The organism is Hirschia litorea, assembly GCF_042665075.1.
In the GTDB taxonomy this organism is placed as follows: domain Bacteria; phylum Pseudomonadota; class Alphaproteobacteria; order Caulobacterales; family Hyphomonadaceae; genus Hirschia; species Hirschia litorea.
Genome location: NZ_JBHTBR010000009.1, coordinates 1 through 57,671 on the forward strand (window position 1 = coordinate 1; position 57,671 = coordinate 57,671).

General features: G+C 43.2%; 49 protein-coding genes and 1 pseudogene (1 of these 50 running past the window's edge). 19 read left to right on the forward strand and 31 right to left on the reverse strand.

Translation table 11 applies throughout. The annotated features are described in order from the left end of the window. Positions 1–172: 172 nt before the first annotated feature. Positions 173–583 (reverse strand): hypothetical protein, encoded by a 411-nt coding sequence (locus tag ACFQS8_RS14785; RefSeq protein WP_382168781.1) that lies wholly within the window; start codon positions 581–583, stop codon positions 173–175. A gap of 117 nt (positions 584–700) precedes the next feature. Between ACFQS8_RS14785 and ACFQS8_RS14790 the strand changes: the two genes are divergently transcribed. Together ACFQS8_RS14790 and ACFQS8_RS14795 are read left to right on the forward strand one after the other, a co-directional pair. After that, positions 701–997 carry a hypothetical protein gene (locus tag ACFQS8_RS14790; RefSeq protein WP_382168783.1) on the forward strand — a complete coding sequence of 99 codons (297 nt, stop codon included), beginning with the start codon at positions 701–703 and terminating at the stop codon, positions 995–997. A 283-nt stretch (positions 998–1,280) separates the two neighbouring features. Further along, on the forward strand, positions 1,281–2,351 hold the full coding sequence (locus ACFQS8_RS14795; protein WP_382168785.1) for a hypothetical protein: 1,071 nt from the start codon (positions 1,281–1,283) through the stop codon (positions 2,349–2,351). Positions 2,352–2,591: 240 nt separating this feature from the next. On the opposite strand, the gene ACFQS8_RS14800 is transcribed toward ACFQS8_RS14795, so the two are convergent. Then, positions 2,592–2,996 (reverse strand): hypothetical protein, encoded by a 405-nt coding sequence (locus tag ACFQS8_RS14800; RefSeq protein WP_382168787.1) that lies wholly within the window; start codon positions 2,994–2,996, stop codon positions 2,592–2,594. A gap of 377 nt (positions 2,997–3,373) precedes the next feature. Here ACFQS8_RS14800 and ACFQS8_RS14805 point away from each other — a divergent pair. Together ACFQS8_RS14805 and ACFQS8_RS14810 are read left to right on the forward strand one after the other, a co-directional pair. Continuing rightward, positions 3,374–3,820, forward strand: a pseudogene (locus ACFQS8_RS14805) (DDE-type integrase/transposase/recombinase). Positions 3,821–4,064: 244 nt separating this feature from the next. After that, a complete protein-coding gene (locus ACFQS8_RS14810; protein WP_382168790.1) occupies positions 4,065–4,652 on the forward strand; it encodes a hypothetical protein in 588 nt (195 codons plus the stop codon). Positions 4,653–4,829: 177 nt separating this feature from the next. Here the strand turns inward: ACFQS8_RS14810 and ACFQS8_RS14815 are convergent, their stop codons facing one another. From ACFQS8_RS14815 to ACFQS8_RS14830, 4 genes are all read right to left on the reverse strand, one after another. Further along, positions 4,830–5,375, reverse strand: coding sequence for a tyrosine-type recombinase/integrase (locus ACFQS8_RS14815; protein ID WP_382169199.1), 546 nt, complete (start codon positions 5,373–5,375; stop codon positions 4,830–4,832). Between the two features lie 179 nt (positions 5,376–5,554). Beyond that, positions 5,555–5,845, reverse strand: coding sequence for a type II toxin-antitoxin system RelE/ParE family toxin (locus ACFQS8_RS14820; RefSeq protein WP_382168792.1), 291 nt, complete (start codon positions 5,843–5,845; stop codon positions 5,555–5,557). Next, positions 5,823–6,092, reverse strand: coding sequence for a type II toxin-antitoxin system ParD family antitoxin (locus tag ACFQS8_RS14825; protein WP_382168794.1), 270 nt, complete (start codon positions 6,090–6,092; stop codon positions 5,823–5,825). Before ACFQS8_RS14825 ends, ACFQS8_RS14820 begins: the two co-directional genes overlap by 23 nt. A 1,165-nt stretch (positions 6,093–7,257) precedes the next feature. Beyond that, positions 7,258–8,052, reverse strand: coding sequence for a hypothetical protein (locus ACFQS8_RS14830; protein ID WP_382168797.1), 795 nt, complete (start codon positions 8,050–8,052; stop codon positions 7,258–7,260). Positions 8,053–9,068: 1,016 nt separating this feature from the next. On the opposite strand from ACFQS8_RS14830, the gene ACFQS8_RS14835 reads away from it, so the two are divergent. Further along, entirely contained in the window at positions 9,069–11,465 is a 2,397-nt protein-coding gene (locus ACFQS8_RS14835; protein ID WP_382168799.1) for a TonB-dependent receptor, read from the forward strand. 127 nt (positions 11,466–11,592) lie between these two features. On the opposite strand, the gene ACFQS8_RS14840 is transcribed toward ACFQS8_RS14835, so the two are convergent. The 3 genes from ACFQS8_RS14840 to ACFQS8_RS14850 are packed head-to-tail and all read right to left on the reverse strand — an operon-like array spanning position 11,593 to position 14,970. Further along, positions 11,593–13,170: a tetratricopeptide repeat-containing sulfotransferase family protein gene (locus tag ACFQS8_RS14840; protein ID WP_382168801.1), complete on the reverse strand. Its 1,578-nt coding sequence runs from the start codon at positions 13,168–13,170 to the stop codon at positions 11,593–11,595. Between the two features lie 29 nt (positions 13,171–13,199). Beyond that, complete coding sequence (locus tag ACFQS8_RS14845; RefSeq protein WP_382168804.1) at positions 13,200–14,198, reverse strand: HupE/UreJ family protein; 999 nt, start codon at positions 14,196–14,198, stop codon at positions 13,200–13,202. Next, on the reverse strand, positions 14,179–14,970 hold the full coding sequence (locus tag ACFQS8_RS14850) for a peptidyl-prolyl cis-trans isomerase (protein WP_382168806.1): 792 nt from the start codon (positions 14,968–14,970) through the stop codon (positions 14,179–14,181). Before ACFQS8_RS14850 ends, ACFQS8_RS14845 begins: the two co-directional genes overlap by 20 nt. Before the next feature lie 255 nt (positions 14,971–15,225). Between ACFQS8_RS14850 and urtA the strand changes: the two genes are divergently transcribed. The 5 genes from urtA to urtE are packed head-to-tail and all read left to right on the forward strand — an operon-like array spanning position 15,226 to position 19,955. After that, a complete protein-coding gene (gene urtA, locus ACFQS8_RS14855) occupies positions 15,226–16,458 on the forward strand; it encodes an urea ABC transporter substrate-binding protein (RefSeq protein ID WP_382168808.1) in 1,233 nt (410 codons plus the stop codon). Between the two features lie 27 nt (positions 16,459–16,485). Then, positions 16,486–17,394, forward strand: coding sequence for an urea ABC transporter permease subunit UrtB (gene urtB / locus ACFQS8_RS14860; RefSeq protein WP_382168811.1), 909 nt, complete (start codon positions 16,486–16,488; stop codon positions 17,392–17,394). Then, positions 17,387–18,499 carry an urea ABC transporter permease subunit UrtC gene (urtC, locus tag ACFQS8_RS14865; protein WP_382168813.1) on the forward strand — a complete coding sequence of 371 codons (1,113 nt, stop codon included), beginning with the start codon at positions 17,387–17,389 and terminating at the stop codon, positions 18,497–18,499. The genes urtB and urtC overlap by 8 nt, the downstream gene beginning before the upstream one ends. Then, entirely contained in the window at positions 18,496–19,242 is a 747-nt protein-coding gene (urtD, locus tag ACFQS8_RS14870) for an urea ABC transporter ATP-binding protein UrtD (protein ID WP_382168816.1), read from the forward strand. The genes urtC and urtD overlap by 4 nt, the downstream gene beginning before the upstream one ends. Beyond that, on the forward strand, positions 19,242–19,955 hold the full coding sequence (urtE, locus tag ACFQS8_RS14875) for an urea ABC transporter ATP-binding subunit UrtE (protein ID WP_382169200.1): 714 nt from the start codon (positions 19,242–19,244) through the stop codon (positions 19,953–19,955). Before urtD ends, urtE begins: the two co-directional genes overlap by 1 nt. Positions 19,956–19,986: 31 nt before the next feature. Here the strand turns inward: urtE and ACFQS8_RS14880 are convergent, their stop codons facing one another. The 14 genes from ACFQS8_RS14880 to ACFQS8_RS14945 form a co-directional block, all read right to left on the reverse strand. Continuing rightward, the gene (locus tag ACFQS8_RS14880; RefSeq protein ID WP_382168818.1) at positions 19,987–20,895 is read right to left on the reverse strand and encodes a response regulator; all 909 of its coding nucleotides are present in this window, start codon (positions 20,893–20,895) and stop codon (positions 19,987–19,989) included. Further along, positions 20,888–24,250, reverse strand: coding sequence for a hybrid sensor histidine kinase/response regulator (locus tag ACFQS8_RS14885; RefSeq protein ID WP_382168821.1), 3,363 nt, complete (start codon positions 24,248–24,250; stop codon positions 20,888–20,890). Before ACFQS8_RS14885 ends, ACFQS8_RS14880 begins: the two co-directional genes overlap by 8 nt. 339 nt (positions 24,251–24,589) lie before the next feature. Continuing rightward, the gene (locus tag ACFQS8_RS14890) at positions 24,590–26,101 is read right to left on the reverse strand and encodes an agmatinase family protein (RefSeq protein ID WP_382168824.1); all 1,512 of its coding nucleotides are present in this window, start codon (positions 26,099–26,101) and stop codon (positions 24,590–24,592) included. A 123-nt stretch (positions 26,102–26,224) separates the two neighbouring features. After that, complete coding sequence (locus tag ACFQS8_RS14895) at positions 26,225–26,974, reverse strand: hypothetical protein (RefSeq protein ID WP_382168826.1); 750 nt, start codon at positions 26,972–26,974, stop codon at positions 26,225–26,227. Between the two features lie 8 nt (positions 26,975–26,982). Beyond that, positions 26,983–27,597: an urease accessory protein UreG gene (ureG, locus tag ACFQS8_RS14900; RefSeq protein WP_382168828.1), complete on the reverse strand. Its 615-nt coding sequence runs from the start codon at positions 27,595–27,597 to the stop codon at positions 26,983–26,985. Next, positions 27,594–28,292 carry an urease accessory protein UreF gene (locus ACFQS8_RS14905; protein WP_382168831.1) on the reverse strand — a complete coding sequence of 233 codons (699 nt, stop codon included), beginning with the start codon at positions 28,290–28,292 and terminating at the stop codon, positions 27,594–27,596. Before ACFQS8_RS14905 ends, ureG begins: the two co-directional genes overlap by 4 nt. Next, a complete protein-coding gene (locus ACFQS8_RS14910) occupies positions 28,289–28,777 on the reverse strand; it encodes an urease accessory protein UreE (protein WP_382168833.1) in 489 nt (162 codons plus the stop codon). Before ACFQS8_RS14910 ends, ACFQS8_RS14905 begins: the two co-directional genes overlap by 4 nt. A 2-nt stretch (positions 28,778–28,779) precedes the next feature. Continuing rightward, entirely contained in the window at positions 28,780–30,492 is a 1,713-nt protein-coding gene (gene ureC, locus ACFQS8_RS14915; protein ID WP_382168834.1) for an urease subunit alpha, read from the reverse strand. Beyond that, a complete protein-coding gene (locus ACFQS8_RS14920) occupies positions 30,492–30,797 on the reverse strand; it encodes an urease subunit beta (RefSeq protein ID WP_382168837.1) in 306 nt (101 codons plus the stop codon). The genes ureC and ACFQS8_RS14920 overlap by 1 nt, the downstream gene beginning before the upstream one ends. A gap of 9 nt (positions 30,798–30,806) precedes the next feature. Then, entirely contained in the window at positions 30,807–31,412 is a 606-nt protein-coding gene (locus ACFQS8_RS14925; protein ID WP_382168839.1) for a HupE/UreJ family protein, read from the reverse strand. A gap of 13 nt (positions 31,413–31,425) precedes the next feature. Further along, positions 31,426–31,728, reverse strand: a complete 303-nt coding sequence (locus ACFQS8_RS14930) for an urease subunit gamma (protein WP_382168841.1) — start codon at positions 31,726–31,728, stop codon at positions 31,426–31,428. A gap of 23 nt (positions 31,729–31,751) precedes the next feature. Then, positions 31,752–32,609: an urease accessory protein UreD gene (locus ACFQS8_RS14935; protein WP_382168843.1), complete on the reverse strand. Its 858-nt coding sequence runs from the start codon at positions 32,607–32,609 to the stop codon at positions 31,752–31,754. Between the two features lie 271 nt (positions 32,610–32,880). After that, positions 32,881–33,633: a PQQ-dependent sugar dehydrogenase gene (locus ACFQS8_RS14940; protein ID WP_382169202.1), complete on the reverse strand. Its 753-nt coding sequence runs from the start codon at positions 33,631–33,633 to the stop codon at positions 32,881–32,883. A 149-nt stretch (positions 33,634–33,782) separates the two neighbouring features. Next, positions 33,783–34,688, reverse strand: a complete 906-nt coding sequence (locus ACFQS8_RS14945) for a hypothetical protein (RefSeq protein WP_382168844.1) — start codon at positions 34,686–34,688, stop codon at positions 33,783–33,785. A 219-nt stretch (positions 34,689–34,907) separates the two neighbouring features. Here ACFQS8_RS14945 and ACFQS8_RS14950 point away from each other — a divergent pair, with 219 nt between their 5' ends. The 3 genes from ACFQS8_RS14950 (at position 34,908) to ACFQS8_RS14960 (ending at position 40,680) form a co-directional block, all read left to right on the forward strand. Continuing rightward, positions 34,908–35,882, forward strand: coding sequence for a helix-turn-helix transcriptional regulator (locus ACFQS8_RS14950; RefSeq protein WP_382168846.1), 975 nt, complete (start codon positions 34,908–34,910; stop codon positions 35,880–35,882). Positions 35,883–36,087: 205 nt separating this feature from the next. After that, positions 36,088–39,360 carry a TonB-dependent receptor gene (locus ACFQS8_RS14955; RefSeq protein WP_382168848.1) on the forward strand — a complete coding sequence of 1,091 codons (3,273 nt, stop codon included), beginning with the start codon at positions 36,088–36,090 and terminating at the stop codon, positions 39,358–39,360. Positions 39,361–39,441: 81 nt separating this feature from the next. Next, positions 39,442–40,680: an Sb-PDE family phosphodiesterase gene (locus ACFQS8_RS14960; protein WP_382168851.1), complete on the forward strand. Its 1,239-nt coding sequence runs from the start codon at positions 39,442–39,444 to the stop codon at positions 40,678–40,680. Positions 40,681–40,967: 287 nt separating this feature from the next. Here ACFQS8_RS14960 and ACFQS8_RS14965 read toward each other — a convergent pair whose 3' ends face one another. After that, the gene (locus ACFQS8_RS14965) at positions 40,968–41,855 is read right to left on the reverse strand and encodes a LysR family transcriptional regulator (RefSeq protein ID WP_382169204.1); all 888 of its coding nucleotides are present in this window, start codon (positions 41,853–41,855) and stop codon (positions 40,968–40,970) included. Positions 41,856–41,947: 92 nt separating this feature from the next. On the opposite strand from ACFQS8_RS14965, the gene ACFQS8_RS14970 reads away from it, so the two are divergent. The 4 genes from ACFQS8_RS14970 (at position 41,948) to gntA (ending at position 45,009) form a co-directional block, all read left to right on the forward strand. Then, a complete protein-coding gene (locus tag ACFQS8_RS14970) occupies positions 41,948–43,129 on the forward strand; it encodes an MFS transporter (RefSeq protein WP_382168853.1) in 1,182 nt (393 codons plus the stop codon). Between the two features lie 310 nt (positions 43,130–43,439). Continuing rightward, entirely contained in the window at positions 43,440–43,772 is a 333-nt protein-coding gene (locus ACFQS8_RS14975) for a PRC-barrel domain-containing protein (RefSeq protein ID WP_382168856.1), read from the forward strand. Positions 43,773–44,015: 243 nt separating this feature from the next. Next, positions 44,016–44,318 (forward strand): hypothetical protein, encoded by a 303-nt coding sequence (locus tag ACFQS8_RS14980; protein ID WP_382168858.1) that lies wholly within the window; start codon positions 44,016–44,018, stop codon positions 44,316–44,318. Then, positions 44,290–45,009: a guanitoxin biosynthesis heme-dependent pre-guanitoxin N-hydroxylase GntA gene (gene gntA, locus ACFQS8_RS14985; protein ID WP_382168861.1), complete on the forward strand. Its 720-nt coding sequence runs from the start codon at positions 44,290–44,292 to the stop codon at positions 45,007–45,009. Before ACFQS8_RS14980 ends, gntA begins: the two co-directional genes overlap by 29 nt. 27 nt (positions 45,010–45,036) lie before the next feature. Here gntA and ACFQS8_RS14990 read toward each other — a convergent pair whose 3' ends face one another. Further along, entirely contained in the window at positions 45,037–45,612 is a 576-nt protein-coding gene (locus ACFQS8_RS14990) for a DUF1989 domain-containing protein (RefSeq protein ID WP_382168863.1), read from the reverse strand. Between the two features lie 130 nt (positions 45,613–45,742). Between ACFQS8_RS14990 and ACFQS8_RS14995 the strand changes: the two genes are divergently transcribed. Beyond that, positions 45,743–46,201 (forward strand): CreA family protein, encoded by a 459-nt coding sequence (locus tag ACFQS8_RS14995; RefSeq protein WP_382168865.1) that lies wholly within the window; start codon positions 45,743–45,745, stop codon positions 46,199–46,201. A 63-nt stretch (positions 46,202–46,264) separates the two neighbouring features. On the opposite strand, the gene ACFQS8_RS15000 is transcribed toward ACFQS8_RS14995, so the two are convergent. The 6 genes from ACFQS8_RS15000 to ACFQS8_RS15025 all read right to left on the reverse strand — a co-directional run bounded on the left by ACFQS8_RS15000 (position 46,265) and on the right by ACFQS8_RS15025 (position 56,322). Next, positions 46,265–47,314, reverse strand: a complete 1,050-nt coding sequence (locus ACFQS8_RS15000; RefSeq protein WP_382168868.1) for a LacI family DNA-binding transcriptional regulator — start codon at positions 47,312–47,314, stop codon at positions 46,265–46,267. 118 nt (positions 47,315–47,432) lie between these two features. Beyond that, positions 47,433–48,926, reverse strand: a complete 1,494-nt coding sequence (locus ACFQS8_RS15005; RefSeq protein WP_382168870.1) for a tryptophan halogenase family protein — start codon at positions 48,924–48,926, stop codon at positions 47,433–47,435. Then, positions 48,923–50,461: a tryptophan halogenase family protein gene (locus ACFQS8_RS15010; RefSeq protein ID WP_382168872.1), complete on the reverse strand. Its 1,539-nt coding sequence runs from the start codon at positions 50,459–50,461 to the stop codon at positions 48,923–48,925. Before ACFQS8_RS15010 ends, ACFQS8_RS15005 begins: the two co-directional genes overlap by 4 nt. After that, positions 50,448–51,503, reverse strand: a complete 1,056-nt coding sequence (locus ACFQS8_RS15015; RefSeq protein ID WP_382168874.1) for a Rossmann-fold NAD(P)-binding domain-containing protein — start codon at positions 51,501–51,503, stop codon at positions 50,448–50,450. The genes ACFQS8_RS15010 and ACFQS8_RS15015 overlap by 14 nt, the downstream gene beginning before the upstream one ends. Continuing rightward, positions 51,455–52,966, reverse strand: coding sequence for a tryptophan halogenase family protein (locus tag ACFQS8_RS15020; protein ID WP_382168876.1), 1,512 nt, complete (start codon positions 52,964–52,966; stop codon positions 51,455–51,457). The genes ACFQS8_RS15015 and ACFQS8_RS15020 overlap by 49 nt, the downstream gene beginning before the upstream one ends. 161 nt (positions 52,967–53,127) lie before the next feature. Continuing rightward, positions 53,128–56,322, reverse strand: coding sequence for a TonB-dependent receptor (locus ACFQS8_RS15025; protein WP_382168879.1), 3,195 nt, complete (start codon positions 56,320–56,322; stop codon positions 53,128–53,130). Positions 56,323–56,702: 380 nt separating this feature from the next. Here ACFQS8_RS15025 and ACFQS8_RS15030 point away from each other — a divergent pair, with 380 nt between their 5' ends. Then, positions 56,703–57,671: the 5' portion of a glycoside hydrolase family 9 protein gene (locus tag ACFQS8_RS15030; protein ID WP_382168881.1), read on the forward strand. Its footprint extends 942 nt past the window's final position; only the first 969 of its 1,911 coding nucleotides appear in the window; it begins with the start codon at positions 56,703–56,705; its stop codon lies beyond the right edge, outside the window.

Consider the following 57,671-nt stretch of genomic DNA (forward strand, 5'->3'; position numbering starts at 1 on the left):
ATTCCCACGTCAACTCGAGCTATGAATATCGTTTCGGCCGAACAGCTCACTCAATTGGAAACCAGAAAACTGCCCTAAGCTGAATGTCGCCTTTTGGCGAAACTCTTCCTGTTCATCATGGCATAATTGGCCCTAAGGCGGCTGATGAACGGATCGAAATTTCAGTCTGATTTTATTCAGATGAAAATAAGTTAGGTTGAGACAGTAAGCGTTCTTTAGCTAATGAAAGATCACTTTGATACAACTTAAATAACTCAATCTTCTTTTTGCTCAATTCTTGTTGAAATTCATCAGCAAGCTGTATAGTGCCGTTAAATTTGGGTATCGGCATGAGCTCATCTGCTAAATCGCAAATCACCAACCATTCCTTCTCGCGTAAAGGAATTGAGTTTTTGATCCGGAAATTATCCAACATCTCTATTCTGTCAGCCCAACCGTCATCAAAATGATCTAACAGATTTATATCCTGTTTTTGTAGTAAATATTGCATGCAGATTTTTTTATTTGTTTCCATCATTGGTAATTTTAGTCTTTGGTTCAATGATTTCACCTGTTGCATCATTCCTAAAAGCATGAGTTTCAAATGTTGTACCATCCGGTCCAGTATGAGAGCCAGAAGAAACTTTCTGTATGTCTTGTGGGGTACCACCTGCCCGTTGTGCCACAAAGTCGGCAGTTTTAGCAGGGTGCCTAAGCACTGATGCGCGATCATTTTCATATGACAGATAAAGCTATTGCAAATGGCATGTACCTCAAAACACTTTCGCCCAAACAAACAACAGCAATTCTGGCAAGCCTAGTTTTAGAAGATAAACTCAAGAAGAAACAATATAGATACGTCGTACATATAGTTGATTTGTTGACCGACATTTATCCAGAATATGAATTGCCGCATATAGCGTTTCAATCAATGCTGGAAGATAGGTTTTTGAGTAAATATCCAAACCTCAATGACATTCCAAAAGATAAAATCGCTTTTTTAATCACCTTGCTATGAATTCAAATCAAAGCTTCAATCGCATTGAATCTTGAAGGCACGAGTCACAACCTAAAAAATAGCCATTCAATGAATTACTTTTCAGCCTAAATTCAGTGATGAGGAAATGTCCGCTTTTGGCGAAACTATTCCTGTTCATCATGGCATAGTTGGCCCTAAATGGACATTCCCTATTAATAGACTGATCGGCGGCTTCATCTCAGAAGCGGATATTAGACTTGGAGTGTTCTGTAAGGTCCGATTAAACAGGACAACTCGATAGACAACCATGAGGAGCTATGCATTGGACGATCCAATTCTTGAAGCAGTTTACTACTCGCATCCATTTCCACGATCCAGTGAAGCGCTAACCCTTCTAGGTTTGATATTTGACAAAATTCACTTTCCATATGTTAGTCTACCTGATGAAGGGTATTCATTTGAGGAGCTTGATGAACGACGCGCCAAGCTAATTAATCTGTTTGAAAAGGAGGCGCACAAGCCGATTGGTCAGAATACGTTGACCATGATTATCGCCTTGGATTTCACGCACTGGAAACAATGGGCTAATGAGTTCCTTTACTTTCCGCACTCTTTTAAAGATTCATTGAAGGTGGGAGAATCTATACCCGCAGGCGCGACCGAAGAGGTCTACAACCTTACATTTCCACCTCGTAAAAACTTTGAACCCTACTTCGATACATTTCGGACTTTTAGCGTTTCTCCTGAACCCAGACAGTCCGATTCTGGCAACATCATTTACCCAGGCGATTACGTATATTCGGCCGCGGCACTAAATTATGCCGCGCAAAAAGGATTACCCATTATAAATGATGAACCCATGCTCGGAATGCCCAAACTCGATGCGGGTTCTCTGAAGCATAACACATCGGCACTTGCTTCAGCGCTTGCCGTTGAGTGTATCCAGTTTGTGCTACCTAGCATCCCAAAGTTAGACTTTTCGGAACTGTTGGACTTTCGAGATGAAATGAAACCTCATGTCAAACGCTTTCGACTGGCCATACTTAGAATGGCAAAGACTTTAAGCCAACATATAGAAGACGGAGCAGAAGCTGAAGCCATTAGCAATGCTGCAAAGTTCATCGTCGAAACTGAAGTTCAGCCATTGCTAATCGAGCTTAGAGAATTCGCCGAAAGCGAAAACCGTCCCTGGCACAAACAATTGATTTTGCCTCTAAGAAACCTCTTGAGACCACAATTCTGGATGATGCCCGAACAAGCTGCGCTGGCTCAACTTGGCGACAAATATTTCTCGTTACTCACTGACCACGAGCTGAGCGTCACAGAAAAGGATAAGCAACTTCGCCGAAGCCCAATGTACTACCTGCTGGAGATGCAAAAACTCTCTCGCTAAATTAGATATTAGGAAGTTCATCAATGTCCGGTTTGCTTCCATTCCGGTCATCCGGCATTTGAGGTAAAAGTCCGTTATTGGCGATAAATGCCCTGCTTACGAACTGGTGAAATTGGCCCTAAACCGACTGATGAACAGAAAGCACTATCAGGCAGACTTGGACCTCAAAGCAGCCTGACACGATTTCTCTCATTAATAAATATTTTTTAAAATACCTTACCGTTCTTTGTCTTTGTACTATTAGTCTACAACTCGAATCACAGAGAAAGCTACTTCATCATATTCATCATCAATGCTTTTTATCACCTTGTGTTTCTCTGATGGTGCAAAAGCATCTATTTTTTTAATCAGCGAGATTTCTAAAGCCTTGCATAGCTTATCAAAGGCTTGATCTACATTTGAAGCCTCACTCTCTGGCGAGTATGTTATCAGCGATGATACGAAAATAGAATTTATCCAAAACTGATTTTTGGGGACCAATAATTCACTCGAAAATCTATTTAAATATATATAACCATTCTTCTCTATTATCTCACAGTTCAAAAATGTAAGTATATCACCAACGGATTCACACAAATCACAAGCATTTGTTAGAGGGTAGCGTGGCTCAGGAATCTGCCAAGAATGAACGTTTAATTTAGTCATATTGCCTCTATTCCGAATCATGATGTTCATCTGGTTCTGGTGGTCTTACCTGGGGTTTACCTAGATAGGTTTTTCCATCAGGCGCAGAATGAGGTTTCCACTCTTTCACATTTGGCCTTGGAACATCTCCGTGTGTTTTACCAGGTCCAGGTCGATATTGTTTACCTTCAACAGATTGACCATCTTCATTAGTTTCACCGTGAGTTGTATATCCCCCATCGTCTTGAGGAATGGAATGAGGGCTACCTTCTGCTTCTGGTAAAGGTCCAGGCGGCTTGCTCCTATTGGCATTGTCAGATTAAACGTCTCATTTCCAACTTAGCCAGCTTTCGCTAAGCTGCAAGCATGAAAACCTCTATCTTTCGTTATTTCAAAACATCGCCCGAAATCATCAAACTTACAGTGAAGCTTACGTTACCAAACGCCGTCACAAACGAGCAGCATTGAAGTTTTTACGTAAAGCGATGAAACGGTATGGCCCTCCTCGCAATATAGTTACTGATAAATTGCGTTCATATCGTGCAGCAATGAAGGACATTGGAAATGCTGATAGACAAGTGACAGGACGTTGGTTGAACAACCGATGTGAGAATTCTCACTAGCCGTTCCGACGACGAGAAAAGATCATGAATAAATTCCGGCAGACCAAGAGCTTGCAAAAATTTATTGCCATTCAATCGTCAATTCACAACCACTTCAATCTGGAGAGACATCTCTACTCAAGATACAATTTTAAGAGAAACCGCGACGTCGCATTAAGCGAATGGCGGCGGCTAAAGAAACGTCGAAAGCCGAGTATCAGAGACCAGTTAGCTTTTGTCTGACGCCACCGTGCCAATGCATCGAATTTTTTGAAAATGCCTACTGAGTATAAAAAACGATCGTTTTTTAACAATTGATTTTACTATCAAATAATTACAGTCAACGACAATTAAGTGGAGCCGAGATGAGGCAATCATTGGCGAGAGACTGCCGATTCATGCTGGTATAATTGGCCCTAAGCTGCCTCTTCACACTCTTGTCAAAATACAATACAATTTTATCTCTTAGGGTTGGTTGGGAAAGCTAATGAGGCATTATTTTTGTTGTGCATTAACTGTGGCTCTTATGTTGGGTTGCAGCTATCCGAATGAAACTAAAAAATCGGAAACCATAACTAAATCTCATATGGCCTCCGGAGCTTTCAGAATTCTGAGGGACGGAAAATATTTTGCGACTGTGTTTCCAAATGATAATGAAGTTAGTGCCTTTAAACGGGTCGTAGGGTTGTTGGAAGCAGCTGAAATAGGTCAAAAAAATAAATCATATAAATTCAATTACAACGAGGCTTTGGCTCTTCTTGATACAGCAGGTGGAACGATGCGTAGAAGGCAAGCTGAAGAATTATTTGTGAATTTTTGGGGTGGTTATTCTTCTGAGGATGTTAACGTAGGAGACTACTTTGGAGAGTATTTGGGAGATCAAAAACTGTGCTTTCCTGATGCGATTGGCCAGGTTGGTAGAGGTCGGACAGGAAACAAAAAAAACATTTTTTATGTACGTAGCGTTGGGGTAGTTATGAAACATTCATCTGAAAATAGTGGGTGTTTTGACTTCGATTTAGACGATGCAAGGCATTATATTCAAAAAACTTGGCACGATGCAGAGCTTCAATGACTGCTTTTGGCGAAACTATTCCTGTTCATCATGGCATAGTTGGCGAAACTCTTCCCGTTCATCATGGCATAATTGGCCCTTTTCTGTCTCATGAACAACTTCTATCATCAGGCAGAATGGAACCACAAACTGGACACATAAACAAATCTGTACCCAGTCTGATAGCGTAAATTTTCTCTAAAGATCGATCCCTGAAGAAATCTCAAGTGCATCATCCACATCAACACCGAGATATCGAACAGTGCTTTCAAGTTTTGTATGTCCCAACAACAACTGAACAGCTCTTAGGTTTCCGGTTTTTCGGTAAATGAGGGCTGCTTTAGTTCTTCTAAGTGAGTGCGTTCCATAAGTTGATGGATTTAAGCCAATGGAGCCGACCCATTGCTGCACAATGCGAGCATATTGCCGTGTCGATAAACGCTTTGAAGTACACAAACGACTTTGAAACAAATAATCACTGGATTGAAGACGATGGTCTATCAGAACTTTTTTGATAGATTTTCGTGTGTTGTCGGTAATTTCAAATATGACTGGCCGTCCAGTTTTCTTTTGAATGATTGTTGCACGCTCTTTGACTTCTCCGCCTGAAGCAACATCTCCCACTGTCAAACGAACCAAATCACAGCCTCTTAGTTTGCTATCCAAGGCTAGATTGAACAGCGCCAAATTTCGGATATTCTTTTCCATTTCAAGGCGTGTTCTGATTGCCCATACTTCTTTCATCTTAAGAGCTGGTTTTTGTCCGGTTAGCCTTCCAAGGTGATTTGCACTTTGTTCATGGTCTGGACAGTTTAGGGCTGGGAATTCCTGACGGTTTTTCATTGATGATCTCCAATAAACAGCCATCACCAAAATTGGGATGACATGAGAAGAGTCCATGCAATTTTCTGACAGAACCTGACCTATAAATGGTTTTCCGGATTTTGCCGCCCATGAAGGAAAGCGTGAATAATCACGGCATCGTCTTTGAGTTCATAGTAGATGAAATGTTCTTCGACTGGCAGTTTGCGCAGCCCTGCTTTGAGGTCACTGACATCTTGTCCAATCCGGGGATGCTCAAGGATATTCATCAACCCCATATTGAGGTCGTGCTTATACATTTCAACTTGAGTTTCACCCCAGTTTTTCAATGTCCATTCAGCAATATTTTCAAGTTGCCGTTCAGCCGGCTTAGTTATTATCAGTCGAGGCATTCTTCGCGCGTGTCCAGACGCCTTCAATAAAGGCTGATACGTCTTCTTTGGTTTCTAGACTTTTATATTCGCCGCTTTCAAATGCTTTCTGGCTGGTCTCAATCATAGACTTCAATTCATTGCGCTCTTGGTCCTTGCGAACAAGTTCACGCAGGTACTCGCTATCATTTCCATAGCGACCAGAATTTACCTGTGACTTAATCCAGTCATCCATGGGTTCGGGAAGTGTAATTGTTTTACGTATCATGCAGTTATCATACTAAGTATGATGCATGGCTGTCAAATACTGTTTCATTAAGTAAATCCACCTTCTGTCCCGGTTCGTAGGTCTGGCAAGACAGAAGATGGTTCAGGCGACCCTGAATATACGCATGAAACACTCTTGAACGCTTCACAGACATACTAAGATACTCCTTAAAGACATCTCATTCAAATCAGACGGAAACGTACTGGCGAGGCGAAAGTCTATATTGTTGTTCCACGAACCACCGCGTATCACACGTTTCGAACAAGGGAGTGTTCACGATCAGGAAAAAGGCTTGAGCCGATGACCCAACAAGGCACGGTTGGGCCCCGCGCATGAGCTCGCTGGGTGTATACGACTAAAAAATCTACTTTAAATTGCGGATCTTCCACAGTTATTTTGCCCGCAACACCGACCTATGCCATAGCGGTAAGGTCAAAATCGCTGCTGGATTTTAACATCGAAGTTGGACCACCGAAGCTAAGCACTTCAATTAATGCCAGATCTAACTTAGTAAGTGGATCACCTAAATGGGGCAGACCAAGTGGGAAGCGCAAAGTTAAAGGTGTTCACTTCCAATTATTGTTTACAAACGAACCCTGTTTCGGATACTTTCTGAACAGCCTCTTTTGCACCGCATGTTTTAGTAGCGATAGTAATAATTTCATCAAGTGAAGATAGTTTGACTACATTGTTCTGCTTCGTATCAGATGGTGCCCCTACTGCACACCCAGAAATAAACAGTGATGTGCAACAGGTAAAAACCGATAATTTTTGCATTAAGATACCTCGATAGGTATAGCACTGGCTTTTCCCTTCATCTCAGCGAGATAATGGTACGCCTGTGCTACTGCACGTAAAATTGCCTTAGTTTCCAAATCCTGCTTGGGTGGTAGTTCGGCTAAAATATACGTTTTTTTAACATGTAACCAAAACATAATAAACGATTATGTATAAGGTGTATATGATCCATATGCTATGAAAACTCATGATAAAACTAAATATGTATCTATTTAGTAACTATTCGCTGTATACACATTCACGTCAGCTGCTTTATCGGTAAACCGAAAAACGGTCGTTTTATAAAACGTAAAATTTCTACTTTAGAAATCTATTATTTCTAGTGGGGCTGACGGTTCCATATATAGTGGAATGATTCTAGAGTGGATCAGTCTACTATGAGACATGTCTGCGCCATCTTGGCGACGAAAACACCTACTCCTGCACAAATATCTTGATTTTCTACAGTTTCACCGGCCGATATCCACACATGTTCCGGAAGGTAGCCATAAGAATTTGTTTCATTTAAATATATTCTATTATCGCATCTATTTGGTCCGCGGCACAGCTCGGGTTTCACATGGTTGAGATAATGCTTCATGTAATCGTCTCTGATTTTTAAGCTTACATCGAATTTTTTAAAGAATTTCTCTTGCTTTTTCATGGCTAAATTTATGTTATCGATACAATCTTGGTATCGATTATCATTTTCCAATGATTTGCAAAAAAGAGCCGCTGGGTTTTGCATTTTGTACGGTAGCCAGCCATGCCCAAAGAGTGAAGTACCTTTCACAAGATATGCTCGCTTTAGTGCAGGCAAAATGTAATTAAAGCAACTAGACCAACACCTTTCAGAAAAAAATACGTTTACTTCGAAATTAATAAAAAGTTCAGCAAGTTGCATAGCTGCAGTCGCATCTCCACCGCTACTATTGATTATAACAATACGATTTCTCATAAGATACGGTTCTATCAGGTGAGGTGTTTTTTCTGTAATAGAATCATTCAAACAAACAATGTCATCTATGTAATACACGCCCCTTTGGCTACATTTATTCAATATATTTGTAACCTGTGCAGATTGTTTAAAAGTTGTTGGTTGCTCTGACGATGCAAAACTAATTATAAACACACATGCTGCAACTGTAAGGATTGCAGCATTTATTATTTTTAATTTAATCATACTATTGGCTCAATTTAGATCAAAATTGTGCTAGCATAGGTGTAAGGAACAGTCTCAGGTCAGGAGTGAAGGGAGCAACATCCGGCTTATCAATCGGCTCGCACATCTCTTTAACAGGCTTTCTATCTCGCTCCATCAAAGATGGACTACCTAAGCCAAGCACTTCATATGAAGGCAGAGCTGATTCAATACATGGACCACTCTTCAAGGGGCAGACCAGCTAGCATAAGACAAAAAAGGTATTTCACTGAACTACCTTTTTTGGTTTTTGTAGAATTCAAGCAAAAGAACGAAAATGGAAGACATAATAAAAATTGCAACAATTTCTATATAATGTTCTGTTTTCATAGCTACATTTGCTACAACAATAATGAATAATAGAATTCCAGTATAGATTTTCATGTCAATGTCATAAATTGCTGGCCAAATCGGTAAAATATGGCCAGCAATTTATTTATTAGAATTTAGCAATCGGCTCCCCACAAATATAAGCTACCTAAGCCTCCGTCAATCACCCCTGCTCCGGCTGCTGCTTCACCCGCAGGAAGGCGCTGTTATCCTTCGATATCAGTGAAGCCGTATTTACGGGCAAAGGCATTTTTGTGAAGGTCAACTGCGAACTTCACGATCTTTAGAAAGCTGATGATCACGAAGGTGACGTTTTCAAAGCTTATGTCACCAACCGGTTTAATAAACTGACAGTATTGAAATTTTCACAAAAAGTGATGACACGGTCTGACCCATCTTGCTGTCTAAAAGAGTGATAATAGCTCATAAGCAGCCCTACCCCTCCATTAAAAGCCAGTTGCAAACTAAAAATCCAATTCCCCACATCAGGTAAGTCAAATACCCCATGGAGAAAAAATCTCTCCTCCCTAACATAAGTGTAGATCGATAGATTGTATTTAAAAAATATAATTTATTCAATTGGTTATAACTTATGATTGCGCCGACAGAGCGTGCACCAAAACGATTTAAGGGTAGGAAATACTGTTACAAACTCGAGGGGATTCTAGATGAAACAGTTTTCAATACTTCGTACAATGCTGATGTCAGCAACAGCATTCGGTACTATTAGTTCTCTTTCCGCTTATGCTGAACAAGCTTCCAATTTAGCAGTGGCTGAAGCTGCCGCTGAAGCCGATTTGACACAAGATGTCATAATTGTAACGGGTACAAGGCGCGCTCTTTCAATCCAAGATGTACCAATAAATATCTCTGCTCTATCCGGGGAAGATTTAGCCAGTGAACGTATTGATGATATCCGAGACCTCGCAGCATTTACTCCCGGATTAGCGGTTCTAGATACAGGTCCGCGTAGCTCCGGATCAATAATATTACGCGGCTTGGGAGCAGATGATACAAGTAGTTTCGGAAGTAACGCAGATAATGCATTAGCAACATATTTAGGAGAAGTACCTCTATATCTGGACTTTAAACTGATTGATATTGAAAGAGTTGAAACTCTATTGGGTCCACAAGGTACTCTCTATGGTTTGGGTACACTAGCTGGCGCAATCCGTTACATCCCTGAACGCCCAAATGCTGAAGCTATCGAAGGTTATGCTCACTTTCGGACATCTCACACAGCACACAGTGACGATCTTAGTTTTGTAGGTGATGGTGCGATCAATATACCCATCATCGAAGATAAATTAGCTTTTAGAACGACGCTCGGAATTTATGAAGAAGCTGGTTTTATCGACTACACAAGACTTCTCAAAGAACCCGGCGTATCTGAACCACAGCAAATTGGTGCAGATTATAATTTGGGTTCTGCTGAATTTTTAGCAGAAAACACTTATGTTGATGAAGATGTGAACTTTGAAAAAACAATTACATCTCGCAACCAAATCGGGTTTTATCCTACTAACTGGATGGACCTAAATTTCACATATGCCTACCAAAAAACCGAAACAAATGGCCGTCAAGCGGTTGGTGATCCTATCTTTGGATTAGGTGATTATGATGCACCTTGGCGCTATTTAGAGCCATCTGAACGTGAATCTCAGCTTTTCGCGTTAGAAGCTAATGTTGAAGTTGGATCATTTGCCAATATGGTTGCAACAATCGCTCGCACTGAAGCTACAGTAGAAAGCTCCTCAGATGTCACAGATCTATTGCTTGATCTGGACTATGATTATGAACTTTTCCCAGCATTTTCTGGCTACACAGATTCGGATCAGGACCGAGAACAATTGAATGCTGAAATTCGATTTGTTTCGGACCATGGCGGTCCTATCAGTTGGGTAATTGGTGGTTTTTACAATGAGTTGACGTTTGACTCGACTTATTTTGAAATTCTTCCCGGTTATCCGGAGTGGGCGGGCTTTGATCGCCCCGACGAGATCGAATATGCATCATTTGTTGATAGTACAACTGAAGAAGTCGCCGCGTTTGGTGAAGCAACATATCAAATTACGGACGCCTTCCAAATTACTGCTGGTGCACGTTACTTTGAATACACTGCAGAAGTAGAAGGTGGACAAGCACTTCCATTCTTCCAAGACTATCCAGAGATTAACTTCCGAAGCCGCGCTGGTGATACAGCGGATGACGGTGTTGTGTGGAAATTTAACTCATCTTACAATATTACAGACGACATCATGATCTACGGTACGTATTCTAAAGGATATCGTATTGGGGGCGTAAATAGAGTGGCACCTTGTGTCCTTCCTTTACCTGCAGGTCAAAATCTGTGTGCCCTTCCAGATGAACTATCATACGGGCCTGATGAAACTATCAACAAAGAAATTGGACTAAGAACAACCACTTTTGATGGCAAACTGATTTTTAACATGGCTTTATTCCAAATTGACTGGGAAGGCATTCAGCTCGCAGGTCAAACGGTAAATGGAGCTATTGGTATTACAGTTAACGGTGCGGAGGCTGTTTCAGAGGGTTTTGAAATGTCCTTCAAGGCTGAACCCATCGAAAATCTCGTTTTCAGTGGTAGTTTTGGGTATACAGATGCTTCACTAACAGCCGATGTACTTGGCCTATTGCAAGATCGCCCAAACGGTAAAGTAGATGTTCTCGCGGGTGATCGCCTACCAGGGTCTCCCAAAGAATCAGGCGCATTGGGCGCGACATATATAATTCCTATTGATGAGGCCGACTTATCTCTACGTTGGACAGCTGCGTATACTGGGGACGTAGTTACCCGTGTTGGAGCACGTGCTTTTGGGGAAACACTACCAGCATACACGACCCACAACGCCGCGATAACTTACGAACAAGATGCATGGTCAGTATCTCTCTTCGCTAGCAATCTATTCGACGAATACGCGATCACGTCAGTAGGCAATGACCTAAGTCGAACATTCCTAAACGACGATGTTGCTTCACGGTATTATGCACGCAATGTGCTGACACCTAGAAAAGTCGGCATCGAAATGAAATACAAGTTCTAATCGGCACCCTTCTCGATTAGAAATGTATGGAAGGCCGCAGCGGCAAGAGCTGCGGTCTTTCTTTTCAACTGAAACGCGACAATTCACGCGCAGTGGAACGCAGCTGCCTTCATCTTAAAAGAATGAATTATACAGAGATCCCGTTGGCGGAAAAATAGGCAAGCACTTCTTGAAGCCTGTCTTCATAATCACGCCATCTACCAACGGATTTTTGATGAATAGGTTCCCTCACTTGAAGTGCGCTTGGTGTCGCTATCGCCTGCTTTTGTTGATAGAAATTCATACATTCATCAGCCCATTCAAGACCACAAAACTCCAGCAACAAACGTGTTTCAACCTCCTGATTAGCCGTAAGTTTTTGGTAGTCTAATTGCAATATCTGGTTGGAATATCGCTCCTGCCAAAATGCCATCAAACGATCAAACAACACGTAATATCGTGCTGTGTTGATCAAATCATATGAATATCCATAATAACTTGATGTTGTCGCAAATAGGTTTTTATAATTACTCCAGACCGTGTCCATCGGATGTCGTCGCAAGCAAATGATTTTAGCCTTTGGTAGTGCTTTAACTATAAAGCCCAAATATAAAAAATTCATGGGTAATTTATCTACCAAAACTACCCGCGCTGATGCGCCCTTAAATTGCTTCGAATGCTTTAGATAAAATTGCCCGATATCCTGAGCGCCCGCATTTCCAACGGCTTTTATCGTGTTTTTATCCAGAATAAAGCGAGACTTGGTTTGACTTACATATTTTACAGCCAATGGCATGGATTGTAACTCGCCTAAAGATGCAACATCTGAATGCGCTGAGAGTATACGATCAACGAGGGATGTCCCTGTCCGAGGCATACCAACGATGAATATTGGCGCAGCTTCGAGTTGAGATTGTGAATTCAAATATGCCGAATCTGCAAAGCACCGTTTTATCGTTTCGACATTCTCCTCATCAACCTTGATATCAAACTTCAATCGCTGCGTATGCTGAGTATTTGCGGTATGAAGATGTTCAAATGCTTTGTCGAACTCACCCAGATCTTCATATTCCTTTGCCGCAGCATAATGAATGCGAAGCTTTTCAACTGGATCCTCAACCGATTTGATCGCTGCTTCAATTTGCTCGATATGGTTTGACTCCGGTGTCTGGCGGTTGAGAGCAGCTAACCCTAAGTAAGACTTGCCGTGTAAAGGGGCGCGCTTCAAAATTTCCTCGTACTGGTAGTTAGCCTCATCCTTCTTCCCAAAGAAGCCATAAGTGGCAACAAGGTTAAACCGGAAATCTATATTATCTGGATTTAAAACAACCGCTTTTTCAAACACTTTCTGTGCTGCTTCATGATCACCTAAACGCGCAAAAACACAACCTATTGTATCCAGAGTCAGCGCATCTTCTTCGACATGTTGGGCTGCAATACGCGCATAGTTTTCAGCTTCACCTTCTTCACGTAGCATTAAAAGAATGCGTGACAAATGCGCGTTATATTCTGCATTCTTAGGTGCTTTTTTGACTGCTTCACGCAGAAAAACCAGTGCTTTTTTATATTGGCGCGCCTCTACTAACACGATCCCTTTTAAGAAACATGCCTCGCTATTTTCGGGTTCAGATATCAGAACCTTGTCGATGTAAGACGCACATTCTACCAATTGACCATTTTTGACAGCTTGCCGTGCCGCTTTCAAATGCTGTGCGTTTAGATCCATTTCCAAGCATTTCCATTTTTGTAAAGCGATCAGATGTCAACGAAACCTACAACACGCTCAATCATCCAGTAACTGCCGACAATCCCAACACCATATAAACAAGCTATACGCGCTGGTCCGGCCGCGCTGATACGACGAAGAACAAAGAAAATAGATACAACCATAAGCACGAAAATGAGTTGACCTAATTCCACGCCAAGATTGAAAAATATCAATGCTGGCCATTTCTCGTGCGGTGGCACACCAAATTCGCCTAAAGCACTCGCAAACCCCAAGCCATGCAAGAGACCAAAAGCCGCAATCAACACCCCAAACTTAAAGATTGATTGTTCTTCCTGTGATGATTTCACCAATGCTTCACGCGCCACAAACGCAATTGAAAGTGCAATAACTGCCTCAACAGGTGGTATAGACACTTGCACGACATTGAAAAATGACAGTCCTAAAGAGATAGAATGTCCTAGCGTAAATGTACTTACAAGCGCGATTAAATGTCGACCATTGGAAATCAGGCATAAACACAACACAAACGCCAAATGGTCCCACCCCCCCGCTATGTGAAGCGCGCCTTGCCAGAGGAAGTCTTTCATCACATCTATTAATGCCCGTTTAGGTGGCGCTTCACCATCCAACGGTATTGCGATTGCCGATTGCTCTCCGATCAAGCTGATAATTTGATGCTTACCACCTAGAAAACTATCAAGGCGTGCACCATCCAACGCCCATGGCGCTGTTAATTGATCACCTGAGCTCAAAGCCTGTTCACATGTAAATGTATAAACTAAATGCGTTCTACGCCCGATTATATTGCTTTGCACCGAAACTTCTTTACAAAAATTTGGGTAAATAATCGTCTCTGAAATAGCCAAATTCGTGGCAAGTTCTGCTGAAAAAACATAAGTCAATTCTGCTTCATCATGTGCAATTTCAAACTCAGCAGATTTGAATATATCTGCCGATGCTGGCTGCACGATAAAGCACAATAAAAACGTACAAACACCGAAAATCTTACTCTTCAATTTCGACATCATACTTCTCTTTTAGCTGTTGAATATATGTGTCGAGTGTCTCAGCATTTTTTGTGTGCTGATAATCACGTTCTACTTGTTGCTCCACCTCTGAAAACGGCAGAATTTTAGGCTCAAACCGTTCTTCAACGCGCAATAAATGCCATCCCCGTTGTGTCTGAAAAGGCCCTTCCCAGACGCCATCTGTATAACCATCAAAGGAAGCAGAAATGTCATTTCCAAATATGCTGCGAAGTGCACTTAGTCCATATCCAGGAAAATAATCTCCAATCCAATACGTATCAGCTTCAATGCTTTCCCCAGCATTCAGTTTCGCTAGCTTATCTTCTATATCATCGGGCATTTCTTCAAAAAACACCTGCCGCACAGAATAGAATTTTTCTGTCGTATAATACTCAAGATGTTCTGTATAAAATTCGAGCATTTCTTCAGGTGTGGGCGTCACAGGTACACCTGATATTTTGTATCTTATTTTTTGCAGCAGACTGCTTCGTGTTGTGCTGTCTGTCAGATGAATGCCTTGATTTAGAGCTTCTTTGAATAATAATTCTTCAGTTATAAAATCATCTTCGATTTTCTGGATATCAGTTGTTTGGGCCTTGCGCCCTTCTAGCATCTCAAAGTTTTCAACCAACCGGTCCCGCACCTCTGACGTCAATTTGACCGACTCATTTGCACTACCTTGAATGACGGCATGCACGATGAAAATAAGCGCTGCGATCAGAAAAAAATATACGGATGAATCTATTTTCAAGCCTTTGAACGTTTTCATGCTTCTCTCGACTTTATCTGCATCACGATACTTACTTTTAAAAATGGCGGTTAAACTAAAAAAGGCCGCACGACTTGAGCGACTTTCATCAATACGTTGAAAGTTAGTCCAATTTATCCAAATCAAAACCTACGTTAAATGACGCATAACTTTTCGTGACGTGCACTGGTTAGTGTTTAGACGTGAGGTCTGATCGAGATTTTGCAGGAATAAAAGGCTTATTGCCTTTCGCATTGTAAAACAGAAGGAAATAATATGCGCACGTCTAGTTTTGGTCGGTTTTTGTCGGCGACAGCCATAAGTGCATTATTGCTCTCTGCGTGTTCAGGTGAAGCGCCGAGCACATCTGAAACGCCTACAACCTCAGATGCAAGCACAGTTTCAGTTGGCATCCTTCAATCACTCTCAGGCACAATGGCGATCAGTGAAATCACTGTTAAAAACGCTGAAATTCTTGCAATCGAAGAAATCAACGCAGCCGGTGGTGTCTTAGGCAAACAGATCACAGCAATTGTAGAGGATGGCGCATCAGACCCCGCCTCTTTTGCACAAAAAGCATCTAAACTGATTGAAAATTCAAATGTTGCAACAGTCTTTGGTGGATGGACATCCGCTAGCCGTAAAGCCATGTTGCCTGTCTTCGAACGTACAAATAATCTTCTTTGGTATCCTGTCCAGTTTGAAGGAAATGAATGTTCACCAAACATCATGTATTCAGGTGCCCAACCAAACCAGCAAATCCTGCCTGCTTTTGAATGGGCTGTCGACGCTGGATATGAAAACTATTTCCTCATCGGATCTGATTATGTCTTCCCCCGCACAGCCAATCTGATTGTTAAGAAACATATTGAAAACAAAGAATTATCGCTCGCTGGCGAAGCATATGTCCCATTAGGCGGTACAGATTTCTCTGGTGTTATCGCAAAAGTACAAGCTGCTAAACCAGACATTATTTTCAATACGCTAAATGGCGATAGCAATGTTGCATTCTTCAAACAGCTAAAAGCTGCTGGAATTGCCTCAACCGAGACACCTATCATGTCTTTCTCCATTGGAGAGCAAGAAGCACAAGCCATGGGTCCTTCGCTCGTAGAAGGCAGTTACGCGACTTGGAATTATTTCCAATCATTAGAAACAGCTGAGAACAACTCATTTGTAGATGCTTACAAAGCTAAATTTGGAGCAGGTGCTGCGATCACCGACCCTATGGTTCACGGATATCTCAATGTATATGCTTGGAAGGCTGCTGCGGAAAAAGCGGGGACATTTGACGTTGATGCAGTACGTGAAGCTGTGGTTGAATTAGAAGCCTTCAGCACACCAATGGGCATGGTTTCTTTCGCGGACAACCAGAGCCTCGTTCAAAAAGCGCTCATTGGTAAGCTCGATGCCAGCGGTCAATTTGAAATCATTGCAGATTCAGGAGATGCCATTTCTCCCGAACCTTATGATGCACTGACATTCCCCGGCAAGGTTTGTGAACTTTAGTTTCATCATCAAATTGGAACACCACCGATGGACTCCTTTGCACTGATATCAAACCAAATTTTCAACGGGTTTAGCGTTGCTTCTATCTTTCTATTAGCAGCGCTAGGCTTGGCGCTTAGTTTTGGCCTCATGCGTGTGATCAACATGGCGCATGGTGAGATGTTGATGCTAGGAGGCTATTTTGCCTTTTTAACGATGCAGATCATTCCCGGTGGAATGGGTCTGCTCGTTGCCCTACCAGTTGCCTTTATCGGGGCAGCTGCAACAGGCGGACTATTGCAAACCACCCTCATCTCTCGGCTCGCAAAACGACCATTGGATACATTGCTGGCGACATGGGGCGTCAGTTTAATCCTCCAACAAGCCTCACGTGACATATTCGGTGCGATCGGCGTTGAAGTCCAAGCCCCCACCTGGTTAGATGGCGGCATTCAAATTACCGAAGGTATCTTTGCAGGAGTCTCGCTTCCAGCTACCCGTCTTTTCATAATCGCGGTCGCAATTTTTGTCCTTATTGGACTAACCCTTATTTTCCGCCATACACGTATCGGATTACTCATTCGCGCCGTTAATCAAGATCGCATGATGGCAGCAGCCACCGGCATTGAAGTTAAACGTGCTGATCTGATTATTTTCTGTCTTGGATCCGGGATAGCCGGACTAGCCGGCGTTGTTCTAGCCATCCTTGGCCCTGTCACACCAAGCGTTGGCCAAAGTTATATTGTTCCTGCCTTCCTCGTCGTAGTTATGGGTGGTTTAGGCTCAATAGCTGGAACAACAATAGCTGCCCTCATGCTAGGTCTTTTTTCCGCACTCGCTCAAATTTACGTCGATGTATCCATGGCTCAAGTCCTCTTGCTCGTCTTCGTGATCATCTTCATCCAATTTAGACCACAGGGTGTCATCGCCCAGAAATCCAGAGCGCTCGATGTTTAAAGTTATTGATGACAATGCCAGAGCCCGCATTGCGCGTTTCTCTGAGATAATGAACCAAAACCCGCATATTCAAACACTTGTGAAATATGCGCCTTACATATTACCCGCCATTATACTACTAGCGGCTATCGCGCCCTTTCTATTGTCAGATTACGACCTCAACCTGCTCGGCCGTTTTCTTTCTCTCTCAATCCTCGCACTTGGCTTGGTTTTGATATGGGGACATGGTGGAATTCTTAGCCTAGGTCAGGGTGTCTTCTTTGGTTTGGGGGGCTATGCAATTGCAATGCACCTAAAACTAGCCGACCTTGCATCAGGTGAACTCCCAGATTTTATGGTATGGAGCGGCATTGAAACACTCCCCCTCCTTTGGCAACCCTTTCAAAATCCAATTTTCACATTGCTTGCTATTGTTTTGATTCCCGGTGTATTTGCAGCGCTCTTTTCATGGCTCGTCTTCAATCGCCGCGTCAGTGGAACCTATTTTGCACTCATCAGTCAGGCATTGGCACTTGCTTTTGCAACGCTTTTGGTCAGCCGTCAGGATTGGACTGGCGGCTTTAACGGGCTTACAAATTTCTCCACACTTCTTGGCCAGCCTCTATCTGCCGCATCCATGAATTATGCAATTTACTGGGCGACGCTGACCATTTTATGCCTGTGTTTCTTAGGCCTAAAATGGCTTTTATCATCCCAATTTGGCGTGATGCTACGTGCCAGCCGTGACGGCGAAAACCGTGTACGATTCCTAGGATATAATCCCACCCCTATCAAAGTATTCGCCTTTAGCGTTGCCGCAATGCTTGCAGGTATGTCCGGCGCATTATTCACTCTGCACGCAGGCAATATCTCTCCTGCTGCTGTGGGCGTAATTCCATCTATTGAGATGATCATATGGGTCGCCTTGGGAGGACGTTTTAGTCTTATTGGTGCCATAGCAGGAACGATATTAATCAATTTCTCAAGAGATCGTATTTCCAGCGCCTTCCCCGAATTGTGGCTCTATTTTATTGGTGCTCTTTTCGTTCTGTCAGTGACTTTTTTGCCCAAAGGTTTGGCAGGTTTATATGAAAAGCTAACAACGAAAGAGAGGGATGCATCATGACCAACCGCCCCCTCTTAAGTGTCGATGGTGTCACTGTTGATTTTGATGGATTTAAAGCGCTCAACAGCTTTAGCTTCATCCTCAATTCAGGTGAAACCCGTGTTGTGATTGGGCCCAATGGTGCTGGAAAATCAACTCTATGCGACACGATAATTGGCCGTGTTCGTCCCGCTGAAGGCCACATCTATTTTGAAGATGTCGAAATCACGAAAATGGCCGAACAAGACATTGTGCGCCAAGGCATTTGTCGAAAATTTCAAGCCCCAGGCGTTTTGCCAGAACTAACAGTGTCACAAAATCTAGAGCTGGCCGCACAACGCCAATATCAATGGTGGAAAAGTCTTCGCCAAGGTGTCTCAGCAGAAACACGTACAATTGTTGAAGACATGCTTGAACGTATTGAGCTTACCCACCGCAAAAATGAACCAGCAGGTCTTTTATCCCATGGCGAAAAACAATGGCTTGAAATCGGGATGGTTATTTCCACCGGCGCCAAGCTTCTTCTACTAGATGAACCAACTGCAGGCATGGGTCCAGCTGAAACACGCCGCACAGCCGAACTAATCAAGAGTCTAGGCGACAGCCAAACAGTGCTAGTCATTGATCACGATATGAGTTTCGTGGAGCAATTAAATGCCAGTGTCACGGTCATGCACCAGGGGAAATTTCTGTTTCAAGGTGATATTGAAGCTGTTCGACAAGATGAAAACGTCGCTGCTGTCTATTTAGGAAAATCAGCATGATGTCTCAAAACCCGATCCTTCAATTACAAAACCTATCTGCCGCTTATGGGCAAAGTCAGGTTTTATGGGACATTGACCTTAACCTTTTACCAAATCACGCCATGGGTCTGATTGGCCGCAATGGTGTTGGCAAAAGCACGCTGTTGCAAACCATTATGGGCACACACAAAGTTCACGGTGGCACAGTCATTTTCGACGGTGAGGATGTGACGAGTTTACCGGCACATTTACGTGCACGTGCCGGTATCGCTATCGTCCCTCAAGGTCGCCATATCTTCCCTCACCTAACCGTCCTTGAAAACCTTGAAACCGGACTTTCCGCGCGTGGAGATAGAGGCAATGGAAAGCTTCCTGAATACATCTTTGATCTATTCCCAAAACTCAAAGATGTGAGATCTCGCAATGGTGGCTTTTTATCGGGCGGCGAACAGCAACAATTAGCCATTGGTCGTGCCCTAGCCGGCTCTCCCAAATTGCTTTTGCTCGATGAACCCACAGAAGGTATTCAACCCAATGTCGTTCAACAAATTGAAGCTGCCATTCATACCATTAAAACTGAATTGAAAGTTTCGGTACTCATGGTGGAGCAGCGTATTGAAGTTGTCTGGAATATTGCTGATCAATTTACAGCCATGCAGGAAGGCAAAATAATACTTCAAGACGATATCGCGAATATGTCCGCAGAAGATGCCTCTAACATCGTTAGAATTTAGGCACCATACCGCGACTCACTCGACACTATTTCTAACCATCCAACGCACGTACGGCACAAGCGGTTGCTGCTGCGCGTGTTTCTACACCCATTTTTTCAAAAACATGTTCAAGGTGTTTGTTGATAGTACGCGGACTAATTCCCAGAATATCGCTAATCACACGGTTTGGTTTTCCAAAGCTTACCCATAATAAAACTTCAGCTTCTCTTTGGGTTAAATTGAATTGTTGGCTCAATCGTTCAGCTTCTGCTCCCTCCCTCACTTCTTTTAAACGAAGGATGATTTCGTCCGTCGTCCCAAGGCTGACAGTCAGCACTTCAATAATACCTGTTTGCGTTTCAATCTGCCGTGAATTACCCGGTGCCAAACCTTTCTGCACCACAATTTTCCTAAGAACTTCTGGTGCATATACCTCTTGCAGTGACCAATCTTTGTCCAGTTCAATTATTAGTTTTTCAGCTTCCGGTGTCGTCCATAGAATCTTGCCATTGCTATCAATTGCCATCATATAACGGCCAATAGCATCAAGCGCTCCGCGACTAGATTGAGATTGACGCGCATTCAACAAATGCACTTTTATCCGTGCAAGCAATTCATCAATTACAACAGGCTTTCGCACATAATCAACGCCGCCCGACTCCAGCGCATCAACGACATGTTCACTCTCTAATAAGCCAGTCATAAAGATCACAGGTACTGTTGAAAGCGCTGATCTACGCTTCAATTGACGTGTCGCTTCAAACCCGCCCATACCTGGCATAACCGCATCCATGAGTATCAAATCCGGAACGAAATTCTCTAACATTTCCATGGCTCTTTCCCCAGAAGTGGCAATATGTACACTTAGCTGAACGCCCTCTAATGTATCGGTGAGGAATTGTAGAGACTCGATATTATCCTCCACGATGAGAATTTTTTCATTGGAAAAAGCATCAACCATTTGATTTCTTCTTCGCCTCCACACTGTTTACAATTTCCGACAAATCAAAGTGGCTAAGACATTGTTTTAAATGTCTAACCCAATCTTGATCACAGAACTTATCTGCTTCCAGACGCTCAATCCCCTTACGAACGCCGCTGATATGTCCTGAACGCGCAGCCATTAAAATATCCTCCGCCACCAATAGAGATGCAGCACTTAAAGCTATCTCAACATCATTTCCAAATTGGTTGGGATTGTCCTGCACACCATCCTCAGACATTGCATCTGCCTGAACATTTTTTCGTTTGTTTAACGCTAATAGAAGCGAGTCAAAATTGAATGGTTTGGGTAAGAAAATCTCATGCAAAACATGTTGTGGATCATGTATTTTCGCGCTTGAAGCATCCGCAGAAATCATAGCAATAAATATGCGTTGGCCAAACATCTCACGCAATGCAGAAGCTGCTTCCCAACCGGACCGCCCAGGCATATTAACATCCAATAACGCAAAATCAGGTGAATAAGATCGGGCCACCACTAGCCCTTCATCTACATTTTGACATGTTACCAAGTCATATCCCATTGGTTCTAAAAAGCTTTTCAAAATAGTCAGTTGATTGCTATCATCATCTATAATCAGAATTTTTTGACCGAGCCCCATTTGACTTTCAAATGATATGGTTTTTGTCCGGTCTATCTCTTCTTGCATTGGTTGCGACAACATCAATCTGATGGTAAATTTGGCCCCTTTTCCAAGCTGACTTTTGATTGAAATATCGCCGCCCATAACGTGGGTAAGCGCGCGTATAATCGCCAGCCCCAACCCTATTCCGGGATTGGCGGCATTAACCCGTTCAAATGGCTCAAAGATGCGTTCATAATCTTTGGGATCAATACCCACGCCGCTATCGGAAATTTCAAACCGTGCAATCTGATTTCGGTAATATACGTCGAAATTGACCTCACCCTCTGGTGTGAACTTAATCGCATTGGATAGAACATTGATCAGTATCTGGCGAAGACGCTTGGGGTCAGAACGTACAAATTCAGGCATCATCCCATGAGTATTGAAATTGAACGTCAACCCCTTTGACACAGCACTAGGACGCAACATAGCAACAATATCATCTAGGAAATTAGAAAAACGAATTAACTCTCGTTCGAGTTTAATTACGCCCCCTTCAATCTGGGAAATTTCCATTAATCCATCGACAAGGTCCGTCAGATGTTCAGAACTTCGCCGGATATAACTTCCAGCAGATTTAGCTGATTTTACACCACCTCTCTCAAGTAGTTGAGAATATCCATAAATAGAATTTAGAGGTGAACGTATCTCATGACTTACACTGACCAGAAATCGACTTTTCGCCTTGTTCGCAGCTTCCGCTTCCACTTTCGCTTTTTGAAGTAACCCATCCGTTTCATTATGGGCTTCAATTTCTTGGAGCAATTTTGACATGTGAAACTCAGTTTCACGAAATGCAGCCTGACGACTCTTATGCGCAAGAATGACAATCCAAACCGTAACCCCTGCAATCAAAGAAAATACGATAAATACAGACCTTATAAGCCCTTGAGATTGACTGGGCATTGACTGGTTCCACCCTCCGTTAAACCAGAAGATCAAATACAACACCCCAGCCAAAGCTAGCATTGTCAGACACATCAACATTATAAATTGGCCGATTGTTGAATTAAGGTATTTCACCCAATGCTTAGGAAGGTATTTTTCAAAAAAACCTGATACTTGTTGATCTAATCGGCTGTCTTTTTTACACATGTCTTGGCACCGCACTTCTAAAGTGCAGCACAGCGAACAAATGGGTGCATGGAACATAGAGCAATGCACTATGTCATTAGACTGAAACGTGTTTTCGCAGATTGTGCATTTCACTCGCCCTTGGTTTGCATGCAGGGTTGGTTCACGAGCGAGATAGAATTTTCCTTTAGTCGCAATCGCAATTAATGGCGCTGAAATAAATGCAACGAGTAATCCTATAAACGGCGAAAAAGCTTGTGCAATTTCACCAAAAAAGCTCATATAGGCAAGACCAGACATCAATACAGATAGTGCCATAGCGCCGACGCCGACAGGATTTATGTCGTATAAATGCCCACGCTTAAATTCGATACCTTTAGGAGACAAACCCAACGGTTTAGAGATGATAAGATCAGCGACAAGCGCACCAATCCATCCGGCAGCTAGATTAGCATAAAGAACCAAAACGCGATCGATTGCAGCAAAAATTCCAATTTCCATAAGTAACAACGCTAAAAGGACGTTGAAAACCAACCACACTACCCGGCCAGGGTGGGAGTGGGTTAACCGAGAAAAGAAATTCGACCATGCAATTGAGCCTGCATACGCGTTTGTCACATTAATCTTCAACTGACAAACAATGACAAAAACACCTGTCACAATTAGTGCAAATTCGGCACTGGTAAACATGTCAGTAAAGATTGTGTGAAACATTGTTGTGGGGCTGGATGCATCTTGCGCACTGCCACCATTTTGTAACACATAAACGGCTAAACAAGAGCCTAAGAGTAATTTGACCCCACCGACAATTGTCCAACCTGGACCACTAATCAATAGCCCTGCCCACCATTTAAACCGGTTCTCTTTTTTATAGTTAGGCATAAAGCGCAGATAGTCCGCTTGCTCTCCTATTTGGGGCAAGAGGGACAACAAAGTGGAAAAAGCCAGCCCAAACAAATAGAGGTTCATTCCGCTTTCATTGGTGAGACCACCAAAATTTTGCCATTGGTCCAAAGCCTCCCCGCCCTTCCATAGAATGAATGCAATGGGTGCTATTTGAAGAACAATCCAAATCGGCTGGGTCCAAACCTGAAATCGCGTAATCGAACTCATGCCAAACAATGCGATCGGAATGACCAATAAGGTACTTATAATATGTGCAAGACTTAGATGAATGCCGAGCATTGCCTGAATGGCGACCGACATAATACTTGCTTCAACCGCAAAAAGTAAAAAAGTGAATGATGCATAGATGAGAGATGTGATCGTCGAACCAAGGTATCCAAATCCAGCGCCGCGCGTAAGGAGATCAACGTCCAGACCTTCTTTGGCAGCATAATAGGCGATGGGCAACCCAATCATAAACATAAGGACGACCGCTGAGCAGATAGCAGCCACGCTGTTTTGAAAACCAAAACTTAACGTGATGCTCGCCCCGATTGCCTCACACGCTAAAAATGCAGAAGCACCAATGGCTGTGTTTGCAACACGTCCCGCTGTCCATTTTCGCGCACGGTCAGCGGTGTAACGCAGCGCAAAATCTTCCATGCTCTGGCTGGCAACCCATTTGTTATACAGGCGCTTTTCGCGGACGATATATTCGCTATTTTTCACAGAGATTCACGCCGTGACATCATAGCATTAGAGAAGTGGCACATAAGCAATCGATTGTTTCCAAACTGGTCCAACAGCTAAAATCGTAAATGCCCCCCTTAGGAACAGCTTAAAATCGTCTGTGTAAAATCTGAAATGTAGAAAATGGCGCACGGCAACATTCTGATATAATTTGGTACAATGTCATGCTAAATTTGTAGGGAACTGCTCAACATCACGCCAGACTTATAGCTTCTGATCTAACCATGCGCGCACAAAGGATCTAAATTTTTGATCCGTTATTTTTTGCAAAAAAACACGGCTAAACCAGATTACTTAGCCGTGTTCTTTGATCAATTCTTACTTGCGCATTTGCCCATAGTTAGGATCAATCTCTTCATTCAACCCCTCTTCTTTAGCCTTAATACCAGCTTCAGGCTGCATGTGCTCAGTTGTCAGCTCAGATAGATATGAGCCATCTGTGATGCCCTTCTTCCGCATAGCGATACCCGTTAGGCAGGCATGCATGATAAAGTTTGCATTTAGTGCTGAGCGATAAGTTGGATCTTGTTCCGGTGCCAATTCAACAAGCTCAAAGCCGACCATATCGTTTTCGGCACACAGACCACGTACAATTGGAATAGCTTCACGCATGGTCAAACCACCTGGAACAGGTGTACCAGTTCCCGGAATAAAGGCTGGATCAAGTACATCGACGTCAAACGAGATGAATAGCTTTTTTCCATCTTCTCTGGCTTCGGCGAGCGCCTGTTTCATAACAGCATCCCAGCCTTTTTTCTCAACTTCAGGCATGGTGTGATACCTGACACCATTGTTGCGCATCCACTCAAATCCCTCCGGACCAGGCCATCCACCGCGCAATCCAACTTGAATATAATTTTCACCCAGCACATGGCCTTCTTTTACAGCGCGGTAAACCGGTTGCCCGTGCGATAAGAAATGGGGGCTGTCTTTACCTGCATCGAAGTGAGAATCGAAATGCACTACACCAAAACTTGCTTTGCCGTGGACATCAGCTAAAGCAGCTATATCTGGATATTCGAGACTGTGATCACCACCAATTATGAAAGGAATAGCGCCTGTTTCAGCAATTTCTCTTACACGATCTCGTACGTGCAGTACTGAAAGTTCCGTGCTCATATTGTCTATGGCGATATCACCATAATCAACAATGTTAAGCTCTTTGGTTGGGTTGACCATTGTGTTCATATCAATGCGCGCATTCGTTGCATATGAATTCCGCATCGCCATAGGCCCGAATTTCTGACCACGATAATATGACCCCATATCAAGTGGAGCACCCACAATCGCAACATCGACATTCCCAGCGATCAAATCCTCTGGGTACATGGCAATAGGTGCACCGGCGAAAGTGGCTATACCACCGCGACTATTGGCGTATCTGCTAACTGTAAATGGGCCGGGCTCACGCTTAGGATTGAGCTCTTTAGGTTTCATCACCTTCCAGCCATTATAATTTGTGGCTTCGGTGTTCATTGGAATAGCAGCAAGGTCTGTTTCTGGGTCAAACTTGCCTTCTTCAATCACATACTGCATGGCATCGACCATGGCTTCGATTTCTTTTCCGGTTTTCTTTTCCAATCTTTGGTAAAGTTTTTCTTTGGTTCCACCAACGAAACGAAGAGACTTATCAGAAAGCAAGAATTCTTTTTTTTCTTCTGGGAGTTTCTTGATCTTTTTTTCAAGCCACTCAGGAGCTGGCGTTTTTTCAACCTCGGCCTCGACAGCTTCTGCTGGTGCGGACTGTGCGTTTACCGACATGACGACTGGCGTTAGAGACACAGCCATTGCCATAAACGCACCGCCTAGTAGGACTTTTTTCAAACCCATAATTCTTGCTCCCAAAATTAAAATTCTTAAAAACAAAACATAGAAGCCGCTTACTTTTTCGCTATGGGTCAAATGACGTAGCATTTGATATAACAGACCAGACAAGCCTTAGATTTACACGATTCAAGAATGGCAATGACCGTTTGAGCTAGCTGTGAGGGCAGCGTTGTGCTCATCAAAATGCACATTTAATAAAGCATCAATTTGGGAGTCGATCGGTCCAAAATCGGTATATTTTCCTGCACTATTTTCAAACCTGATAAAAGTACGGAATGGAGCAGACGTTGCAATTGTATGCTGCTTTATGCTCGTATCCTGCATAACAAATTTGTTTAAATGTGAATACGAAAATACTGGCGTCGGCAACGCCATGCGTTTTATTTTAAACGGACGTGTAAACGAAGATGACACTAAGGTATCGTTCTGGTCTAGTTTGACAAAACCAATGGAAATATCAGACTGATTATTCAGTGTGCTTCGAATAAATTTGTGGTCCCTCAATCCAATACCAATATTCGCCGTATCCACTGAAAAAACACTAGATATCGCCGGATCACCTTCTTTGATATAACCTGCATCCTCGATCAGAATTTCCAGTGTAATACCTAATGTGATTGATCTGTCGCTATAAGCTAAAATAAGCTCTCCATAGATAAAGCTATGCGTCGTCAATACCGGTTCACATGGCGTCTCAGCCGGCCCACACATTTTGGAAGGTTCAACGCCAAAATTCACAATATGATGATCACCAATATCCTTACCGGAATAGGAAAGTGCCATGCGGCATGATTGCGCCTTCACTTCTTCAGCATGAACCGATGCATTCGAAACAGTTAGTATAAGTGACAAAAGAGAAAAAAGTGACAGCTTCATAACGCGACTTAAATCCCCCCGGCTTCACGCAAAAACTGCACAACAGCCTCACTGCCATCCACTCGCTTTAGATTTGTCAGCTCAAACGGACGCACACCTCTCACTTTTTTGGTATCCTCAATCATGCGATCAAGGTCTGCCCCAACAGCATCAGCTAAATCTGTCTTATTAATAATCAGTAGATCCGAACGCGTAATTGCCGGTCCACCTTTGCGCGGAATATCATCCCCCTGACACACTGAAATCACATACAGCGTTATGTCAGCCAATTCCGGTGAAAACGTAGCTGCTAGATTGTCACCACCCGATTCAATAAAGATCACATCCAAATCGGGATGTCGGCCTATCAATGTATCAATCGCGCGCAGGTTTATCGACGCATCCTCACGAATAGCTGTATGCGGACAGCCACCTGTCTCGACACCTTCGATACGGCTTAAAGGCAAAGCCTGCATACGCATCAAAGCTTCGGCATCTTCCTTTGTGTAGATGTCATTGGTGACAACCCCCACAGACATTTGAGGCGATAAAGCCTTACACAAACTGGCAGTAAGCGTTGTTTTACCTGTTCCTACAGGTCCACCAATCCCAACTCTTAAAGGGCCTTTAAAGGGTTCACTCATGAGCGGAATATCCTTGAATGCTGCGTTTCGTGCTGCATAGACATAATATCAGACATAAATACACTCCCTCCCACTTCACTGAGTGGTGCGCTGGCAGCTATGTTTGCAGTCTGAATTATATCAGGCTCAAGTGTAGACAGAATTTGCACGCCAGCTTTTTGTCCAATCTGCCCCAGACGCTGCGCCGCTTGTATCAATGCACTCATAAAGGCTTGCAAGAAGGCCGTTACGGTCGCGATGATCGGTGATTCTATACGCGCACCAATTGCACCAACGGCAACTGAAAGAGGCTTTTGAAAACCACCATTTAAATCAATGCTTTTATCCCAAACCTGAACAGCTTGCAGAAACGCATCACCTTGGGCCATCGTTTCCAAATGACGTTCGGATGAACTCGCCATTGCCTCACATAAACTAGCTATTTCTGACAATTGGAAATGATCAGCATGAGCCTTCCAACTATGCGCACAGATGATTGCATCACTTCTGCCCGCGCCATTATGCAATATACCTTTAAGCCATTGCGTCAGCTCATCGACTGAATTTATCCGTCCACATTCATAGGCTTGCTCAAGGCCATGACTATAGGCAAACCCACCCGTTGGAAAAGCTGGTGACAGCCATGCTTGTAGACGCACAAATGCATGCGGGTTTAATGCAATCACACTTTTATCATTATAAGCAAAAGCATTCATTTATGTGTCTCAATCGTGTGATGATGGTGGTGGCCTGTCATTGCATGTTCGCCAGATGGCTCATCTTTGCCATCATAAGCCCCGCCCACTGGATCAAACGGAGATTTTACCTCCTTCACAAGACCGCCAAGTCCCTCAATCATATCTTTAATCACATGGTCCTGACGAATGAATATGCGATCAATCTCTATTTGCGCTGCCAAATGACGATTGCCGATATGCCACGCTAAAAACAACAGGTGTTTAGGATCAGACCCGGTTATTTCATAAAGGTCTTCTTTGGTGGCCTGAACCTGAATGATCCGACCATCCTCCAAAACCAAGCCATCACCATGACGCAGCAAACGCGCCGTCTGCAAATTAAGATAAAACGATATACCGCCATCAGACACCATGCGGACACGACGGCGAAATCGTTCGGTTTCATCTAGTGTGATCGTATCGGAAAACTCAGCAAAATCTCGTATGATTGTTGATGCTTGCATGGCTAAAACAGGAAATAGCGTTGAGCCATTGGCAGCTCGTTGGCTGGCGCGCAGGTTAGTAAGTCACCATCGGCGCGCACTTCATAAGTTTCAGGATCAACTTCAATGTGTGGCTTGTAGGTATTTAACTTCATCGCAGATTTACCAATACCTCCTCGAGTATTTTTGACAGCGACGAGGTTCTTCTCGACGCCTAACTTTTCAGCTAGACCATCATGTATGGCAGCCTGTGATACAAAGGTTACGGACGATTGTGTCCGCATTTTCCCAAATGCACCAAACATTGGGCGCATGTGAACAGGTTGTGGCGTGGGAATAGACGCATTGGGGTCCCCCATAGGAGCAGCCGCGATCGAACCACCGATAAGAATCATATCTGGCTTCACACCAAAAAAGGCTGGTGACCACAAAACAAGATCTGCGCGCTTTCCAATTTCTATTGAACCAATCTCACGGTCCAGCCCCTGTGCTATGGCGGGGTTGATAGTATATTTGGCAATATAGCGCTTCACACGTTCATTATCATTATTGCCTTTTTCTTCAGGCAATGCTCCGCGCTGACGTTTCATTTTGTCTGCAGATTGCCATGTGCGGATCAACACTTCTCCCACACGGCCCATTGCCTGACTGTCAGATGCAATGATAGAAAATGCCCCCATATCGTGTAAGATGTCTTCGGCTGCAATCGTTTCTTTTCGAATACGGCTTTCGGCAAACGCGATATCTTCTGCAATACTCGGATCTAGATGATGGCAAACCATCAACATATCCAAATGTTCCACGACAGTATTAGAAGTATAGGGTCGCGTCGGGTTTGTTGACGATGGAATTACATTTTCTAAACCACACACACGGATAATATCAGGCGCATGCCCACCACCTGCCCCCTCAGTGTGAAAAGCGTGAATGGTACGCCCTTTAATCGCGTCAATCGTAGATTCAACAAAGCCTGACTCATTCAGCGTATCGGTGTGGATCATCACCTGTACGTCAAACTCATCGGCCACACCTAAACAACAATCGATCGCCCCCGGCGTCGTTCCCCAATCTTCGTGCAGTTTCAACGCCGCTGCGCCCCCGCGTATCATTTCTTCCAATGCTGCAGGTTGAGATGCATTGCCCTTCCCCGAAAACGCGAGATTCATAGGAAAGGAATCTGCAGCTTGGACCATTCGGCCAATATGCCATGGCCCAGGTGTGCAAGTTGTGGCCAGTGTCCCATGCGCTGGGCCTGTTCCACCGCCCACCATCGTTGTGACGCCGCTCATCAGGGCTTCTTCAATTTGTTGCGGACAAATAAAATGTATATGGGAATCTATACCCCCAGCGGTAAGTATCTTACCTTCACCCGCAATGACCTCTGTTCCTGGACCCACAATAATATCAACATTGGGCTGAGTATCAGGATTACCAGCTTTACCAATTGTAGAAATACGTCCGGATCTGAGACCCACATCAGCTTTATAAATGCCTGTATAATCTACGATTATAGCATTGGTTATAACAGTATCCACGGCACCTTCTGCACGACTAATCTGAGATTGCCCCATACCATCACGCAATACCTTGCCACCACCAAACTTGACCTCTTCTCCATGCGTTGCAAAGTCTTTTTCAACTTCGATAAAGAGTTCCGTGTCTGCAAGACGCACTTTGTCTCCAACACTGGGTCCAAACATAGACACATATACAGAACGAGGCACTGTAACAGACATTATAAATCGCCCATGATTTGCTGGCGAAAACCAAAGACTTTTCTTGCGCCTAATAATGGGGTGAGAATTACATCTCGTGCTTGCCCCGGCTCGAAACGTACTGCCGTGCCGGATATTATATCCAGACGCATACCCCGTGCTTTTTCACGATTAAATATCAAAAATGGATTTGCTTCATAAAAGTGGTAATGCGATCCAATTTGGACTGGCCGATCCCCCGTGTTGGCCACTTTAAGACTAATTGTCTCCTGACCCGCATTTATCTCGATCTCTTCGGAAGCTAGAATAATTTCACCTGGAAGCATGACGGTCCCCTATTGCACCCACACAATAAGCGCTGCGCTGACCAAAAAACCTTGACCTAAATGCTTTGCAAGTTGGGCCCGACTACTCATCGACAATTTGGTGAGTGTTGTTCTGTAAATTTCCGCAATCGTAACCATCAATATTGTCGTTGCGAGCCATAATCCAATCGCGAAACTTGTCGCCACTTCAGGCATCATTTGACCATGCATAAATGCAAATGTGATCACGACAATATAGCTCACCCAGTTCGGCACATATCTGTGAAAAAGAATAAGCATTCCGAACAAAACAATGAAGGAAAATTGAACCCACTCAATAGCTAAATTTTGCCCCTCACTACTCACCCCAAAACCTAGCGCTAACACGGCAGCGAACCCTGCCAACAGAGACATATTCAAACCTAAATGAGCTTTGCGAGCAGGCACGCATATTACACCAACAGCAATAATAGCCAGCAAATGATCCATTCCGCCAAAAGGGTGTTGTAGACCCTCCATAAAATCGTGAAATGCGATCCGCTCACTAACCCCACCATGATGACCACCTGTATGCGCGAGCGCTGGGGCACCGACAAGAATTTGAGCCAAGACGATCAACTTAATGAGATGTTTCAACTTCTGTCTCCAATTAACGAATAGGGCTATGAACAGTGACCAGCTTTGTCCCGTCGGGAAATGTTGCTTCGACCTGTATTTCTGAGATCATTTCTGGGATACCTTCCATCACCTGATCACGACGTAAAACATGCGCCCCTGCTTCCATAAGCTCGGATACACTGCGTCCGTCGCGCGCGCCTTCAACAATAAAATCTGTGATAAGGGCGATGCTTTCTGGGTGATTTAATATCACGCCGCGTTCCAATCTACGTCGTGCGACATTCGCCGCCATGGAAATAAGCAACTTATCTTTTTCTCGGGGGGTCAGTAACATGTCGCATCCTATACGCTACAAATTTACAAGGACCACACACGTGGTGGAATACCGTTCGAGGACAGCTGCATGACCAATTGAACTACGCACTTTCGCAAATCATAGCTGGTGTCACCGACCAACCGTATAAGTAATTTAGCGTATGGACCCACATGCCAATGTGATGCACCGCCTACGACACCGTTTGCAGAGGCGCAAATTGAACGGCAAGCATGTAAATGCTTTTCACAATTTGCACCGACCATTAGTAGCGTTGCCGTTGCTCTACCACCTTTGGCAACAACCCCATTCTGCATCTGCATATGAATATCACCTTCAAGGCGAGTATTTTCTGCATGAACTAATTGGTCGCCAACTTTAATGCGCCAACTATCACGGAGCGCACCATTTCGCACTTGCTCACCCATAAGTTCACGTCCCCAAATAATAGCCTCGATCGCAAGAAAGGTTGAACTTGGAGATAGGGTGACGTCTATCGTGCGCGTCAGGCGAGCATTATTGTAAATAATAGTTTCTTGTGGTGCCCAAATAAGATTAGAATCTGCGTCTGCGCGTAATCGAAGATCGACGACTGCCTCTTCCTCTAGGGATTTGTAAACACGTTCACACGCCTGACTTGTGATCGTGAGGTCGGCCCCTTTTTCGACGTGAATATTTAGCGATAAACTGTCACCTCCTGCCAGCCCGCCCGCAGTGTTTACGAGAATACCTTCTAAGGCGTAGGTGATATTATTTTTGGGAAAACGTAGCTTCAGGGCATCAGTTTCAAATAAACGTTTTAAGTGTGATCGCCCCTTTAGTGCAGCAACAACGAGACGCCCACTGCTATGTGATCTTTGCATTCTAGAAACTGAGGCATATTCAACATCAGACCCGTCCATAGACCTATCCTAAACACTCAAACAGGATCAGATGGTGGCGTCTTTAACAAACAATGGCAAATACGAGCGCAGATTTTACCCCAACTATTCTCTCCTGCCTAAAAGTTCATAGAAGTTAGCCAACACTGCTAATAAATACATCACCGTACAAGCCCTCCCCCCAGAATGACTTTCATCCTAAACGCGAGAAAGAGTTTCAGAAGGCTCACTAAGAGCCCGATATTCATTCAGTTACTCCGATCATTACTTGAATAGAGTTTGATCAATAAATTTATTCACTTATGGGTAAAATCCGATAAACAGAGCTTGGACCAAAAGTGTCATCATTCATAACAACAAAAATATCACCGCCTTTACTTTGCGTGACATCGCGAACACGACCTATTCCCTTGATGAGAACTTCATCCTCAACGGCTTCACCATTAATAAAACGAACCCGATGTAACTCCTGAGATTGTAGCCCAGAAACCAGTATATCTTCCTCCCACTCGGGAAAGGTTTCACTTTGCACCGAGGTAATTCCGGCTGTTGCAATGGATGGCACCCAGTATTTCATAGGTTGCTCCATTCCCTCTTTCTCCGTGAAAGGTGTCATGAGCGTACCATCATAATTCATACCGTGCGTAATAATCGGCCAACCATAATTTTTACCCTTCTCAGGGCGATTAATTTCGTCCCCACCTCTTGGACCATGTTCAGAAATATAGAACGCACCATCAGGACCGCCAACGGTGAGACCTTGAGGATTTCTATGCCCATAGGAAAAGATAGACGGGTAAGCATTTTCTACGTCGATAAATGGGTTATCTTTTGGAATACGTCCATCATATTGCAACCTATGGATCTTACCGCTTGGCCAAGATAAATCTTGAACATTTTCTGGCTCCCCCCTGTCACCAACGGAGAAAAACAAATATCCATCCCAAAACTCTATACGTGAGCCAAAGTGATATTCTTTATTCGTTTCATGTTCAGTCTTTGACTGGAAAATAATCTCTTCATCTTCCCAACATCCGTTTTTAATACGCCCTCAGGCTATGCGTGTCATGCCGTAGGAATCATCACTCCGACGACCATGATCACCGCTAGGATTCCACCCATTAGTTACAACATCCAATCCTAGTGTTGGTTGATTTAAACCACCCATAATCAGCCCATGTCTTAAAACAAAATTTAGTTAGAATAAGATACACCCGTAATGCCAGCGGCTTTGAAAGCTTGCAGCAATTCAGACGCACAAAAGTACTCATGAGGCTGTGTACATTCACGGCCTAATCCAAGATTAGTCGCTTCTTCCAAAATAGACGACCGCTCAGTTGCACAATTAACCGTCTTAGCAAGTACATAACCGGGAGCCCCGCGCACTAATGCCCAACAAGTATAAGTATTAGGTACATCGATAATCTGGCGAATTGGCAAAATATCGAAACAAAAATAATCTTGAGGCGGACACCAGTTTATATCTTCATACTGAATCGCTTGACTCACTGAATATTCATCACTCGGAACAATCCTCTGAATGATATCTAGCGCTTTTTTGCTTACGATCAAAAAACGAGATCGAACAGCTGTGTCTCTACGCAAAACATCAAGATAATGGTCTGGTTCCGGTATTTTCAGCGTTCCAGTATGTGGAGCAGTTGCTGAAAAAACTGGTTTTTGTTTTAAAGTTGAAAAACCATTTCCATTTCCGATTTGACTAATCTCATCTTCTGACATTTCAGAAAATGTCTTGGGAAACAATATACCTATATGATCATTTTTGGGTTTTCGCTTTTCCGGGTCATCATCCTCAACCAATAACCGGACAGGCGATTCTGGACGATAATATTCATCAGGCTTATACCACAAGCGCTGCTGCTTTAAACGCCGCCCCCTTGCATCCTTTTGAGTCTGATTAACAATCTCGACACCTTCAAACATTTGCTGGATATGAGTAGGTAAATCTTTCAGCGCAAAGAAGCAAGGGTTCTGTCGCATTGAAAGAAACTGGGGCTCGCCCACGATATAATCATCGCTTTCAACATCGCGACTATAACTTTCACAAGAGTTAAGCATAGCTTTGTATTCTGAATTCATTCTACCTCTCCCTCCCAGCTTCTTTCATAGATCTCCCGATTGGGGAGAGCAGGAATGACAGGACAGAACGACTGCCATTATTCATCGCATACCATCAACGCTACCTGTCCTGCACTGGTAAAGTGAACAATCGGGTGTGCAACAAAAACTTCACTTAATTAATTCCCTGCCCTGCTGTAGCAGTTCAGTCCCCAAGAATAATTCTTAGAGGACTATATCATGGCTATTGTTTCTCAGAATCATTTCCGCAGCAACGCTGTACATCCTGATGTCCAGCAACCACTTAATTTAAGAGACATCCCTCACGCAAATGATACATTTCATACCTTTGCTAAAGTAGATCACAAAAACAAACCCTTTTCAGGACGACAGTTTGATTTGGACGGTTTGGTCATTCGACATATCACTGTCGAAGATTTTGATATGGAATATACCTTTTCAGGCCATATCATTGAATTAAACATCACAAATAGCGTCTCTAATTTAGCGCTCAATAGCGATAGATTGAAGCCACAATCTTTTGAAGAAAACACAGTCACCTATTTTCAGAAAGGATGTCATTTAAAAAGAACATCCCAACGCACTAAAGAAAATGAAGCGAAGACTGAAATGATAGCCCTTATCATTGAGCCTGGTCATTTCGAAACATATGCGAGTGAATTTACAAATGGAGGCTCACTCAACTTCGTTGACTATGATTTACCTCAAAAAATGCCATCCATATATAGAGCGCAATCAGCTCTGCAAGCGATGTTCAAAGCACCAGACAGATACTGTAAACTAACTGCAGAATTCGTGGCCAATGACATCCTTATAAGGTCATTACACAGATGGTCTAATTTAGGAGGTGTACCCAACTCAAATCATCTCAAATCAGATGATCAAAAAATCAACAAGGCACTTGAATTCATACATGCTAATTTGACAACATCAATTTCACTCAAAGACATATGTTCTGCGGTGAATTTAAGCTTTGAAAGTTTATCTTCTGGCATTCGTAGAACAACTGGGCAAACACCACACAATTATCTCATTAATGCCCGAATAAACCTGATTAAAAACCAACTTTCACACTCAAATGAAAGTATCGCTGATCTTGCTAAAAAATACCAATTTAGCTCACCAAGCCATTTAGCCAGTGCATTCAAAAAGATTGTTGGAGATACCCCACGCAACTACAGAAAGAATTCATAGAAAAGCGCTATCAAATCCATTAAGTCTTTGTTTTGTAATACATAAACAACGAGACATAAGATACCAATTCTAGACTTGCAAAATATCTTGAAAGTTTCAGATTTTTCGTCACGTATCTTTACCAAATTTGTACATTCACTGACACACGCCGCTCCTAATTAGAACTTCCTGACTTAACGGGAAATCAATCGAATTAGGGGATAATATGCTTTTCAAAAGAAGGTTTGCTTTTACAGCTGCCAGCATTGCTATAGCTGCCGCGTTTACACCTGTAGCTATTGCTCAAACCACATCTGCTGATATTTCTGGTCGCCTGCTAGATGCAAACGGCAAGCCACTGGCAAATACTACTGTCGTCATAACTGACCAACGCACAGGAAGTGAAGCAATTGCTCAAACTTCTGCAAATGGTACTTTCTACAGAACAGGCCTTCGTGTCGGTGGGCCCTACTCTGTTGCTGCAGGCACAACAAAACTTGAAGATGTCTTCCTACAACCATCATCAAACACCATCACGCTAGAACCCAAACTCACTCAAGATACAATCGTTGTTTCAGTGGGTACATCCATGCTAGATTTGAATAATGGTGTGGGATCGGTTTATGGCAGCGACGATATCCTATCACAACCTTCTGCAAATCGCTCAATTATAGATACTCTTAGTCGTGATCCCCTCGCACAGCAGACTGGACAAGGTGCACTTTCCATTGCCGGTTCAAATCCTCGTTTCAACGGATTGGCAATCGATGGAGCGCTAATTCAAGACGATTTTGGACTATCTTCAAATACCGTGCCGACAAACTCAGGTCGCTCACCTATTTCGCTTGATGCAGTCGAAAGCGTTTCCGTTGTCGCCTCTGATTACTCTGTAAAAGCGTCTGGGTTTCGTGGCGGTCTCGTAAATGCAATTACAAAATCAGGTACCAATAAATTTAAAGGTTCTGCTTTTTATACCCGTCGCGATGAAGACTATGTCGGAAATACACGCTTTGGACAATACGTGGATGTACCAGCCTTCAATGAAGAAGAATATGGTCTATCTTTAGGTGGACCAATACTTAAAGATAAGCTCTTCTTTTATGCTAATTACGAAGAATTCAAAACAAGTTCTGGCCGTGACTTTTCAATCGATGATAAAAATAGCGGCCGCACTCAAGAACTGTTTGACACGTTAAATCAAATCGTTCTCGATACTTATGATATTGACATGGGCGGACGCCCTCAAACAATTCAAGTGCCTGCGACAACCACAAGATATCTTGGAAAACTTGACTGGTATGTTTCTGACGCGCACCGCGCAAGTGCAACTTACCAGAAAATTGAAGATACTGGTTTAAGCTCAATCAGCAGCTCAGAGTTTGCAAGCGCATGGTATGAAGCACCGCAAAAAATTGATGTCTATACAGTACAGTTGAACTCAGATTGGACCCAAAACCTTTCCACTGAACTTCGCTTGAACTACAAAGAAAACTATCGTGGTCAAATTTGTGGAAACCCAACTTACGGTGAAATCGATATCCGTCTGTCTGAAGCAGATATTTTGGGCACAGTCCTAGAAGGTTTAATTGATGATGGCGACGACATTGTTGACACAAGTGAGAAATATCTAACTGGATCTTGTGACCGTTACAGACACGCAAACTCATATGATGACGAACGTCTACAAATTTCAGCAGTCGGGAACTACACCCTCGGTGAACACCTGATTACATTTGGAACAGAATATGAAAATTTTGAACTCTTCAATCTTTTTGTAGATCGTTCAAATGGGGAATTTATCTTCAACAACGTTGATGATCTTATCAATGGAAATGCCAAAGTCTTATATAGCAACTCAGTTACCAATGACGCCAATGACGTTGCCACCTCTTGGGGGCTAGGTAAAATATCATTATTTGCTCAAGACAGATGGCAACTTCGTCCTGATTTATCTGTAGATTATGGTCTTCGCTATGAATACTATACTCAAGATGATGAACCTCAAAAATCTCCAGCTTTCCTAAACCAATATGGATTTGATAGTAACCAGAACCTAGATGGCATAGACATCCTTATGCCTCGAATTGGTTTCAAATACCAACCGCTTGAAAATACAACAATTACAGGTGGCTTTGGACTCTTTGCGGGAGGAGACCCTAAAGTATGGATTTCCAACGCATTTCAAACAATTGTTGCCAAAGTCGATGGTGAGTTTACTGGAGTTGATCCAAAGATAGTTCCTCAGGAATTGTTAGATCAGGCTGCAGCGTCTGATTTTTCAACACTCCTTCCTATTGATGTTATTTCACCAGACTTTGAGGTGCCATCTGATTGGAAATATTCTCTGAAATTGGATCAAGCTTTTAGTGCGGATCTTTCTCGATTTGGTATCCCATTGCAGCTTGGTGATGACTATAATTTCAGCGTCCAGTACCTGCATGCTGAAGTAAATCATGATTTCATCTGGACAAATCTAGCCCAAACAAACCTTGCCGAGACCCAACCCCTTGGCGTTGCACCCGACGGGCGCCCCATTTACGCTGACCTTGATGATCTGGGTCTTCTCAATGTGACCCAATTAGGAACCACAAATGAAGGCAAATCAGACGTAATTACTGTTGCTTTAAATGGACAGTATGACAATGGATTTGCCTTCAACGCTTCCTATGCATATCAGGACATTCAAAGTGTTGCCCCCGGTACGTCAACACGCGGGATATCTAGCTTCCGAGCAATAATTGATAGCGACTTTAACAACCCGTCTTTAGGAACGTCTAATTACGAAACTGAACATAGTTTCAAGCTCTTTGCTTCCTACAACAAACAATTCTTTAAGGGCTTAAATACAAAGTTGTCACTCTTTGGAACCGCTACATCTGGCGCTCCTATTAGTTACACCTTTGAAGTCAATAATGGGAATGCTTTGTTTGGGCAGGTTGGAGATGGCGAAGGCGCAACTGACAATTCACTTGTCTACATTCCAACGCAAAGTAACGGCCAGTTCAACGATCCAAATGTGGTTTTTGCAAGCTCATTTGATCAAGATGCATTTGGTGAATACATCGCCACACGCGGCCTAACATCTGGCGTGCAAAGTCGCGGAAATGGTCAAGGCCCATGGAACACACGCTTCGATTTCCAGTGGCAACAAGAATTACCTTTCGCAGACTTTGGTATCAAGCGATTTGAAGGCAATAAACTCAAATTTGTTGTCGATATAGAAAATATCGCAAACCTGCTGAATGACGAATGGGGAACGCGTTACGGCACGAATACCCGTATCGAGCTTGTTGAAGCCGATTTAGTCTCTGCTTCTGATGTCGCCCTAAATGGTGTTGATGGTGCCACCTCAATACGTGGGGATAATCAACGCACAACGTGTACAACAGCAGGCAGCTGCCTTTACCGTTACAGAGACTTTGATGCGGATCCTACGGGATACCAAAGCAACACAAGCTCTGTTTACAACATCCGAGTTGGGCTGCGCTACGAGTTTTAATATCCCAAAACTCAGCACACCCCATTGGGAGGACAGACATTCTGTCCTCCCTTCTTTTTCCTAAACAATCTGGTTCATCAAATGAAAAACTTTGCTAAACTGCCAAGTGCAGCTTTATTTAGCCTTTTCGCTACCACTGCATGCGTTCACACAAACCATCACCAACAGATACCGCATACCGCCTCAACAGAGCACACACATACTTCAGCTAAAACCTACATCCCTGTAGAAAAAATAAGTATGAGAGATCTCACCTTTCCCAAGGCTATTGATGGATCTTACATTTTGGTCTCAGATTTACATACACATAGTGTTTTCTCAGATGGTCATGTATGGCCAACTGTACGTACATGGGAAGCATATGCAGATGGCCTTGATGTCATGGCCATTACTGAACATTTAGAGCACCAACCGCATAAAGACGACATTCCACACCCCGACAGAAATCGCTCATACGAAATTGCTGTCGAAGCTGTTGCGAGAAACCGCACACCCTCCAAACCCCTACTCATCATTCCAGGCGCCGAAATTACGCGCAGTCTTCCGCCAGGCCATGTCAATGCAATTTTCATTGAAGATGCAAATCCACTTCTGACAATTAAAGAACGCTCCGAAGCAAATCTAGAAAATGCAACAATTGCTCTAGAAGAAGCCAAGCGCCAAGGTGCCTTCACCTTTTGGAACCACCCTGCATGGGGAAGAGATTCTGCAAATGGAATTGTAAATTTACCAAAGGAACAAGAGGATTTAATTAAACGTGGCCTTATCAATGGGATAGAAGTCGCCAATGGAGATCACTATACTGAGTCTGCGTTTCAGTTAGCCATCGATTATGGAATGACAATTCTTGGCACCTCCGATATTCATGGCTTGATTGACAAGGATTATGATATCGCTGCAGGAGACCATCGCACTGTCACACTGGTTCTTTCCGAAACACGCTCCTCAGACGCTTTTAAAAAAGCCGTTACAGAAGGTGCAACTGTAGCACTCTATAAGAATACTTTTATCGGTTTGCCGACAAACGTCGAACGCGTCGTAAAAAGCGTTTTGAAAGCTGAACTTGGCAAACCTATGCGTCGCCCTGGGCAAGTACAAATCTTGCTAAAAAATGACGGTCCAATCCCTCTAAACCTAGAGAATATCGGAAGCAAAGACTTTTCTGACAATACTGATTTTGTCACTATTCCGGCCCACAGTTCAATAGAATTAACATTAACTGATAGCCTCCCAGAAAATGATGTTATTCTAAACTTTAGAGTGTTGAACGCCTATAACGCACCTTCAAAAAACGTAGAGGTCAGCTACCAACTGAATTAGAAAACAAAGGGTAGGTAAACTGTACAATACCCAGATACCTACCCCCCCTATCTAAACACTCTGCGAATTCTTCAAGCTCACAGACAAGGGGCTAAAACATCTATCGGCACTGCAAATGACGTCCTAGGTGGCGTTTTTTACTTTACGATCCGCTCGGCAATTTATATCTAAACTATGTAAATCTGACGTCTTCATTTTCCAATTAAACGTAGGAAATGGTCGCAGACATACCCCTACGTAAATACAATTGAGTGCGGTAACTGTTCACCCTCGAGCTGGCTAATGTTTCAGCCTCCACTAATTGAACCTAACCAGTCTAGGAAAACACTCAAACGGCGCAGTCCTGAGGCACGTGTAAGATATAGCGCCGAGATATCAAGCGGATCAGCATCGAGCTGATTTGGAAATAATTCGACCAATCGTCCCGCACTTAGGTCTTCAGCGATCATAAAATCGGAAAAACGTGCAATGCCCAAACCATTGAGCACCAATTGACGCACCGCTTCGCCATTGCCTGCAGTTAAAGCAGCCGGAACGTACACGGGAGAATCATAGTTCATAAAGCGCAAAGTATTGATGTGTTCGGGTATCGCAAATCGTACTTGCTCCAACTGCTCGAGATCAGCTGGCGTCTCAGGCCATCCGTGGAGGTCTAGATAGGATGGACTCGCCACAAGCTTCCAAGCCGTGCGCCCCAATGGACGATACAGCATCTGACTATCTGGTAGTCGCCCCAACCGTATCGCAACATCCGCGTGACTGCCTATCAAATCCACTAATGAATCTGTCATGTCAATTGAAAGCTGGATGTCGGGATATGCCAAACGAAATTGAGGCAAATGCGGCGCTAGGACATGTAGAACATATGGAACAGGCGCGTTCACTCGCAAAAGTCCAGCGGGCTTCTGCCCGATTGTCGCTATGTCTTGCAAGGTCTCACTGCGATCGAGAATTTCCCGCGCCTCCACCAATACAGCCGCCCCTTCTGGCGTTATTTCAATTGATCGTGTCGTGCGCCGCAGTAATGTAACCTGCAATTGCTCTTCCAGTCGTGTAACCGAACGACTGAGCGTAGAGGCGGAAACGCCCTTACGCCGGGCGGATTCAGCGAAACCACCATCATCGACAATACCAACTAAAGCAGCGAGGTCCCCCATACGAAGCAATTCATGCATTTTACGCAATAGTCTATTCCAAACATGTCTATTTTCGCAACAGATAGCCGCAGGCATATATGGCGTCAACATTTTACTAATGGAGATACCCGATGCCACTAGCACTATGGGCGTTGACAATCAGCGCTTTCGCCGTCGGAACAACAGAATTTGTTATCGTAGGCTTACTACCCACAATCGCTATCGATCTTGAGGTCTCGACCCCTTCTGCAGGCCTCCTTGTTAGCCTTTATGCACTAGGTGTGACCATTGGTGCGCCTGTGCTAACCGCCTTAGCTGATCGTGTACCACGTAAAACATTGTTATTGCTCTTGCTAGCCTTATTCACGCTCGGCAATGCGTATGCTGCCGTCGCTCCAGATTATGGTAGCCTTGTCATTGCACGCTTTATCACCGGCCTCGCCCATGGCGTATTCTTTGCGATAGCCTCCACAATCGCCACGGACCTAGTCGAGCCTGAGAAAGAAAGTTCTGCCATTGCATTGGTTTTCCTTGGCTTAACAGTTGCTCTGGTAACAGGTGTGCCGTTGGGAACATTTATCGGCCAAAATTTTGGCTGGCAGTCAACATTCCTCGGTGTCGTTTCACTTGGCGTGGTGGGTCTTATTGCTTCTAGTTTGCTGATACCAGCCAATCTAACCCACACGCCTTCTCCCGGGCTCAAAGCACAATTACAAGTTTTAACCTCACCCCGTCTTCTATTAGTATATCTGATTACAGCCATAGGCTATGGCGGCAACTTCATTGCCTTCACATTCCTTGCTCCAATGTTGAACGAAATCACAGGATTATCGGCAGGTGCAATTAGCCTAGTAATGCTGCTCTATGGAGCCTCAGTCGCAGTAGGTAATATCGCGGGCGGAAAACTGGCTGACCGCATCGGCGCGGTGCGTTCGCTTACCTTTATCTTTGCTGGACTTGCCATTTCTTTGATTGCGCTCGGAGCCACGCTCACAAACCCCGTCGCAACTATTGCTATCATGGCTTTTTGGGGAGGTTTTGCATTCGCAAACGTACCCCCACTTCAATCTTATGTCGTCCAGATTGCTCGCGAAGTGTCTCCAAGTGCAGTTGATGTGGCTTCTGGCTTAAATATCGGTGCATTCAACCTAGGTATAGCCGCCGGAGCATGGATTGGAGGATTAGTTGTCGAACATATTGGCTTAACCGCTACCCCCTATATTTCCGCGATAATTGTAATTTTAGGGATTATTCTGGTTCGCCTTTCGAGTCGTGTGAATGGTGACGCACCTCATATCTCAGTTGCTAAATAACCCCCTCGCCTTGCCGCATAACTGTGCGGCAAGGTCCCTCAGTCGATGATATGCCCCTTAAAGAATATAATATTTCTCAAATTAGATACTAATGAATAGAAGAACTCACAAAAACCTCGGACGACTTCGTGAGAGCAAGCCAATCGCATCGAAAATCAACTCACTATACAAACAGTACACCAATATTGAGCCGTAGAAGTATACACCTCAGCTCCTGTGTAAATTATGCCTCACGTATATCCCCAATCGTTTGGAACTTTCAATTGAAAAACTCGTTCTGTTTTTAGGCTGGGTAATAAAGGAGATAGACATGACTTACTTACTTTCCTCAAGCTCAATCGCAAGCGATAGCGTCCGTAATACTCAAGGTGAAGATTTAGGTAGTATAAAGGACCTCATGATCGATCCAAACTCTGGTGAAGTCGTGTATGCAATTTTATCGTTTGGCGGATTCTTAGGCTTGGGTGATAAATATTTCGCAGTGCCATTTAATCAATTAAAAGTTGATCGGGATAATAAATGCATGGTTTTGCAGGTCGCAAAAGACAGATTAGAAAATGCACCGGGCTTTGATAAAGACAATTGGCCCGATTTTGCTGACACACGCTTCTTGAACGAAATTAACAGTTATTACACATACTAATTCAAGTTACAGAACAACGACTTATACCATATTTAAAGGCGAAATTTTTCTCTTTAAATATGGTATAATCTGAAGTCGATCACAAATCTCTACGAAGTGGGTCCATCTCCCCTAACGACGTCTTTTGAGACGACACGCTTCCAGAAATATCTATAAATCCCAAATAAGTTGATACAAAATAATACTGCATTTTGAACCAGCAATGGATTATCGTCATCCAATAAGGCTGCGGTTATCCAAAAAATGGATGAAAGCGTAAAGATCACAAACCCGATACCGGTCCATCTCGCATTAATATTGGATGCGACGATTATAGCCGCAGCCATGCCTGTCCCGCTCCCAATCCAACTCACAAGTTCAATCACACTATCATCCATTTCCAAGAGAATTCAGGCATTTTCGTTTAACGAAGCAATCGTCCACACCTTATTCAACGCTAAATTTAATCAAGAGAGCACGGAACTTAAAGGGGTGTCCGGCGTAACCTATTTACCAACATTTATAGGCGGTAATGTGCATGCTGAAAACTTCCAAGACACGTTTTAAGCTCTCTCCCATGATGTCTCAAACTCAAATTTCGTCTATTTCCGAAGCTGAGATATTGAAACAGTTTTTAGATTTCGTAGAATCTGAGCCTTTCCCCTGTGTGGGAGCAAAAGCCGCACTCGCTCAGAAAAGTGTTGTGAGCCGAGTATACCAAGAATTAGGATCAGAAATTTCCGTGAATGCGCTGCACTTAGATATCATGGAATATATTGACGACTTAAAACTTGATGACCCTCGCGTGCAGTCATTTGTCGCCATATTCAAAGATGATCAGGACATGGATGAAATTAGGTTTGAAAACCTGTTGTGGCGCACGTTGAGCCAGCTTTACAAGTTAGACTTACTGCTGGAAATGGAATGGCATCCTTCCGTCTCAAAGCAGCCAGAAAAGAATGATTTTTCGATGAGCGTCGCTGGCCATCCATTTTTTGTAATTGGTATGCATCCCAAGAGCAGCAGACGCGCACGCCAAGCCCCTTACCCAACTCTTGTTTTCAATTCACATATTCAGTTCGAAAAATTACGTGCTGATGGACGGTTTGAAGAAATGAAAACTAAAATACGGGAACGAGACAAAGCTTTAAACGGCTCAATAAACCCCATGCTTGAAGATTATGGCCATGCTTCAGAGGCACGCCAGTACTCAGGCAGGCAAGTTCCGCCAGATTGGAAGTGTCCATTCCATCCCTAATTCAGAACCAGCTTGCCAAATACCAATTTAAACAACCTCATACCCAATCGGCTTAAACTTGAAATTATTCGATAATCCAGCCGAACACGCGGTTAAACCAATGATCAAGTCCATCTGCGCAACAAAATGCGTTTGGTCACCAGGTCTACTTAGCGGGGGTAAAACCTTGACTTCGCCGCTCCTACCCACAGGCACATTCATGAAGACATTAAACGCAGTCGGAATCTGATCAGGTTCAATATCATACTGATGTAAAGCATCTCTCAAATTTCCAAAACAACCTTTGTGAGGATAATCATGCCCATACAGTTTTCGAAACATTTCTGCACTACAAGGAGCAAGTAGAAAATCATGACGGCCCACATCGTCTCTACCAATCTCAAGCATAATGTTGCTGCGATTAGAGTATAGAGCATCTCCGCTGGAGAGGTATATCTTACTTGCGTAATCTATGGTTCGCCCTGAACTCATAAATTCCCGCCTATCATGCTTTGCGAAAGCAACTAAGTCTCCAACTTGTTCACCATCAATGTCAGTGACAATCAGTGTTTGACCAGCCTTCATTTCAAAAGCTACCCCAGACTGAGGAGGAATTTCTTTCATAATATCGTCCTTCTTAAAATCAGAATAATCAACATAAAATGTATTAACTTAAAGCGAGACATCAAATCACATGCCCCTAAAAAAGCTCCCACGACAGAAAAGAAAGTATTTGAATAGTGTGATACTATCAATGTGCGCTACATTCAGTTTGTCTGCATGCGGAAACGACTCCCAGGAAGTGGGAGAATTTAAGAATGACCTAGCTGGAAATGAAATTAAAATAGAAGCACTACGTGACCCTAAAATACCTGGCGTCGTCTGCCATTTTACACACTTTGATCGTGGTGTATGGGATCGTCTTGGCAAAGGAAACTGGTTTGAAGACCCTTCCAATTCATCTATAGATTGTCAGCGTTCAGGCCCGATAAACCTAAATAATGCAAAGCTTAGCAAAAGTGGCGAAGAAGTCTTCTCTCAAAGACAAAGTCTTTTCTTTAAGAATGTGGCAGTCCGTAGAATTATTGATCTTGATAATCGCGCGATACTCTATGTTGTCTATTCAAGAAAGCTTGTAGATGGCTCAGCAAAGATGAGTTTAAGTACGGTGGCTCTTACTGAGGCAGAAGTTGAAGCTGCGGCTCAAAACTAAAAGATACAAACTGAAATCAAGCACTCATAAACACCACTTCTAATAGTGCATACAACAAAATGATTACATCGGTTTCACAGCGGACTCTCTCAAAATAAGCCTATGTTCTACTGTCAGCACATGGGGCACAGTGTTTGGAGACGATATTTCCTTTATGAGCATTTCAGTCGCAAGCTTAGACATTTCAATTGCCGGCTGATCTATGGTCGTCATACGAGGAAATATCAAACTGGCTATAGGAGCATTATCAAATCCGACGACCGAGAGCTCTTCAGGAACTTTTATTCTCATACTACCCGCAATAGCTATAACCGCTGCTGCCATATCATCATTTCCAGCCATAATTGCAGTTGGCAAAACATCAGAGTTCAAAATGTTTTGCGCAGCTTTCAGTCCTGAATCGTAATCAAATAATCCCCATTGCAAATGTTGAGGGTTTACCCGCAACCCTACTTTATCAAGCGTATCTTTAAATCCAGAATATCTAATTTCACTGACCATATGATCAGGATGCCCATGAATATAACCAATGCTTTCATGCCCTAAATCGATTAGGTGTTTAACAAGATCAACTGAAGCCTGATAATCATCTATTTTTACGCCCGACGAGCGGTCTAATTCCTTTTGCGGACAAACTCTTACATATGGAATATTTTTACTATCTAGCGCATCTAGAATCTTTAAATTATCGCACAAACCAGGCGAGAGAACAACGCCAGCTAAATCTGGATACTTAAGAATATCCTCAAACGCACATTCTGGTGACCCAAAGTCATCGACAATTAGGAAATACCCCTGTTTATTACATTCTCGCATCGCTCCAATCTGTAAATCAGCATTGAACCCGCTCAAATGTTGTTGAGGATTATCGCATATTAACGCAATAAGAGTTTTTTCACTATTTCTAAGTTTTCGAGCAGCAAGATTGGGGCGATAGTGAAGTCTAGATATAACTTCACGAACTTTTTTTTGAGTCTTTTCGCTAACTCTAGCTTCATGGTTTAGAACTCTAGAGACAGTTTTGATGGAAACACCAGCTTCCCTCGCGACATCAACAATGGTTGATCGACGCCCAGATACGTCAATAGATTCTGTAACTCCCCGTCTGCTCATGCTACATTTACCAATTTATTCATACCGATTCTCAATATAGAATCGACACTGTACACAGTGTTTATATATTTGATAACTGCAGCTTATACGCTTTCTAGCTTAACGACTCTAAACTTGTTTATTGTAAACTATCGATATGCATAGGCATAGCTGACGCTGCTCTAGCAATTAAATTGCGCATCGCGTCCAACCTTTTCTGCACATCTTCTACAGGGAAACGCAAGGTTAAAGGATCATAACTCTTAGGCACAATGCCCTGTCCATGCAAAACCGCTAGCCAACTTGAAGGCGTAAATAGACCTGCTTCATATTGCATGATGCGCCCTGCATCCTCATAAAGCGCCATCTTTTCTTTTAGAGAATAAGGCAGTTTAAGACCCCTTATATGTTTCCAGAATAATGAATCATTCCTTTTTGAAGCAACATAGTGAAGGATCAAAAAATCTCTAATATGCTCATATTCTTGAATTGTACGTCGATTGTATAAAGACTTTGTCGTTTCTGAAAAACGTTTATCTGGCATTAGGGTCATCAACCGAGCTAAACCCGTCTGAATTAAACTAATCGATGTAGATTCTAGCGGCTCCATAAAACCTGCTGCCAACCCTAACGCAACAACATTTTTATTCCAAAACTTTCTCCTATGCCCAGTCTTAAAACACAATTGTTTGGGTTCCGCCAAAGGACGGCTATCAAGACCAGACAACAGTTTTTCTAATGCCTTATCATCACTTAAAAAATGACTAGAATAAACGCAACCATTCCCATTTCTATGTTGAAGCGGTATTCTCCACTGCCATCCCGCCTCATGAGCGATCGCCTTTGTATAAGGAATAGGGTCTTCGACTTTTTCACTCGCAACCGCGAATGCCCTATCCATAGGAAGCCATTCACTCCAATAATTATATCCTGTCTTTAGAGCACCTTCGATAAGCAATCCCCGAAACCCAGAACAATCAACAAATAACTCACCGTCAATCTTACGCTGAGCATCTAAAATAACTGATTTTACATTCCCTGATTCTGGATCAAGTTGGACATCTTTAACAATACCCTCATAGCGAATAACGCCTTTACGCTCGGCAAATTGCCTCAAATATAATGCATATAATCCGGCATCAAAATGATACGCATAATGAATACCAGCATAAACAGATTTAGGATTGCGGTATTCTGGGTGCTTAAAACGTCTCAACTGGCAAGCCTTTACCATCAATGAAAAGTCGAAAAGACTGTATTGATAATTGGCTCGCTGCCTTTGAGACAACCAAAATTGATGCATTGGAATGCCTTCAATATCAGTTCCAAAATCACCAAAAGGATGAATATACTTTTGTCCCACACCTCCCCAATTAGAAAATTCAATTCCTAATTTAAACGTCGCCTTAGTGGCGCGCATGAATTCCCGCTCTCCAATCCCCAAAAGCTCATTAAATTTCAAAATAGGGGGAATAGTTGCCTCCCCAACCCCAACAGTCCCAATATTCTCGGACTCAATTAACGAAATAGAAATTCGATCTGCATCCAACACATGCGCTAAGGACGCCGCTGCCATCCAGCCAGCCGTTCCCCCACCTACAATTACGATTTTAGTAATTGCAGAGTCGGTCATTGAACTTTCCTCAAAGATGTATCGCTACTTTTACAATATCGATCAATGAACTGTTGATGCGTGGGCATGGCCGCAGTCGTTCTATCAAAAAGCTCTCTCATATTTTTCATGCTTTGTTGCAAATTATAATCACTCAAAATGTCTGCAATAGGATTATAACGCCTTGGGCCTATACCTTGGCCTTCCATCACGGCCAGCCAACTCACGACTGAAAACAGCTCATCATCATAGCGAAAGAACCGCCCCCTATCCCGCATCAATGCCATTTTACGTTTCAACGAAGAAGGTATGTCCATCACCTGCATCTGCTTCCAGAAAGGAGAGTTAGATCTTCCTGTGGCCACATAATGTAAGATAATAAAATCTCGAATATGATGGCAACTTACCGACAATAATCGATTGTATTCATCTCTGTCCGTATGATTAAAATCTCGATCAGGAAACAATGCTATCAGTTTTGATATACCAGACTGGATCAAATGTATTGACGTTGACTCCAACGGTTCCAAAAACCCCGAAGACAGGCCCAAAGAGACGCAGTTCGCTTCCCAGAATTTTTCTCTAATACCTGTCTTAAAACGAAGATGATTTGGCTCAGCGAGAGGTGCGCCAATTAATTCATCTTGTAAAATTTCAATTGCTGTTTCAGCAGACATATACTTGCTACAATAGACATGGCCATTACCGACACGATTTTGCAATGGTATCCTCCACGTCCATCCAGCACTTTGAGCTTTCGATATCGTATAAGGCTTAGGTTCCTCAGAGGACTTACTAGGAATTGCAACAGCCCTGTCCACCGGCAACCAATTACTCCAGTCCTCGTATCCAACACCCAATGCACCATTTATCAACAATGCTCGAAACCCCGTGCAATCAATAAAAAGATCAGCGGCAAATTCGTCTCCAGATTCAAGCTTTACTGATTCCAAAAAACCATTCTCAGCACATTTTCTAACCTCACAAACTTTGCCTTCTATGCGTCGGACACCTCTTGATTGAGCATATTTTGATAAGAAAAGCGCATACTTGCTCGCATCGAAATGAAACGCATATCCCATTTTAGACAATACAGAACCAATAGAAGTAGCATCTGGCCTAATAAACTTGCCGGCATAGGCCGCTTTAGCATTGAGTGAATATTCATTCAAACTGTGATGCTCACCATTAACTTTCAATCGCGTCCAAAATTGGTGAAAATCAACCCCCTCCATATCATATCCATATTCACCAAAAGGGTGAAAATACGATTCACCGACATTTCCCCAATCTTGAAATTCGATCCCAAGCTTAAACGTGGCACTAGTCGCTCTGATAAACTCATCCTCATCAATGCCCAGCATTCTATTGAAAACAGCAATTTGCGGAATAGTCGCTTCACCCACGCCAACCGTGCCAATTGCATCCGATTCGATTAAAGTGATCTCAGTTCTACCCCGCGGCAAATAACGGCTTAACGCCGCTGCAGCCATCCAACCTGCCGTTCCGCCCCCCACAACAAGAACCTTGCGAATATGTCTGTCATCCATTTTCATGACCTTCACTTAGTACCAAGTTGTCCAGGTGGTCAGAAATGTGGCTTGGCTGTAATGAGTCTACGAGACGTGAATAATGCTGAGGAATGCCAACACACTGATGCATAATGGCTGTCCACTCATGAGGCGCAAAAAAATCATCTTCATAGGGAGGTATCCGCCCTATATCCAACCAAACATTGATCCTTTCTTTCACTCGATTAGATAGGGAGACAGACTCTAAATCATCCGCCAATATAGTTTGCATATCTTCAAAGCTTGCCAGCACGGAATTCAGCTTTCGATCCAATTCTTGTTGCCCTGCCCTATTCAAATCAACATGTGGGAAATTTTGAATTAGTGTTAGTAAATCTTGATGTAAAACCATGAGATCAAATTCAAATAGATTTACGCCTGATAATTTGCTTCTTCCAATCTGCACAGAAATGCACGCTTCATCCTTTGATGCTTCATGGTTTGCTGTATCCACAACAAGTTCATAATCAGAAAGCGATACAGACTCTGCATCTGAAAAAAATTTACCTATTCCTGCGAGTTTGCTAACCTTTAGAAGCAATTTTTCATATCGGATGGGATCAATTCTCCAAAAACCTTGGCTCTGATGCAAGGATGAAAAAGACGGATTATAATGGCATAATTCAATTGCTTGCCCACCTAACCACTCTTTCAACCAAATTTGATAAAAAGAGACCCCCTGAAGCGAAGCACCATATGGGGAAAAAGGAAATCGCACACCCCTCTTTAAACCGATCTCTCCAAACGGAGATTGATCTTCGGAAACGGCCGCAATATGTTGTCTTTCTATTCCTAAACTGCGGTGCAAATGATCCATGTCTGATCTTAAAAAAAGAGGACCTGTCTCTGAACGAGCTTGTGCCGACTGCAAATGAATTTGACTTGGGTCATGGACAACAAATCGTGCAAGTATGCACGCAACCAATATTGGCGCATACCCCTCTCCCCTTACCAACACCGACCGCACTACCCCAGCTTTCAATTTAACCTCCCTGTAGAAAAGCTTTCTATATATTGTTTTAGCCATCGATCATGAGACATCATATTATTTGCTGCGATTTCTATGTGACGTCGCAACTTGTTCAAATTAGTTTCAATCTCATGGGAGGGAAACAAATCTACACGGCTATCATAATTACAGGGTATAATGCCTTGTCCATAATACACAGCTACCCAACTGGGTTCTAAAAACAAACCGTACTTATAAGATTCGACATACCCTCGTTCTCGAAACAACTCTATTTTTTCACTGAGGGAATGAGGTATTTTAAGGTTTTTCATATGTTTCCAAAAGGATGAATCTTCTCGCTCTGTCGCGTAATAATGTAAGATTAGAAAATCTCGAATTCTCTCAAATTCCATATCCATCATACGATTATATTCATTCGCTCGAATAGGACTCTCCACATCTTCAGGAAACAATTCGAGAAAGTACGTAATTCCTTGTTGAATCAGATAGATACTTGTCGACTCCAAAGGCTCAAGAAAGCCTCCAGATAACCCGATAGACACACAATTCCGGTTCCAAAATTTTTCCCGTCTACCTGTTTCAAACCTCAAGACACGAAGGTCAGCTAACATGTCTCCCTCTAAGGATGATGCAAATTGCTCTTCGACCTCAACATCTTTTGCAAACTGACTGGAATAAACATAACCATTCCCTGTACGCGTTTGTAAGGGGATACGCCACTGCCAACCGAACTCTTTGGCTGTTGCTCGCGTATAAGGCAATAATGGTCCTGCGTGCTCACAGGGAGCTACTACAGCACGGTTGCAAGGCAACCATTCAGCCCAACTCTGCCATTTTGTACCTAGCGCTTTATCCACCAATAAGCCCGAGAACCCAGAACAATCCACAAAGAAATCTGCCTCAAGACAACGCCCATCCTCGGTCGACACAGACGCAATATTTCCATCTGCATGCTTTTTAACATCTATGATTTTCCCCTCTACTCTTTTTACACCCAATTTCTCGGACTTCTTACGCAAAAAAGGAGCAAATTTTGTCGCATCGAACTGATAGGCAAATTGATAGGTAGAGTTTACAGATGATAGATTCTTTGAGGGCGGATAAAATTTTCCTTTCTTCGCGGCAACAACTGGCAGAGAATAATCACATATAGGACTCATCTCTTTGAATTTATTATAGAAATGATGAAATGCGATCCCATCGTTTGGCAATCCATATTCACCAAACGGGTGAATATAACGATCTCCCTTACAGCCCCAATCAACAAATTCGATACCCAATTTAATCGTCGCATCCGTAGCGGCTACAAACTCTCTTTCATCAATACCTAATGATTGAATAAAGTATCTGATATGCGGAAGTGTAGCTTCACCGACCCCAACAATTCCAACCTCTCGGGATTCAATCAATGTGATCTGTACATTGTCTTGTTTCAGCACGCTTGCAATAGCAATCGCCGTCATCCACCCAGCGGTTCCTCCCCCTACAATAAGGATAGTTTTCACTTTACTATTGGACACTTAGTCATCCCCTTTAAGGCGGTATACCAAAGCATAGCATTATCAATTTTTACACAATGCCATTTTTTGAATGCACATATTGATAGCCGTCTCTCAAACGACTTAACAAAAAAGAATGGACCGAAGCGGGAGGATCTTCGGTCCATTTTAAAGGTTCTCGCTTAGAAGTTTGCTCTAAGAACTAAGGAGTACCTTCTATCATTTCGGTTAAAGGCTCGAGGACCTCTAAGCCCGTTTGGATTTATTGTTGAACTCGTTTCGGTAATGTCATCCAACAGATTTACACCTTGAAGACCGACCTTCAAATTATCATTGATGTCATAGAATAAAGACGCATCTAGCTGTCCTGTCGCTTCTTGATAAATAGAAGCAAATGGATAAATCACATCCCTTTTTGTCAAAAGGAAATCATCTCTCCAATTCCAAGCTAACCGCCCTTGGAACGAACCCTTTTCATACAGACCGACAAGATTATATTGATGTTTTGAAATACGTTCAAAACCAACCGCATCAATCAAGAAACGTCCTCGCTGTTGAGCGCCTTCACCGAGAGTATTTAAGTCATCAGCGTCTATATATGTATAGTTGGCTTGAATTCCAAAACCATCAAAAGGGGCCGGCAACATATCGTAGAATTGCTGGTAAGCAACTTCAAATCCTTTAATGTTGGTAGTTTCATCTGCATTTGAGACAGTTGTTGCGATAGATTCTATTGATGTACCATTATTTGTTAAGGTAACTGGAACTCGGTTCCCACCGGTCACGGATCCACCATCTCTCATTTCACCAACCCATCTATTTTCTAGATCTTTGGAGAAAAGTGATACTGTTAAAGAACCCGTATCATCAAAATACCACTCATACGACAAATCAAACTGCGTGGACTCAATAGGCGCAAGGTTAGGATTACCTATAGAAGAGATAACTCCTCCAAATTGCCCACCATTATCTGGCCCCACTGTAACGCGACCACCCACACTTAGGTCTAACAGATTTGCATCTCGAATACTCTTGGATGCTCCAAATCTAACAAGGTGACCATTACCAAACTCAAACTTCATATTCAAACTTGGTAAGAAAAATTCACGTGAATTTTCAACAGATTGCGGTGTTGCTACTGCTGTATCGCCGAAAAAGGTAGAAACTGCTGCAAACTCAGCATCAGTTAAGCTACAAAAACCGGGAAGTGATCCGCCATTTTGGTTACCACATGCCGTATCCCGTGTTCCATCAAGTCCTAACCCCGGTATAGCAGTAGATAAATTATCTACCTCGAGTGTACCACCCACGGTGCGGTCCATTTTCACATAGCGTACACCAAAATTACCATCTAATGATACGCCTGAACCAAATAGACCTTCAGTACCAAAGTCCAATCTTGAATATAAAGCAGTTGATTTTCTTTCTACATCAACAATTTCAGATGGCACAAATGGCTCTCGCCCTGACACAACATTTTCTCTATCTTCAAGCAAGGTTGCACTTGCTCCTGGATGTGTAGCAAGCAGCTCTCCCATAACATTCAAATAGCCTTGGTAGTCTTCCGCTAGTGGGCCATTCCAAAATGGCACGCCCTTTAACTGCCCTGCGCCACGCTGGAAATCGCTAAATGAAAACGCATCAATATTTGCAGCAACATTTGGGTCTGAAGCTAACAGAAGTGGACTTCCTGTCCATATCTCAGAAACATTCCCCCAGTTAAAACGAGATTGTTGAATAGAAGAATCACGATCACTATAGCGCGCACCAAAACGCACAGACTTCAACCAACCATCGCCGTCAAAATCATACTCTGCATCACCACGAAACGCTATAGACTCGGCATGACTATCCTCCATATGAGGCATAGTAGACCGGATAAAATAGTTATCAGCATTTGCAAAATATTCGGCGTCAGACTGACCAGACCCTACAGGAGCTCTATAGGTAATATTGGGGACCTCACCCGACATATCGACTTCAAACGCTGAGAAAAAAGTTCCATGCACTGAAACGTCTTTAATATCTTTATCAGCAGTTACATATTGCGCGTCAAAATTTAGCGCCCACTTGTCATTAGGCGTGTATTTGAAATTTACTCCAAAGTCAGTTGTTACATCTTTCTCTGTATGCTCACGCGCCGTGGACAAATGTTGGCTTCCATCTAACGGTAGATTATTGTCATTGCCCCGCCAACCAACATTTTCTGAAAGCAAACCAGAATAAAATGTTCTGTCCGACTCAAACACAAAATCATCGTCTTGCGGCAGAATATTCTGACCTAATCCACCATCAATATTAGATTCTAAGACTTTTTCGCTCCATGTCAGGTCAGCTTCTGAACGTAAGAACTGCACGCTCCCTACCATAGTGCCGCTATTATTTTGCCATTGTCCGGCAAGTGATACAGCTTCACGCCCCCTATCAAAGAGTTGCGTTTTAATTCCAACCCCTCGAGGTATATAGTAGAGCTCATCTTCGACATCATTGAAATTGTAGGAATTACCCGCACCATCAGACAATGTTTGACCATTCGCAAGATCGTCAAAGCGAACAGGCGTGAACACATTACCATCTCTTAGATTAGGCGCAACGTCAGCTATCGATGTAGCATCTGCTCGAGATTGCAAGCTTGAGTTAGCGTAACCAACCAAGAAACCAAATTCTCCTGCCCCTGTCTCAAAACGGTCAGACCATAAACCAGAATAGGTAGGAGAGAGTTTTCCAATCAAATCCGAATGAGTTAAATCTGCAGACACGCCGACTTTTCGCCCAGCTGAATCAAACGGCAAACGCGTTTTTAGATCAATCGTTCCGGCAAGCCCACCCTCAACCATATCAGCGGACTGATTCTTAAAGACTTGAACACTACCCAGCAATTCAGGTGAGACATCTTCAAAACCGAGTCCACCAGAGTTACCCGCACCGAAAACATCCCTTCCGTTCAACTCTGAACGCACAAAAGGAAGCCCACGCACGACCACACCGCTCCCCTCTACAGCAAAGTGATCTGGATCATCAGCTGCTGCGAAACGCAATACGTTGACACCTGGAACCCTCTGAAGCGCTTCAGACACAGATCTATCCGGCAAAGAACCAATGTCATCAGCAGTGATTGCGTCGACGAAAACGTCCGAGTCCTGCTTGAGATCTTGCGCGCTCTTTAAAGAGCCCCTAATCCCCGTGACAGTGATAGTTTCAAAAACCCTTTCATCACCACTTTCATCTTCAACAGTATCAGCCTCTTGTGCAAAAGCAGCTCCCGCCCATACACCTGTTGCAAGCGTGAGGATAGAGACCCCGCGCAAAAGTTTATTTGTTGATATGGCAGCAACGCGCCCCGATCCGTTTTGTTTTGTAAAGCCAAATTTACGCATTTTTTCCTCCCTAAAGACATTGCTCTGCAGGTGATCTCTTAAGAATCTTTTCCTGGGCAGCTCTCACGATAACCAGAATTGTCCTACGTTGTCCACAAAAAAACTAAAATGCACCGCAAAAGCCAGAAATTGGCAGGTAAAATACCCTTAAAATAGTGATTTTCACGCCACAATACGCCCTAAAGACAACGTTATACCTTTTAAAATATTGATTATAATCAATATTTTACACTAATTTTTAGCTTCAATCCGCTAGTTTTTCAAAATATCTTGTAGAAAAAATTTAAAATTTGTCTACGTTGTCATAAAGATGCATGGAAGTTTTCAGAACACCTATCTGTATTAAAACTCTTAAAATGCACGATATTGGAGGATATATAGTGAAAATTTCTGCGATGGGTGCGCTCTCATTAACCTTGATAGCAGCACTAAATAGCCCAGAATCACGTTCTGAAAACAACTCAAGCAGTTGTAATGTAACTAGAATTTTTCTTAATCAGGTTGGCTATGAAACAACAGCAAACAAACGCGCTACGATATCTTCCCCCTTCAAAACCCCGATCAATTGGGAACTAAAAGATGAGACAGGAACAATTGTCCTAACAGGACATTCTAACGTTCTCGGGTATGACAATTTATCTGGTTTCAACACCCACAGCATATCATTTAGCCAATTTAAAAATGTGGGGACAAATTATAGATTGCACGTATGCGACCAGGCCAGTGAACCCTTCAATATCTCTCCCACACCATTTGCCGCTTTAGCAGAAGATTCGCTTCGCTTCTTTTATTTAATGCGCTCGGGCACCCCTATCTCTAAAGAATACGCCATCTTACCTCAATATGCGCGTCCTGCAGGGCATCCTTCCAGTCAGTTATCCTGTTTCATCGGACGAGACAGAACTAAAACGAAGTGGAAAGGCTGTAAGTATGAGTTAAATGTCGTAGGTGGTTGGTATGATGCGGGAGACTACGGAAAGTATGTTGTAAATGGAGCTTTATCTGCGTGGACTCTTCAAAATGCTTACGAACGGCTCAATCTTTTAGGCGGAGCCGATAAATTAGGCTGGGACAAAAATCGCGTCCCTCTTCCAGAGAAAAATGACTTAAGCCCTCTTCTCAATGAAGCGCGCTGGGAGATGGAATTTCTTTTAAAGATGCAAGTTCCTGATGGTTACAAAACTCAAGCCGCATTGGGTTTGCAAAATGTAACTAAAGGTAAGAAAATAAAAATTTCTGAAATTAATGGCAGCGGGCTCGTACACCACAAAGTTCACGAAAACCAGTGGTTAGGAATGCCTTTACGCCCCGAAGATGCCAATCAAAAACGCTATCTATATCCTGTTTCA

Coding starts and splice junctions, on each gene's coding strand:
- ACFQS8_RS14960 (WP_382168851.1), top strand. CDS start 39,442: ATGAAAAACTTTGCTAAACTGCCAAGTGCAGCTTTATTTAGCCTTTTC.
- ACFQS8_RS15025 (WP_382168879.1), bottom strand. CDS start 56,322: ATGCGTAAATTTGGCTTTACAAAACAAAACGGATCGGGGCGCGTTGCT.
- ACFQS8_RS14910 (WP_382168833.1), bottom strand. CDS start 28,777: ATGCAAGCATCAACAATCATACGAGATTTTGCTGAGTTTTCCGATACG.
- ACFQS8_RS14825 (WP_382168794.1), bottom strand. CDS start 6,092: ATGATACGTAAAACAATTACACTTCCCGAACCCATGGATGACTGGATT.
- urtA (WP_382168808.1), top strand. CDS start 15,226: ATGCGCACGTCTAGTTTTGGTCGGTTTTTGTCGGCGACAGCCATAAGT.
- ACFQS8_RS14790 (WP_382168783.1), top strand. CDS start 701: ATGCGCGATCATTTTCATATGACAGATAAAGCTATTGCAAATGGCATG.
- ACFQS8_RS14815 (WP_382169199.1), bottom strand. CDS start 5,375: ATGAAAGAAGTATGGGCAATCAGAACACGCCTTGAAATGGAAAAGAAT.
- ACFQS8_RS15000 (WP_382168868.1), bottom strand. CDS start 47,314: ATGAGCAGACGGGGAGTTACAGAATCTATTGACGTATCTGGGCGTCGA.
- ureC (WP_382168834.1), bottom strand. CDS start 30,492: ATGTCTGTTACAGTGCCTCGTTCTGTATATGTGTCTATGTTTGGACCC.
- urtD (WP_382168816.1), top strand. CDS start 18,496: ATGACCAACCGCCCCCTCTTAAGTGTCGATGGTGTCACTGTTGATTTT.
- ACFQS8_RS14820 (WP_382168792.1), bottom strand. CDS start 5,845: ATGCCTCGACTGATAATAACTAAGCCGGCTGAACGGCAACTTGAAAAT.
- ACFQS8_RS14905 (WP_382168831.1), bottom strand. CDS start 28,292: ATGAATGCTTTTGCTTATAATGATAAAAGTGTGATTGCATTAAACCCG.
- ACFQS8_RS14895 (WP_382168826.1), bottom strand. CDS start 26,974: ATGAAGCTGTCACTTTTTTCTCTTTTGTCACTTATACTAACTGTTTCG.
- ACFQS8_RS14830 (WP_382168797.1), bottom strand. CDS start 8,052: ATGATTAAATTAAAAATAATAAATGCTGCAATCCTTACAGTTGCAGCA.
- ACFQS8_RS14810 (WP_382168790.1), top strand. CDS start 4,065: ATGAGGCATTATTTTTGTTGTGCATTAACTGTGGCTCTTATGTTGGGT.
- ACFQS8_RS14935 (WP_382168843.1), bottom strand. CDS start 32,609: ATGGACGGGTCTGATGTTGAATATGCCTCAGTTTCTAGAATGCAAAGA.
- ACFQS8_RS14980 (WP_382168858.1), top strand. CDS start 44,016: ATGGATGAAAGCGTAAAGATCACAAACCCGATACCGGTCCATCTCGCA.
- urtE (WP_382169200.1), top strand. CDS start 19,242: ATGTCTCAAAACCCGATCCTTCAATTACAAAACCTATCTGCCGCTTAT.
- ACFQS8_RS14990 (WP_382168863.1), bottom strand. CDS start 45,612: ATGAAAGAAATTCCTCCTCAGTCTGGGGTAGCTTTTGAAATGAAGGCT.
- urtC (WP_382168813.1), top strand. CDS start 17,387: ATGTTTAAAGTTATTGATGACAATGCCAGAGCCCGCATTGCGCGTTTC.
- ACFQS8_RS14950 (WP_382168846.1), top strand. CDS start 34,908: ATGGCTATTGTTTCTCAGAATCATTTCCGCAGCAACGCTGTACATCCT.
- ACFQS8_RS15015 (WP_382168874.1), bottom strand. CDS start 51,503: ATGGCTAAAACAATATATAGAAAGCTTTTCTACAGGGAGGTTAAATTG.
- ACFQS8_RS14850 (WP_382168806.1), bottom strand. CDS start 14,970: ATGAAAACGTTCAAAGGCTTGAAAATAGATTCATCCGTATATTTTTTT.
- ACFQS8_RS14890 (WP_382168824.1), bottom strand. CDS start 26,101: ATGGGTTTGAAAAAAGTCCTACTAGGCGGTGCGTTTATGGCAATGGCT.
- ACFQS8_RS14800 (WP_382168787.1), bottom strand. CDS start 2,996: ATGACTAAATTAAACGTTCATTCTTGGCAGATTCCTGAGCCACGCTAC.
- ACFQS8_RS14995 (WP_382168865.1), top strand. CDS start 45,743: ATGTGCGCTACATTCAGTTTGTCTGCATGCGGAAACGACTCCCAGGAA.
- ACFQS8_RS14965 (WP_382169204.1), bottom strand. CDS start 41,855: ATGCATGAATTGCTTCGTATGGGGGACCTCGCTGCTTTAGTTGGTATT.
- ACFQS8_RS14975 (WP_382168856.1), top strand. CDS start 43,440: ATGACTTACTTACTTTCCTCAAGCTCAATCGCAAGCGATAGCGTCCGT.
- ACFQS8_RS14845 (WP_382168804.1), bottom strand. CDS start 14,198: ATGTCGAAATTGAAGAGTAAGATTTTCGGTGTTTGTACGTTTTTATTG.
- ACFQS8_RS14880 (WP_382168818.1), bottom strand. CDS start 20,895: ATGGTTGATGCTTTTTCCAATGAAAAAATTCTCATCGTGGAGGATAAT.
- ACFQS8_RS14945 (WP_382168844.1), bottom strand. CDS start 34,688: ATGAATTCAGAATACAAAGCTATGCTTAACTCTTGTGAAAGTTATAGT.
- ACFQS8_RS14955 (WP_382168848.1), top strand. CDS start 36,088: ATGCTTTTCAAAAGAAGGTTTGCTTTTACAGCTGCCAGCATTGCTATA.
- ACFQS8_RS14970 (WP_382168853.1), top strand. CDS start 41,948: ATGCCACTAGCACTATGGGCGTTGACAATCAGCGCTTTCGCCGTCGGA.
- ACFQS8_RS14930 (WP_382168841.1), bottom strand. CDS start 31,728: ATGTTACTGACCCCCCGAGAAAAAGATAAGTTGCTTATTTCCATGGCG.
- ACFQS8_RS14840 (WP_382168801.1), bottom strand. CDS start 13,170: ATGGATCTAAACGCACAGCATTTGAAAGCGGCACGGCAAGCTGTCAAA.
- gntA (WP_382168861.1), top strand. CDS start 44,290: ATGCTGAAAACTTCCAAGACACGTTTTAAGCTCTCTCCCATGATGTCT.
- ACFQS8_RS14835 (WP_382168799.1), top strand. CDS start 9,069: ATGAAACAGTTTTCAATACTTCGTACAATGCTGATGTCAGCAACAGCA.
- ACFQS8_RS15005 (WP_382168870.1), bottom strand. CDS start 48,926: ATGACCGACTCTGCAATTACTAAAATCGTAATTGTAGGTGGGGGAACG.
- ureG (WP_382168828.1), bottom strand. CDS start 27,597: ATGAGTGAACCCTTTAAAGGCCCTTTAAGAGTTGGGATTGGTGGACCT.
- ACFQS8_RS14920 (WP_382168837.1), bottom strand. CDS start 30,797: ATGCTTCCAGGTGAAATTATTCTAGCTTCCGAAGAGATCGAGATAAAT.
- urtB (WP_382168811.1), top strand. CDS start 16,486: ATGGACTCCTTTGCACTGATATCAAACCAAATTTTCAACGGGTTTAGC.
- ACFQS8_RS15010 (WP_382168872.1), bottom strand. CDS start 50,461: ATGAAAATGGATGACAGACATATTCGCAAGGTTCTTGTTGTGGGGGGC.